The 54,592-nt window shown below is 61.9% G+C and carries 58 protein-coding genes, 2 tRNA genes and 1 pseudogene (1 of these 61 cut by a window edge); 35 read left to right on the plus strand and 26 right to left on the minus strand.

Annotated features, from left to right (window positions below):
• The first annotated feature begins 320 nt into the window (after positions 1-320).
• Positions 321-869: a dihydrofolate reductase family protein gene (locus tag ABIT12_RS14305; RefSeq protein ID WP_348040898.1), complete on the plus strand. Its 549-nt coding sequence runs from the start codon at positions 321-323 to the stop codon at positions 867-869.
• A 54-nt stretch (positions 870-923) separates the two neighbouring features.
• Here ABIT12_RS14305 and ABIT12_RS14310 read toward each other — a convergent pair whose 3' ends face one another.
• The 4 genes and pseudogenes from ABIT12_RS14310 to ppa form a co-directional block, all read right to left on the minus strand.
• Positions 924-1,118: a hypothetical protein gene (locus ABIT12_RS14310; protein ID WP_348040900.1), complete on the minus strand. Its 195-nt coding sequence runs from the start codon at positions 1,116-1,118 to the stop codon at positions 924-926.
• A gap of 64 nt (positions 1,119-1,182) precedes the next feature.
• Positions 1,183-1,335 (minus strand): hypothetical protein, encoded by a 153-nt coding sequence (locus ABIT12_RS18355; protein WP_407065630.1) that lies wholly within the window; start codon positions 1,333-1,335, stop codon positions 1,183-1,185.
• 68 nt (positions 1,336-1,403) lie between these two features.
• Positions 1,404-1,457: pseudogene (locus ABIT12_RS18360) on the minus strand (hypothetical protein); the annotation flags it as partial.
• A gap of 6 nt (positions 1,458-1,463) precedes the next feature.
• Positions 1,464-1,997, minus strand: coding sequence for an inorganic diphosphatase (gene ppa / locus ABIT12_RS14320; RefSeq protein ID WP_348040902.1), 534 nt, complete (start codon positions 1,995-1,997; stop codon positions 1,464-1,466).
• A gap of 120 nt (positions 1,998-2,117) precedes the next feature.
• Here ppa and ABIT12_RS14325 point away from each other — a divergent pair, with 120 nt between their 5' ends.
• Entirely contained in the window at positions 2,118-2,681 is a 564-nt protein-coding gene (locus ABIT12_RS14325) for a hypothetical protein (RefSeq protein ID WP_348040904.1), read from the plus strand.
• Between the two features lie 97 nt (positions 2,682-2,778).
• Here the strand turns inward: ABIT12_RS14325 and ABIT12_RS14330 are convergent, their stop codons facing one another.
• Positions 2,779-3,219 (minus strand): TerB family tellurite resistance protein, encoded by a 441-nt coding sequence (locus ABIT12_RS14330; protein ID WP_348040906.1) that lies wholly within the window; start codon positions 3,217-3,219, stop codon positions 2,779-2,781.
• 114 nt (positions 3,220-3,333) lie between these two features.
• Entirely contained in the window at positions 3,334-3,621 is a 288-nt protein-coding gene (locus tag ABIT12_RS14335; RefSeq protein WP_348041194.1) for a 4a-hydroxytetrahydrobiopterin dehydratase, read from the minus strand.
• A 225-nt stretch (positions 3,622-3,846) separates the two neighbouring features.
• On the opposite strand from ABIT12_RS14335, the gene ABIT12_RS14340 reads away from it, so the two are divergent.
• The 5 genes from ABIT12_RS14340 to ABIT12_RS14360 all read left to right on the plus strand — a co-directional run bounded on the left by ABIT12_RS14340 (position 3,847) and on the right by ABIT12_RS14360 (position 8,914).
• The gene (locus ABIT12_RS14340) at positions 3,847-5,088 is read left to right on the plus strand and encodes an ABC transporter substrate-binding protein (RefSeq protein WP_348040908.1); all 1,242 of its coding nucleotides are present in this window, start codon (positions 3,847-3,849) and stop codon (positions 5,086-5,088) included.
• Between the two features lie 124 nt (positions 5,089-5,212).
• The gene (locus tag ABIT12_RS14345; RefSeq protein WP_348040910.1) at positions 5,213-7,543 is read left to right on the plus strand and encodes an EAL domain-containing protein; all 2,331 of its coding nucleotides are present in this window, start codon (positions 5,213-5,215) and stop codon (positions 7,541-7,543) included.
• A 132-nt stretch (positions 7,544-7,675) separates the two neighbouring features.
• Positions 7,676-8,434, plus strand: a complete 759-nt coding sequence (locus ABIT12_RS14350; protein WP_348040912.1) for an N-acyl amino acid synthase FeeM domain-containing protein — start codon at positions 7,676-7,678, stop codon at positions 8,432-8,434.
• 79 nt (positions 8,435-8,513) lie between these two features.
• Positions 8,514-8,672, plus strand: coding sequence for a hypothetical protein (locus ABIT12_RS14355; protein ID WP_348040914.1), 159 nt, complete (start codon positions 8,514-8,516; stop codon positions 8,670-8,672).
• Between the two features lie 68 nt (positions 8,673-8,740).
• Complete coding sequence (locus ABIT12_RS14360) at positions 8,741-8,914, plus strand: hypothetical protein (protein WP_348040916.1); 174 nt, start codon at positions 8,741-8,743, stop codon at positions 8,912-8,914.
• A gap of 435 nt (positions 8,915-9,349) precedes the next feature.
• Here the strand turns inward: ABIT12_RS14360 and ABIT12_RS14365 are convergent, their stop codons facing one another.
• Positions 9,350-9,589, minus strand: a complete 240-nt coding sequence (locus ABIT12_RS14365) for a hypothetical protein (RefSeq protein ID WP_348040918.1) — start codon at positions 9,587-9,589, stop codon at positions 9,350-9,352.
• 140 nt (positions 9,590-9,729) lie between these two features.
• Between ABIT12_RS14365 and ABIT12_RS14370 the strand changes: the two genes are divergently transcribed.
• Positions 9,730-10,107, plus strand: coding sequence for a hypothetical protein (locus tag ABIT12_RS14370; protein WP_348040920.1), 378 nt, complete (start codon positions 9,730-9,732; stop codon positions 10,105-10,107).
• A 226-nt stretch (positions 10,108-10,333) separates the two neighbouring features.
• Here the strand turns inward: ABIT12_RS14370 and ABIT12_RS14375 are convergent.
• The 5 genes from ABIT12_RS14375 to hemC form a co-directional block, all read right to left on the minus strand.
• Positions 10,334-10,409 (minus strand) — tRNA-Thr (locus tag ABIT12_RS14375).
• 44 nt (positions 10,410-10,453) lie between these two features.
• Positions 10,454-11,833, minus strand: a complete 1,380-nt coding sequence (locus tag ABIT12_RS14380; protein ID WP_348040922.1) for a heme biosynthesis HemY N-terminal domain-containing protein — start codon at positions 11,831-11,833, stop codon at positions 10,454-10,456.
• On the minus strand, positions 11,830-13,017 hold the full coding sequence (locus tag ABIT12_RS14385; RefSeq protein ID WP_348040924.1) for a hypothetical protein: 1,188 nt from the start codon (positions 13,015-13,017) through the stop codon (positions 11,830-11,832). Before ABIT12_RS14385 ends, ABIT12_RS14380 begins: the two co-directional genes overlap by 4 nt.
• A gap of 27 nt (positions 13,018-13,044) precedes the next feature.
• Positions 13,045-13,776 carry a uroporphyrinogen-III synthase gene (locus ABIT12_RS14390; protein WP_348040926.1) on the minus strand — a complete coding sequence of 244 codons (732 nt, stop codon included), beginning with the start codon at positions 13,774-13,776 and terminating at the stop codon, positions 13,045-13,047.
• Positions 13,776-14,723: a hydroxymethylbilane synthase gene (gene hemC / locus ABIT12_RS14395; protein ID WP_348040928.1), complete on the minus strand. Its 948-nt coding sequence runs from the start codon at positions 14,721-14,723 to the stop codon at positions 13,776-13,778. The genes ABIT12_RS14390 and hemC overlap by 1 nt, the downstream gene beginning before the upstream one ends.
• Before the next feature lie 56 nt (positions 14,724-14,779).
• Between hemC and tsaD the strand changes: the two genes are divergently transcribed.
• From tsaD to ABIT12_RS14420, 5 genes are all read left to right on the plus strand, one after another.
• A complete protein-coding gene (gene tsaD, locus ABIT12_RS14400; RefSeq protein WP_348040930.1) occupies positions 14,780-15,856 on the plus strand; it encodes a tRNA (adenosine(37)-N6)-threonylcarbamoyltransferase complex transferase subunit TsaD in 1,077 nt (358 codons plus the stop codon).
• On the plus strand, positions 15,846-16,832 hold the full coding sequence (locus ABIT12_RS14405; RefSeq protein ID WP_348040932.1) for an NAD(P)H-dependent glycerol-3-phosphate dehydrogenase: 987 nt from the start codon (positions 15,846-15,848) through the stop codon (positions 16,830-16,832). The genes tsaD and ABIT12_RS14405 overlap by 11 nt, the downstream gene beginning before the upstream one ends.
• A gap of 1 nt (position 16,833) precedes the next feature.
• Entirely contained in the window at positions 16,834-17,127 is a 294-nt protein-coding gene (locus ABIT12_RS14410; RefSeq protein ID WP_348040934.1) for a YciI family protein, read from the plus strand.
• A gap of 3 nt (positions 17,128-17,130) precedes the next feature.
• Complete coding sequence (locus ABIT12_RS14415) at positions 17,131-17,565, plus strand: EVE domain-containing protein (RefSeq protein WP_348040936.1); 435 nt, start codon at positions 17,131-17,133, stop codon at positions 17,563-17,565.
• Between the two features lie 63 nt (positions 17,566-17,628).
• Complete coding sequence (locus ABIT12_RS14420) at positions 17,629-18,051, plus strand: DUF1761 domain-containing protein (RefSeq protein WP_348040938.1); 423 nt, start codon at positions 17,629-17,631, stop codon at positions 18,049-18,051.
• On the opposite strand, the gene ABIT12_RS14425 is transcribed toward ABIT12_RS14420, so the two are convergent.
• From ABIT12_RS14425 to dapF, 4 genes are read right to left on the minus strand one after another with little or no spacing between them, the layout of a single operon-like run.
• Entirely contained in the window at positions 18,048-18,719 is a 672-nt protein-coding gene (locus ABIT12_RS14425; protein ID WP_348040940.1) for a septation protein A, read from the minus strand. The two genes, ABIT12_RS14420 and ABIT12_RS14425, sit on opposite strands and share 4 nt — an antisense overlap.
• A gap of 60 nt (positions 18,720-18,779) precedes the next feature.
• Complete coding sequence (gene ftsY, locus ABIT12_RS14430; protein WP_348040942.1) at positions 18,780-19,916, minus strand: signal recognition particle-docking protein FtsY; 1,137 nt, start codon at positions 19,914-19,916, stop codon at positions 18,780-18,782.
• A gap of 51 nt (positions 19,917-19,967) precedes the next feature.
• Entirely contained in the window at positions 19,968-21,233 is a 1,266-nt protein-coding gene (gene mtaB, locus ABIT12_RS14435; protein WP_348040944.1) for a tRNA (N(6)-L-threonylcarbamoyladenosine(37)-C(2))-methylthiotransferase MtaB, read from the minus strand.
• The gene (dapF, locus tag ABIT12_RS14440; RefSeq protein ID WP_348041196.1) at positions 21,233-22,084 is read right to left on the minus strand and encodes a diaminopimelate epimerase; all 852 of its coding nucleotides are present in this window, start codon (positions 22,082-22,084) and stop codon (positions 21,233-21,235) included. Before dapF ends, mtaB begins: the two co-directional genes overlap by 1 nt.
• A 283-nt stretch (positions 22,085-22,367) precedes the next feature.
• On the opposite strand from dapF, the gene ABIT12_RS14445 reads away from it, so the two are divergent.
• Positions 22,368-23,327 carry a hypothetical protein gene (locus ABIT12_RS14445; RefSeq protein ID WP_348040946.1) on the plus strand — a complete coding sequence of 320 codons (960 nt, stop codon included), beginning with the start codon at positions 22,368-22,370 and terminating at the stop codon, positions 23,325-23,327.
• A complete protein-coding gene (locus ABIT12_RS14450) occupies positions 23,324-24,535 on the plus strand; it encodes a GNAT family N-acetyltransferase (protein WP_348040948.1) in 1,212 nt (403 codons plus the stop codon). Before ABIT12_RS14445 ends, ABIT12_RS14450 begins: the two co-directional genes overlap by 4 nt.
• Before the next feature lie 3 nt (positions 24,536-24,538).
• Here ABIT12_RS14450 and ABIT12_RS14455 read toward each other — a convergent pair whose 3' ends face one another.
• A complete protein-coding gene (locus ABIT12_RS14455; RefSeq protein ID WP_348040950.1) occupies positions 24,539-24,961 on the minus strand; it encodes a hypothetical protein in 423 nt (140 codons plus the stop codon).
• Positions 24,962-25,219: 258 nt separating this feature from the next.
• Between ABIT12_RS14455 and ffh the strand changes: the two genes are divergently transcribed.
• The 9 genes from ffh (at position 25,220) to ABIT12_RS14500 (ending at position 36,676) form a co-directional block, all read left to right on the plus strand.
• Complete coding sequence (gene ffh, locus ABIT12_RS14460; RefSeq protein ID WP_348040952.1) at positions 25,220-26,812, plus strand: signal recognition particle protein; 1,593 nt, start codon at positions 25,220-25,222, stop codon at positions 26,810-26,812.
• Positions 26,813-26,841: 29 nt separating this feature from the next.
• On the plus strand, positions 26,842-27,297 hold the full coding sequence (gene rpsP / locus ABIT12_RS14465; RefSeq protein WP_348040954.1) for a 30S ribosomal protein S16: 456 nt from the start codon (positions 26,842-26,844) through the stop codon (positions 27,295-27,297).
• A gap of 182 nt (positions 27,298-27,479) precedes the next feature.
• Positions 27,480-28,019, plus strand: a complete 540-nt coding sequence (gene rimM / locus ABIT12_RS14470; RefSeq protein ID WP_348040956.1) for a ribosome maturation factor RimM — start codon at positions 27,480-27,482, stop codon at positions 28,017-28,019.
• Positions 28,016-28,702 (plus strand): tRNA (guanosine(37)-N1)-methyltransferase TrmD, encoded by a 687-nt coding sequence (trmD, locus tag ABIT12_RS14475; protein WP_348040958.1) that lies wholly within the window; start codon positions 28,016-28,018, stop codon positions 28,700-28,702. Before rimM ends, trmD begins: the two co-directional genes overlap by 4 nt.
• A 181-nt stretch (positions 28,703-28,883) precedes the next feature.
• On the plus strand, positions 28,884-29,426 hold the full coding sequence (gene rplS, locus ABIT12_RS14480; protein WP_348040960.1) for a 50S ribosomal protein L19: 543 nt from the start codon (positions 28,884-28,886) through the stop codon (positions 29,424-29,426).
• 149 nt (positions 29,427-29,575) lie between these two features.
• Positions 29,576-30,334 (plus strand): PadR family transcriptional regulator, encoded by a 759-nt coding sequence (locus ABIT12_RS14485; RefSeq protein WP_348040962.1) that lies wholly within the window; start codon positions 29,576-29,578, stop codon positions 30,332-30,334.
• A gap of 92 nt (positions 30,335-30,426) precedes the next feature.
• A complete protein-coding gene (locus tag ABIT12_RS14490) occupies positions 30,427-32,397 on the plus strand; it encodes an NAD(P)-binding protein (RefSeq protein WP_348040964.1) in 1,971 nt (656 codons plus the stop codon).
• An 88-nt stretch (positions 32,398-32,485) separates the two neighbouring features.
• Positions 32,486-35,392 carry an FAD-binding and (Fe-S)-binding domain-containing protein gene (locus ABIT12_RS14495; protein WP_348041198.1) on the plus strand — a complete coding sequence of 969 codons (2,907 nt, stop codon included), beginning with the start codon at positions 32,486-32,488 and terminating at the stop codon, positions 35,390-35,392.
• An 87-nt stretch (positions 35,393-35,479) separates the two neighbouring features.
• On the plus strand, positions 35,480-36,676 hold the full coding sequence (locus tag ABIT12_RS14500) for a methyltransferase (protein ID WP_348040966.1): 1,197 nt from the start codon (positions 35,480-35,482) through the stop codon (positions 36,674-36,676).
• Here ABIT12_RS14500 and ABIT12_RS14505 read toward each other — a convergent pair.
• The 4 genes from ABIT12_RS14505 to ABIT12_RS14520 form a co-directional block, all read right to left on the minus strand.
• Complete coding sequence (locus tag ABIT12_RS14505) at positions 36,673-37,443, minus strand: TIM barrel protein (RefSeq protein ID WP_348040968.1); 771 nt, start codon at positions 37,441-37,443, stop codon at positions 36,673-36,675. The two genes, ABIT12_RS14500 and ABIT12_RS14505, sit on opposite strands and share 4 nt — an antisense overlap.
• A gap of 371 nt (positions 37,444-37,814) precedes the next feature.
• Positions 37,815-38,918 carry a BMP family ABC transporter substrate-binding protein gene (locus ABIT12_RS14510; RefSeq protein ID WP_348040970.1) on the minus strand — a complete coding sequence of 368 codons (1,104 nt, stop codon included), beginning with the start codon at positions 38,916-38,918 and terminating at the stop codon, positions 37,815-37,817.
• Between the two features lie 148 nt (positions 38,919-39,066).
• Positions 39,067-39,735, minus strand: a complete 669-nt coding sequence (locus ABIT12_RS14515; protein WP_348040972.1) for a flavin reductase family protein — start codon at positions 39,733-39,735, stop codon at positions 39,067-39,069.
• Positions 39,732-40,472, minus strand: a complete 741-nt coding sequence (locus ABIT12_RS14520) for a GntR family transcriptional regulator (protein WP_348040974.1) — start codon at positions 40,470-40,472, stop codon at positions 39,732-39,734. Before ABIT12_RS14520 ends, ABIT12_RS14515 begins: the two co-directional genes overlap by 4 nt.
• 204 nt (positions 40,473-40,676) lie before the next feature.
• Between ABIT12_RS14520 and ABIT12_RS14525 the strand changes: the two genes are divergently transcribed.
• Genes ABIT12_RS14525 through ABIT12_RS14535 form a run of 3 tightly spaced genes read left to right on the plus strand, consistent with a single transcriptional unit; the run spans position 40,677 to position 43,288 of the window.
• Positions 40,677-40,820 (plus strand): hypothetical protein, encoded by a 144-nt coding sequence (locus ABIT12_RS14525; protein ID WP_348040976.1) that lies wholly within the window; start codon positions 40,677-40,679, stop codon positions 40,818-40,820.
• Entirely contained in the window at positions 40,817-41,740 is a 924-nt protein-coding gene (locus tag ABIT12_RS14530; protein ID WP_348040978.1) for an urea carboxylase-associated family protein, read from the plus strand. The genes ABIT12_RS14525 and ABIT12_RS14530 overlap by 4 nt, the downstream gene beginning before the upstream one ends.
• A gap of 3 nt (positions 41,741-41,743) precedes the next feature.
• A complete protein-coding gene (locus ABIT12_RS14535; protein ID WP_348040980.1) occupies positions 41,744-43,288 on the plus strand; it encodes an amidohydrolase family protein in 1,545 nt (514 codons plus the stop codon).
• A gap of 307 nt (positions 43,289-43,595) precedes the next feature.
• Here the strand turns inward: ABIT12_RS14535 and ABIT12_RS14540 are convergent.
• Positions 43,596-43,670: transfer RNA gene (locus ABIT12_RS14540), tRNA-Gly, on the minus strand.
• A gap of 188 nt (positions 43,671-43,858) precedes the next feature.
• On the opposite strand from ABIT12_RS14540, the gene trxA reads away from it, so the two are divergent.
• From trxA to ABIT12_RS14555, 3 genes are read left to right on the plus strand one after another with little or no spacing between them, the layout of a single operon-like run.
• The gene (gene trxA / locus ABIT12_RS14545; protein WP_348040982.1) at positions 43,859-44,809 is read left to right on the plus strand and encodes a thioredoxin; all 951 of its coding nucleotides are present in this window, start codon (positions 43,859-43,861) and stop codon (positions 44,807-44,809) included.
• Positions 44,810-44,819: 10 nt separating this feature from the next.
• Positions 44,820-45,488: an LON peptidase substrate-binding domain-containing protein gene (locus ABIT12_RS14550; protein ID WP_348040984.1), complete on the plus strand. Its 669-nt coding sequence runs from the start codon at positions 44,820-44,822 to the stop codon at positions 45,486-45,488.
• Positions 45,488-45,730 carry a Trm112 family protein gene (locus ABIT12_RS14555; protein WP_348040986.1) on the plus strand — a complete coding sequence of 81 codons (243 nt, stop codon included), beginning with the start codon at positions 45,488-45,490 and terminating at the stop codon, positions 45,728-45,730. Before ABIT12_RS14550 ends, ABIT12_RS14555 begins: the two co-directional genes overlap by 1 nt.
• A 12-nt stretch (positions 45,731-45,742) precedes the next feature.
• Here the strand turns inward: ABIT12_RS14555 and ABIT12_RS14560 are convergent, their stop codons facing one another.
• A complete protein-coding gene (locus tag ABIT12_RS14560) occupies positions 45,743-46,966 on the minus strand; it encodes an FAD-dependent monooxygenase (protein ID WP_348040988.1) in 1,224 nt (407 codons plus the stop codon).
• A 271-nt stretch (positions 46,967-47,237) separates the two neighbouring features.
• Between ABIT12_RS14560 and ABIT12_RS14565 the strand changes: the two genes are divergently transcribed.
• The 3 genes from ABIT12_RS14565 to ABIT12_RS14575 all read left to right on the plus strand — a co-directional run bounded on the left by ABIT12_RS14565 (position 47,238) and on the right by ABIT12_RS14575 (position 51,951).
• Complete coding sequence (locus tag ABIT12_RS14565) at positions 47,238-47,576, plus strand: P-II family nitrogen regulator (RefSeq protein ID WP_348040990.1); 339 nt, start codon at positions 47,238-47,240, stop codon at positions 47,574-47,576.
• Between the two features lie 27 nt (positions 47,577-47,603).
• The gene (locus ABIT12_RS14570; RefSeq protein ID WP_348040992.1) at positions 47,604-48,983 is read left to right on the plus strand and encodes an ammonium transporter; all 1,380 of its coding nucleotides are present in this window, start codon (positions 47,604-47,606) and stop codon (positions 48,981-48,983) included.
• Positions 48,984-49,284: 301 nt separating this feature from the next.
• Entirely contained in the window at positions 49,285-51,951 is a 2,667-nt protein-coding gene (locus ABIT12_RS14575; protein ID WP_348040994.1) for a DNA translocase FtsK, read from the plus strand.
• On the opposite strand, the gene ABIT12_RS14580 is transcribed toward ABIT12_RS14575, so the two are convergent.
• Positions 51,948-52,256, minus strand: coding sequence for a hypothetical protein (locus ABIT12_RS14580; RefSeq protein ID WP_348040996.1), 309 nt, complete (start codon positions 52,254-52,256; stop codon positions 51,948-51,950). The two genes, ABIT12_RS14575 and ABIT12_RS14580, sit on opposite strands and share 4 nt — an antisense overlap.
• Positions 52,257-52,394: 138 nt before the next feature.
• Between ABIT12_RS14580 and ABIT12_RS14585 the strand changes: the two genes are divergently transcribed.
• Together ABIT12_RS14585 and ABIT12_RS14590 are read left to right on the plus strand one after the other, a co-directional pair.
• On the plus strand, positions 52,395-53,024 hold the full coding sequence (locus tag ABIT12_RS14585) for an outer-membrane lipoprotein carrier protein LolA (protein WP_348040998.1): 630 nt from the start codon (positions 52,395-52,397) through the stop codon (positions 53,022-53,024).
• 87 nt (positions 53,025-53,111) lie between these two features.
• Positions 53,112-53,921 carry an exodeoxyribonuclease III gene (locus tag ABIT12_RS14590; RefSeq protein WP_348041000.1) on the plus strand — a complete coding sequence of 270 codons (810 nt, stop codon included), beginning with the start codon at positions 53,112-53,114 and terminating at the stop codon, positions 53,919-53,921.
• On the opposite strand, the gene ABIT12_RS14595 is transcribed toward ABIT12_RS14590, so the two are convergent.
• The gene (locus ABIT12_RS14595) at positions 53,918-54,370 is read right to left on the minus strand and encodes a cyclic nucleotide-binding domain-containing protein (protein ID WP_348041002.1); all 453 of its coding nucleotides are present in this window, start codon (positions 54,368-54,370) and stop codon (positions 53,918-53,920) included. The genes ABIT12_RS14590 and ABIT12_RS14595 overlap by 4 nt on opposite strands.
• A 93-nt stretch (positions 54,371-54,463) precedes the next feature.
• A protein-coding gene (locus tag ABIT12_RS14600; RefSeq protein WP_348041004.1) for a response regulator transcription factor crosses the window boundary here: on the minus strand, positions 54,464-54,592 show its 3' end. The gene runs 555 nt beyond the window's last position; 129 of the gene's 684 nt are visible here — the last part of the coding sequence; its start codon lies beyond the right edge, outside the window — the gene reads right to left on this strand; it ends in the stop codon at positions 54,464-54,466.

Raw genomic sequence — 54,592 nt, forward strand, 5'->3', positions numbered from 1 at the left:
GAAGGAGTGGGGATGACAGTCGGGGGGATGGGGTCGCTCATCTCAGGCGGTCCATTCGGAAGCTCAACGCTGGGGAAGACAGCTGGCTCACTCCGAACCCGTACAAAATCCCGGCGCGATGGCGAGACTTGAGCTTCATCTCTACACTAACTACCCCCCGAGGCCCCGGTCTCGCCATCGCCGTTCGATCAAACCGCCGGTAATTGCCACGCGGCGCTTCGGCGCGCAAAAAATCTCACGCAGCTTGTCGATTCCCGGTTTGCCCGCTCGTTGTGCTAGTGAAGGGCGTCCACACCGGTCGCCAAATCCAGGAGCCCAGCATGCGCAAACTCACCGCCGGCCTGTTTCATTCCATCGATGGCGTGGTTGAAGCGCCCTACAAATTCCAGTTCGACAGCTTCGATGCCGAACTTGGCGCCAGCCTGGGCGCCATCATGGGCAAGGTCGATGCCGTGGTGCTCGGTCGCGTCGGCTACCAGGAATGGGCCGGCTATTGGCCCACCGCCCAGCAGGATGACGAGTTCGCCAAATTCATCACCAATGTACCCAAGCACGTCGCCTCGCGCACCCTGGCCGGGCCGCTGGCCTGGGCCAATTCGACGCTGATCCAGGGCGATCTGCTCAGTTATATCCGCGCCCTGAAAAACACCGAAGGCGGCGAGATTTCGCTGATGGGCGGCATTTCGCTGGTTCGCGAACTGCTGTTTGCCGGCCTGCTCGATGAATTGACCCTGATCACCCATCCGGTGATTTCGGGCGCTGGCCGCCACCTGTTCGAGCCCGATGATCCCACCACGCGCCTCGACCTGCTCAAGTCCGAGCGCACCTCCAAGGGCAATATGCTGCTGACCTACGCCCTGCGCGCCTAGCGGAAAAATTGCTCTGGCAGCGCCACCGGCGTGGTGGCGCTGCCGGCACCGGTCCTAGGGCCGCGGCTTCTTGTACATGTTGGCCCAATACAGCACGCCCAGGCCGACAAACAGCAGGATCACCCCGATCACCAGCCATTGGCTCTGGCCCGACATCATGCTGCCGCCAATCACATTGGCGCCCTGCAGCGACCACAGAACACCCATCAGCAACAGCACGACGCCCACGATATTTCCGGCAATTTTCACAACGCATCTCCCTTATCCCCGGCAGGATGCGCCGGGGCTATGATGCCGGCAAATCACGACTGGCTCACTGCTTCCGCAGTTTCTCGAATGCGCTTGGCCCGACCATGCCGGCCGCCAGCCCGGCCCCGATCAACGCGGCGATCTGGGGGGGTGAAACTCGGCTGCTATCGACGCGCAGCCCGATACCGGGGACCAGCGCCGCTGGGGTCGCGGCCATGAACACATCGACCCCCAGATTGAGCCAGATGCCGGAAGACTGTCCTGCATGGCGCGGGCAATCGAGGACTTGCCCGAACGCGGCGCGCCGTTGAGGATCACGATCCGCCCCGGCGCGCTCATGGTCGATTATTTGGCCTTGTTGGCCATTTCGATGGACGCAAGGATCACCTTCTTGGCGTCCTCATAGCCACCCACATGGGAAATCTTGGCCCATTTGCCGGGTTCGAGATCCTTGTAGTGGGTGAAGAAGTGTTTCACCCGCTCGACCTGGATCGCCTGCATGTCGCTGAGGTCGCGGATATGGTCGTACATGGCGGTCAGCTTGCTCACCGGCACGGCCAGGATCTTTTCGTCCTGCCCGCCATCGTCTTCCATGAACAGCACGCCGAACGGGCGGCAGCGCACCACCGCGCCAGGCACCAGCGGCCGCGAATTCATCACGATCACGTCGAGCGGATCGCCGTCGCCGCACAATGTGTGGGGCACGAAGCCATAATTGCCCGGATAGCGCATCGGCGTGTAGAGGAACCGGTCGACGAACAGCGCGCCGCTGGCCTTGTCGATTTCATACTTGATCGGCTCGCCGCCCATCGGCACTTCGATGATGACATTGAGATCGTCGGGTGGGTTCTTCCCGGTAGGGATGGCGTCGATGTTCATGATCGTTCAGGTCTCGTTCAACTCGATGGCGACAATGTGCAGGCGTTCTGCCTAGCAAGGCCCTCAAAAGCAAGCCATAACGGCACCATGCAGATATGCACCTGCGGAGATTGTCTACCGATGGCACTCAAATTCATAGTCCCGGTTCTCGCCCTGCTGACCATGGCGGCCCCCGCCCAGGCCGCAGGTTTCGACAGCGCCTATACCGACATCAATCTCGATGAATGCTCGGTGGCCACGGCCGATGACTTTGGCTCCAGCTGGGCCTGCCCCGGCTACAAGGGCTATCCGGTCTATGTCGCCGAAGGCGATCTGCGCATGTTCGTCAGCTATGGCTTTGGCGCGCAAACCGAAATGGCCGCGCAACAGACCCCGCCACCGTTCAATACGCTGGGGCCCAAGATCGAGTGGCGGCTATCCAACGCCTCGGGCGGTTTCAAGCCGATCGCCACCATTGTCCGCTACCTGACCGAATGGGATGGCAGCGGCCCCACCATCAAGGGACAGGTCCTGGTGGTGACCCAATTGGTCTCGGGCAATACCTGCCACATCGCCTATATCGATGCCCTGGCCAATGCCGATGCCAATGAGCAGGCGCGCGCCATCGCCGATAAATCCGGCACGTTCGATTGCCAGAACGACGCCATTCAATTCAGCAAGAAATTCACCGCCTGGGACAACTAAAACCTGTCTGCCAAAGTGGCCCCGGTTTTGGGGCAAGGACATGGGCAACACAAAGACCTAAAGCGCGGCTTGTGAAGTTGGTTGAACGCGACGCGCTTTAGACGCCTTGGCTCTTGCCGATCTGGTTGCGCAGGATAGTGCGATCGCGCGCCGAAACGCCGATCAGCTCGGCAATCCGCCAGACCATATTGTCTTCCAGCTCGTGGTTTTTCTTGTCGGCAAACACCACCAGCCACATCATCCGGATGATGTCGATCCGCTCCTGGCTTTCAAGGCCGGAAAGCGCTGAGGTAAAGCGGTAAAGATCGACGGAATCGGCGTCGCTGGCAGTAGCCTGCTTGATCAGCGCCTCGACTGCTGCTTCGCCCAGGCCATATTGATCCTGCAGCACGGCTCTGACGGCGCGGCGCTCTTCTTCCTTGATCTGCCCATCCACCGCCGCCAGATGCACCAGCAATGCGGCAACCGCCAATTTGGGGTCCTGGCTGGACAGACGAGGGTCGGACTTGGCGAACAGGCGCGTCAATGCGTCGAACATGGGGGCTCCACCGGCCAGCGTGCCTCCAATGTCTAGCGGCGGCGCCCCTGGCTCTCAATGGCACAATGCCGGCCTCGCGCAGTCTTGAGCGGCAATGCGGCTTGTCAGCCACACTCAGGCGAGGATGGCGTCGATCGCCGTGGCCAGATCGATGTCTTTTTGCGTCAGGCCACCCGCATCATGGCTCGATAGCACAATGGCCACCTTGTTATAGCTGTTGGACCAGTCGGGGTGATGGCCGGCCGATTGCGCCGCCAGTGCCACCCGCGTCATGAAGCCGAAGGCCTCGGAAAACCCGGTAAACTTGAACGCGTGGCTGATGCTGTCGGAGGCCTCGTCATAGACCCAGCCGTTGATGCCGCGCAGGCTCGCTTCGCGTTCGCTATCGCTCAATTTGTCCATCATCGTACAGCTCCACCGTTGCCAATCGACTAGCGTCACAATGCAACCGCACAAAGGCGGTTGCCCGGTAACGATATAATTAACCCGGCACCGGCAAGAATGGGGGTATGATGACCTGGTCAGAGTCGGCTAACCGACCATAAAGCATGTCACCCGGTCAATCCGGCGCGGAGGCCTTTAGCACATTAAGCTGAAAACAATGGGTCGCAATCGGGAGGATTGGCGATGCTGTTACGAGTGATGACTGCCCTGCTCACCGTGCTGGCACTCAGTGTGTCACAAACCCCCGGCGCGCAATTGCTGGTGCTGCACGGCTGGTCCTCGCCTGCCGAGCTCGCCGCGCTCAACGTGCTCAGAAGCGGCCTCGAGGCCAAGGGGCATAGCTGGATCAATCTGGCGATACCGCACGATAACGGCGTCAAGGTCAACGTCATCGACCTGATTGCCGGCGGCAATTCGCCCAATATCTTCATGGAACCCAATCCGCAGATCTATCGTCAACTGCGCGAGCAGGGTCATACGCTCTCCCCCGGTCCTCTGTTCAAATCCATCGGCGCACTGGCCAATTTTCCACAGGCAGTGATCGACGCCATCACCATTGATGGCCAGATCATGAAAGTACCCAACACCATCCATGCCGATGGAATGATCTATTATAGTCGCGCCGTGGCCACTGCTTCTGGCGTTGACCCGCAGCGCTGGACCTCGCTTGACGCCATGTTCGCCGATTTTGCCAGAGTGCGGGCCGCCGGTTACCTGCCGATGGCCATCGGGGGGCAGGAATGGCAGGTCGGCTATTTGACGCACGCCCTGGTCGCTTCGATTGGCGGCGCCAAACTCTACCGCCAGCTCTACAGCGCCCACCCCGACGCCGTCGGTTTTGACGACCCAGCCCTGCTGCAGGTGTTTGACGCGATCCGCAAAATCCGCCAGCAGGCCGATCCTGCCGCCAATGGACGTGACTGGAATGTCGCCACCAGCATGGTTATTTCCGGCAAGGCGCTGTTGCAATTGCAGGGCGACTGGATGAAGGGCGAATGGCACGCCGCCGGCAAGACCAACAATGTCGATTTCGGCTGCCGTGGCATTCCGGCCAGCAAGGCCATGGCCGTCTCCATCGACGGCTGGGGCCTGCTCGGTGGCGCCCCGCCCGAAACCGAACAGGCCGAACTCGATTTCGCCGCCATGGTCGTTGATCCGAAAATTCAGGCGGCCTTTGCCGCCGCCAAGGGCTCGACGCCGGTGCGGCTCGATGTTGCTCAATCTGCAGTCGATAGCTGTTCGGCTCAGGTGCTGACCGGCCTCAATACTCCCGGCTTTGCCGTCAATACCCCCAATACCACCGCCTCCGCCGCCTGGATCGCCGCCGTCTGGGGCGTCGCCTTCAAGTTTTGGAACACCCCGGACATGAGTTCGGCCGACGCTGTCGCCGCGCTCCGTGCTGGCTTTGCAGCGTTACCGGGTTAGCCGCCATCCGGCCGGGCGACGCCGGGTTTTATTAAAGTGGTGTTCACCTTGAGCTGCGAATTTCGCGCTGAAGACGAACAAAATATTGTGCAGAAACTTCATCTTAACCCAGAACGCGCAGTTCTTGTCGGATGAACAGGAGCGCGCCCCGGTGCTGACTTCGGCCCGCAAATCGATGCCGACGCTGGAATATGTGTCGATGGTCCGTTCGGTCTATGGTGACCGGCGGGCAATGCTTGCTGGCACTTTTGCCAGTTCCCTGACCGCTCTCCTCACTGCTTTCAAAACGGGCTCGGCCCTGCTTTATCTGGTCACGGCGGGGTTTTTGCTGATTGGCCTGCTGCGTTATGTCGATATGCGGGCATTCTGGCGCGCTGCCATCGATAGCGACGATGCCGATGCCGCCGAACTCTGGGAAAACCGCGCTGTCGTCACCGGCGGCCTGCTGGCCGTGGTCTTTGGCGTCTGGTGCCTGTTCAGCATGGCCGTGGTCAAGGACCCGTTTGCCGAACTTGCCAGCGCCTCGTTGACCATCGCCGCCATGGTTGGGGTCTGCGGCCGCAATTTCGGTCTCGATCGGCTGGTCACCATCCAGATGGTTGGCGTCATCGTGCCGCTCTCGGCCGGTTATGCCCTGCATGGGGATGTCTACCATGTGATCCTGGCAGCGCTGCTGCTCATTATGCTCTCCAGCTTCCGCAAGCTGGCCGGCGATATCCGCAATATTCTGCTCAGCGCCGTCCACGGTCGGCATGAGGCGTCACGCCTCGCCGCCGAACTGGATATGGCCATGGGCACCATGCAGCACGGCCTGTGCATGCTCGACGAACGGGGCATTGTCACCGTCGCCAACGAACGGGCCGTCCGGGCCTTTGCCCAACTGGAAATCCCCAATCTGATTGGCCGCCAGTTCCTCAAGGTACTGGAGGAGTTAGGCAGCGGTGGCCAATTGCCCAATACCGCCGTCGACCGGCTGCTCGACATGCTGGCCAAGCGCGCCTCAGGCAAGGTGCTGCTCTGCCTGCCTCAAGCCCAGTATTACGAAGTCACGGTCAGCTCGCGCCAGGAGCGCAGCGTGCTGCTGTTCGAAAATATCAGTGATCGCGTCGCGGCCGAAGAACGGATCAACTTCATCGCCCGCCATGACCCGCTGACCGGCCTGCCCAATCGTGGCTATTTCGGTGAAATGATCGCCGAAGACCTGGCTTTGCGCGATACCGAAATCGGGCCGACCCGTCCGATCGCCCTGATGATCGTCGATCTCGACGACTTCAAGCACGTCAACGACACCCTCGGTCACATGGTCGGCGATCAATTGCTGGCCGACGTGGCCCAGCGCCTGCGCGCCGCTGCGCCCCCAGAAGCCATTCTGGCACGCCTGGGCGGCGACGAGTTCATCGTCTATCTTAACGCCGCCACCGATCCGGCCAAGGTGCAGCACGTCGCCGATACCATCATCAACGCCTTCCATGCCTCATTCACGCTCAACGAGATAATCCTGGCTGCCAATGTCAGCATCGGGCTGGTGATCAGTGACGCGCCGTCCGATCAGCTTGATGCGTTGATGACCAAGGCCGATCTGGCGCTCTATATCGCCAAGGGCAATGGCAAGGGCCGCAGCCAGCTGTTCCACGCGCAGATGGACACCGATTATCTCTACCGGCAGCGGCTCAAGACCGATCTGCGTGAGGCCATTCGCTCGCGCAGCCTGTCGCTGGTATTCCAGCCGCAGGTCGATATCGCCACCCGCCGCGTCGTCAGTTGCGAGGCTCTGGCCCGCTGGCAGCATCCAACGCTGGGCGCCATTCCGCCCATGGTCTTCATCCCGCTGGCCGAGGAAATCGGCCTGATTTCAGAAATTACCGCCTTCGTCCTGGAAGCAGCGACAACCCAGTGCACCGCCTGGCCAGGTGATATCGGCGTCGCGGTCAATATTTCGGCACGCGATTTCCGTGGTGGTGACATTGGCGGCATGGTGGCGCGGGCGCTTCTAGCCTCGGGCCTGCCTCCGTCCCGGCTCGAGGTGGAAGTCACCGAAACCGCACTGATCGAAGAACGCGATATCGCCATGACCGTGCTCAAGGCACTGGCAGCGCAGGGCATTTCCATTGCCCTCGACGATTTCGGCACCGGCTATTCGTCGCTGAGCTATCTCAACACCCTGCCCTTCAACAAGCTCAAGATCGACCGCAGCTTCGTGGCCGATGTCGCCACCAACCCGCGCTCGCTGAAACTTCTGGCCAACGTCGCCCGGCTTGGTCGCGACCTCGGCCTGACCGTCACCGCCGAAGGCATCGAAACCGAAGACCAGCTCCAGGCCCTGCTCTCCCATACCAGGGTCGGCCAGGTGCAGGGCTATCTGTTCGCCCGTCCGCTGCCCCCGCGTGATATTGCCGAACTGATCACGCGCTTTAACGCCGAACCGAAGCGTCCGGCAATCCGCAAGCATGGTTAATTTACGTTAACCTCTTGGCAGAGTTAGCAATTTTCGCTCCAGGCCACGCCACGCGCCCGTGTGCAGTGAAAAATGCCGATTGTCATGGTCAACAAATAATTAACATGTAGCCCCAAGGTTGGGGTTTGTTCCATGAGTGCGGCAACCAGTTCGTCCGGCAGCGCTTCGTCGCGCTTTGCCACCACGCTGATCGATCTGCTGGATCGGGTACAATATCGTCGTGTCTCGCCTGCCGATCAGCTCGATCCGGTCTATGCCCTGCGCTATGAAGCGTACCGGCGCGAGGATTTCATCCCAGTCAATTCCCAGCAGATCACCCGCGATGCCTATGACGATGCGGCCAATTGCTACTGCTATGGCGTCTATATCGATGAGCAATTGGTCAGCTCGGTGCGCCTGCATATCGTCACGGCGGATAATCCAACCTCGCCCAGCCGTGCGATCTGGCCCGATGTGCTCGGCAAGATCTTGGACGACGGCGGCACCTATATCGACCCCAGCCGCTTCACTGCCGACCATGAGGCGTCGCTGGCCTTCCCGGCGCTGCCTTATCTGACGCTGCGGGTGGCGGTGATGGCCTGCAAGCATTTTGAAGCGCGCTATTGCATCTCTTCGGTTCGTCCCGAACATGCCGCCTTCTACAAGCGCGTCTTCGGGTCCGAACAGCTGGCCGGCGAAGGCTATTGGGGCGAGCTGACCTTCCCGGTCTGCCTCTATGCCTCCTATCTGCCCACCATGTATCCGCGCACGCTGGAGCGCTATCCGTTCTTCATGTCCACCGCCGAGGAACGCGAAAACCTGTTCGGCCCCGCCAATCGCCCGGTCTCGGCCATCGCGCCGACCGCCCGCATAGCCCATCGGTTGCAGCTGATTGAGACCCTCAAGGCCTGAAGATCGCTGGAACGAATTGACAAGCGGGGGCTTTGTCCACTCAATGCGGCCAAAGCAAATCACGCGCCGGAGACCAAAGATGAGCCAGAACACCGAGAGCCCCATCTGGGACGAACCCAATCCGGATCAGGGCGCCATCAACACCCTCTACTACGCCTCGATCCTGGGCATCGCCATCTGGTCGATCGGCATCGCCTGCGTGCTGTTCGCCGCCACGCGCCTGCCCGCCGCATTCTGATCCGACCTCGGCTTGGTCGCTGAACCGGACGTCGGTTGGCGGCGCCGTTGTTAACCGGGAGCGCCGGCATGTCCAACGACAAGAAGCACGACGAAAAAGTGCGCATCGAAGGCTGGTCCGCCGGCGCCTCGGAGCACCCCAAGACCAGCAATCCCTATCGCGGCCAACGCAGCGAAGATGAAGCTATTTGGGATGCCGCCTGGGAAGATGGCAACGCCGGCAAGGACTTTGTTGCGGGCTAGCACGCCAGGCACCAAGCAACTTGAAGCCGTGCTCGGGTTCCGCGGCGAAATAGACCAGCGGCCGAAAGCGCACGCTGATTACGCCCGAAAACCATTGATCGAGCATGCCGTCGAAATGACCAATGACACTACTGTCGATGCCAGGATAACGCCGGAAATCGAGTGGGTAATCGAGCCGCGAGGATAACTCGGCGGAAACCGATAAAATGGATTTGGATCGGGCCCATCGGGCAGGCATTGCTTCGTGCGCTTGCGGACCGCAACCCGAGGGCCCGCTAGCTCATTGTATTTGTCCGAGATCAGCGCGCGTCAACCGGACAAGGCGGCACGGGAAACAGTGCGATTTTTCCGGTCTCTCGCACTGGCCAACGAAATGGCACACGAGTCCATATCCCGCCCGCGCTGATCTCGCCCAATCCGGATTATCCCTGTTTGTTACATCCAGGTCGTGCCGTTGCCAGTGCTGCAACCGTACGGCGGAATTGCTCCTACGAACGTGGCCTGCAGTTTATCGCATCCCCATTTACGGATCGGCTCAGGCATCCTGCTATTAAGCTCGATGCCGATCTCGTCATACGGGGTGACGGTGTTGCTGACGTATCGGTACCAGAAGCCCCCGAACACAGCTCCAACGGCCACCAAGACGATAAGAGCCAAGCGAAGCAATTTGCCCATCTAAACTTCCTTTGCTGCGCGATGGCTAGCCGCCTAGTTCTCCAGGGTCAATCGCCGCGTGACCGAGGCGATGCAGACGGTGGTGAAGAGGTGATCGTCTTCGAGATGATCGAGATAGCGGAGCACCCGGCGATTTCGTAATGCTCTTGTCCACCACGCGGCGAAATTGGGACGACACCATGCGAACAATTCTGATCATAGCCGCGCTGCTGAGCAGCACATACGCCACGTCGGCGCGGGACATCACCCGATGCCTGATCGAGGTTGACGGCACTATTTGGGCAGATGGGCCCTGCGAATTTGATGCCTTCGAGAAGGGCTACGCCAGCTTCGAAGTCGTCGAGAAAGCCGAGCCTCAGACATTCGCTTATGTTTATGTGAACCAGAATGACGAACCAACGAATGGTGTTTGGAATGGGGGCGAAGGCGCTATGCACGCCCATGATCCACTCGGCGAACTCCATCGGCAGGGCGCATGCTGGGTGAACGAGAGGGCAAAGGTTTGTGCTTGGCAGTGACCGAGCATGCGAGCCACTCACCGTGGGGGCCGTTGGAAGCGGCCGAGACCTCCTCTTGGCGAGCCTTCCTTCTGCAAATGCGCCAAAGGGCTAGCTACCTATTATTCGATATCCAAGCCTCGTTATCCTATCTCATGCCGAGGCCGGGTCGTAACCGATATCAGGATACTCCTGGCCGTGGCGACCCTATCAACAAGGAAAGACCAGCATTTATAGAGGTTTAATGTGGTGCCGCATAGGTGACTCGAACACCTGACCCCATCATTACGAATGATGTGCTCTACCAACTGAGCTAATGCGGCATGCCATGGATCGGCGGGCGTTGGGCCAGTCGATGCGCGTCCTTTTACTGGGGGTTACTGACCCGTGCAAGAGGCAACACGTCGCCTGGTTCCGCCAGTGTGGCCACGGCGGTTGAGGCGGGTGCGACAGGTTTAGCCGTGGAGACCCCCACCGGCACCTTCCATTCAAAGCCGTCGAGCTTGCCGCTGACCGGCGAGACCGGCTCCCATTCGTCGCTGACCAGGCCATCGGCGGTCCAGGCCGGCTCCCGCGGCGCCCGCACGGCGCGGCTCAGCCACTCGCGAGCCTTGCCCTGATCGCCCGACTGGCCTTCTTCGATTTCCGCCATCAGGCTGGCGACACCTTCGCTGACCTCGCCACCGACATAGGGCAGCAAGGCTTCGCGGGCCAAACTCCAGTCATAGGCATCGACCGCCGCCCGCGCCAAAACCAGCGCCGCGGCCCGATTGGCGGCAGGCAAGGCAATCAGCTCGCTGGTGCGCTTCAGCCGATCGACGGCGGAAGCACCCGGCTGGGCATGGGCATAGAGCTTGCCGATATCGGGATGGCCGGTGGCGCGCCAGATCCGCCGCAGCAGGCTCAGTGCCTTGCGGGTTTCGCCCCGATTGATATGGACGCGCGCCGCGATCAAGGCCGCCGGCACGAAATCGGGCAACAGCTTCAGCGCCGTCAGCCCATGATCGAGCGCCGCCAGCGGATCTCTGGTTTCAGCTTCGCGCGCCCGCGCGGTTTCGATCACCGCCTGCTTGCGCCGTTTGGCTGCCCGCGCTTCGCGGGTCACGGCCTGTTCGACATTGACCATGGCTACCGCCTGCGCCCACGAACCCTGCCGCACCAGATCGGCAAATACCGCATCGGCCGCCCAGCCCGATTGCGGTGACAGGCTCAGCGCCTTGCGCGCAAAGGTCAGCGCGGCGTCAGGCCGATGCTGGGTCCGCGCCTGCTCGTAAAGGCCTGACAATGCGGCCATCGCCGTCTTGTCCGAGGAAATCAGCGCCCGATAATGCTCGCGCGCCGCCGTCATATCGCCCAGCGCCAGATCGGCCCGTGCCTCCAGCAACCGCGCCGCCGCATTGCTGGGTAGCCGGGCCTGTGCCTCCTTGGCCAAGGATCGCGCCCGGCCTGGATCGCCAGCCTGCAGGGCGATAAAGGCATCGGACAAAGCCTCGACCCCCTGCTCGCGGCGCTTTTCGCGATTGCGCCGGGCCATGAACTTGGGCGCCGCCAGAATGCGCCGCACCACCGCCCAGATCAGGATGACGATCGCCGCGATCACCAGCAGCATGAACACCGCCGCACCCAGCCTTGGCTGCATGCGGTAATTGGCCACTTCCAGTGTCAGCGTACCGGGTAGCGAAATCATCCAGGCGATCAGCCCGGTAACGATCAGGCTGCCGATGATCCAGGAGGCGAGTCGGGTCATTTGCCAGCCTCGCCCAGAACCGTATCGCGCAATGTAACGAGCAACTGCGCCGCCGTGGCTTGCGCCGCGATCTGGGCGGGTACTTCAGCGGCGGCGGTCACCATCGGGGCCGGCAATTTGGCCAATAGCGCCTGCGCCGCGACAAAATCACGCCGCCCGATCGCCGCCTCCAGCCGCGATACCACCGCTTCCGGATCGTCGCCCTCCACCGCGCCGGTCGGGCGCAGCGCGATGATCGAACGGAACCAGTCCAGCGTTCCGTCCTGCCAACTGGCATCGGGATTGGCCGGACGGCCGGCCAGAATATCGGGCAACAGCTCGGCAAAGCGCTGGGCGATCACATCGCCCCGCACCAGCCCGGTCTTGGCGGCATTGGCAATCTCCGTTGGCACAGTGGCATCAGGCATTCCCGCCCGCAGCGCCGCCAGTTCGATTTCATAGGGCCTGCCGCTGGCAAAGGCGGTTTCCAGCCCCGACAGGATCAGCGGCAGTTGCAGCACCGAATTGATGTCGGCGGGTTGCTTGGCCAGCGCCGCAGCAGTGGCATCGACACTGCCGCCCAGTTTGGTCAGCCCGGCTTCGGCCGCTGTCAGCCGCGTGCTCAGGTCAGTCACCCCGGTCTTGAGCGTTGCCACATCGCCGGTGACGCCGGAAATATCCACCGCTGGCGCTGCCGCCGCCGGAACCGCCGCGACCTGCTTTTTGAGATCGGCGATCTCGGCCTCGATGGCGCTGAGATCAACCGGCGCCGCCGCAGCGGTCGTACCGGCCGCGGGTGCCGGCGCCGTCTCCAGCGCCTTGACCCGTTGCGTCAGCGTCGCCAATTCCGCCTGCGTGGTCTGCGCCTCGGTCCGCAACTCCGGCAGGGCCTTGTCATATTGCGCCAGGCGCGGATCGACTTTCACCGCCGCCGATGGCCAATAACCAGCCCAGGCCAAGCCATAGGCCGCGCCCAGCCCCAGCACGGCGCCAGCCAGCATCGCACCAAAACCAAATCCACCTGATTCGCTGTCATCAACAACTTTGGTCGCCGCCGGACGCGGTGCTGGAGTCGGCCTGGGTTCGGGCTTGCTCTCGGACGCGGTCGGCGCCGCCTTGGTCTCGGACGCCCTGGCCGCCGTGGTGTCGCGCGCCGTCAGGTCGATTACGGGAGGCTTTACCGGTCCGCTCTTTGCATCAGCCATGGTCTGGCTCCTTGTTCGCGCCTGCCATCATGGCGTGTTTCGCTCCCGCACAAAAGCCAGTGCCAGCGACATCATGGTTTCTTCATTGGGGTGTCTGGCAATTGCGGCATTGCCATAGCCTGCCGCCCGCAACGGCTCGGCCACCGCATTGGACAGGCACAAAACCGCCAAGTGCTGGCGTTGCGCCGCGGTCAAGCGATCCGCCATGGCGGCGACAAAGCTTTGCGCTGTCCGCCGCGAATAAAACAGCGCCGCCTCGATTGCGCCACTGGCCAGCTCTGCCACCACTGATTCGGGAACCCGGGTCACCGGCACCATGCGATAGAGCGGCGTGGTCACCAGCGTCAGCCCGAACGGGGCCACCAAAGCCGCCAGGTCGCCATTGCGCTCGCTGGCCGCAGGATAAAACACCGGGCCGGCAATCCCGGACCGTTTCAGCAGGTCCGCCAGTTCAGCCAGCCCGCCTGCCGCACTCTGCACCGTACCAAAGCCCAGCGTCTGGGCTTCGATGCCGGTCACCTCGCCAACGGTAAAAATCGGCAGGCTCCGATATTGCTCGACGCCGCTCCGCTCCGACAGCGTCCGCAGGGCATTGCCGCTGGTCACCACCATGGCGGCAAAGTCGCCCGCTTCGGGCAAGGCGGTGTCGAGCACCTGCCGCACCAGGAGCGGCACCGCAATGGCATCGACGTCCATCGCCCAGAGCCGCGACACGGTCCCCGTTGCATCCGGCTCCGGCCTTGTCACCAGGATGCTCATCAATGTTCGGCCCATTGCGCCAAAAACCGGGTGCCGGCCAGCTTGAGCAATTGCTGTCCCAGCGCGTCGCCCAAGGCTTCTGCATCCTGCATCGGGCCGGAAACCGCGTCGGCAAAGAACTCGCGCCCGTCAAGGCTCAAAATTTCGCCCTTCAGCGTCATGGTTGAGCCATTCAACACCGTCAATGCGCCCACCGGGGTGCGGCATGACCCATCCAGCACGCGCAGCATCGCCCGCTCCGCCGCAATGGCGCCATGGGTTTCTCCATGATCCAGCGGGGTAATCAGCGCCAGCGCCCGCGGATCGCCAGCGCGGGCGGCAATGCCGATGGCGCCTTGCGCCGGAGCCGGCATGAACAGTTCTGGATCGAGCATGGCGGTAATCTTGTGCCCCTGACCCAGCCGATTGAGTCCGGCGACAGCCAGCATGGTGGCATCAGCCACCCCATCGGCCAGCTTTTGCAGCCGCGTATCCACATTGCCGCGAAACGGCACGATCTTCAGGTCCGGCCGCGCCCGCAGCACCTGCGCCGCGCGCCGGATTGAGGAGGTACCGAACCTGGCATATTCCGGCAGATAATCCATGCCCTGCACCGAATAGGAAATGAAGGCGTCGCGCGCATCTTCGCGTTCAAGATAAACCGGCATGGCAATTCCGGCCGGCAATATTGTTGCCACATCCTTGGACGAATGCACGGCGATATCGACCGAACCGTCGAGCAGCGCTGTGTCGATTTCCTTGGTGAACAGGCCCTTGCCGCCGATTTCACTCAAACTGGCATTGGAGTGTTGCGAGCGATCGCCACCGGTCGAAATCGGCACGATTTCGATTTCCGTTTCAGCAACGCCGTGCTGTCGTGCCAGCAGCGAACGAACCAGCCGCGCCTGCGCCAAAGCCAGCGGCGAGCCGCGCGTTCCGATCCGGACAAAGGGGATGGGCGATTGCAATCTCGTGGCGTCCTATAGTAGGCAAAAGCACCCTTGAGGGAGTAGACCAGATCGTCATGACCGGGCAAGGCAAAGCTACCATATTGGGCATCGAGACCAGCTGCGACGAAACCGCCGCCGCCATTGTCGTGCGCGGTGCCGATGGCAGCGCCACCATCCGCTCCAATGTGGTGCGCAGCCAGCTCGATGAACACGCAGCCTTCGGCGGCGTCGTACCCGAACTGGCGGCCCGCGCCCATGTCACCTTTCTCGATCACATCATCGCCCAGGCCTGCCGCGAGGCCGGCGTGGCGCTGGCCGATGTTGATGCCGTTGCAGCCACCGCCGGGCCCGGGCTGATCGGTGGCGTGTTGGTTGGGCTCACCACCGCGAAGGCGCTGGCCGCCGCGCTCGACAAGCCACTGATCGCCGTCAACCATCTCGAAGGCCACGCGCTCACCGCCAGACTGACCGATGGCGTGCAATTCCCCTATCTGATGCTGCTGGTCTCCGGCGGCCACAGCCAGTTCGTGCTGGTGCGCGGCGTCGGCGATTATCAGCGCTGGGGCACCACCATCGACGACGCCTTGGGCGAAGCCTTCGATAAGGTGGCCAAGCTCCTGAGCCTCGGCCATCCCGGCGGCCCCGCCGTCGAGGCCATCGCCAAACTTGGCGATCCCAGGCGCTTCAAATTTCCTCGCCCCCTGTTGCGCGAAGACCGGCTGGATTTCTCGTTCTCCGGCCTCAAGACCGCCGTGCGCTTGCAGGCCGAAGCCATCGCCCCGCTCGGCGATCAGGACGTGGCCGATATCGCCGCGAGCTTTCAGGCCGCCGTGGCTGAGATCGTCGGTACCCGCGCTCGTTCGGCGTTGCAAAAGTTCGCCGCCGACTTGCCCGGCGCGCCGGTCCGGCTGGTGGTTGCCGGTGGCGTCGCCGCCAACCGCACCATTGCTGCCGCGCTGCAAAGTGCCGCCGACGCAGCCGGCGCCACGCTCATCGTGCCACCGATTGCGCTCTGTACCGATAACGGCGCCATGATCGCCTGGGCGGGAGCTGAACGCTTTGCTCTGGGCGCCATCGATCCGCTTGATTACATCGCCAAGGCACGCTGGCCGCTCGATACTCCCGACATGCAGGTGAACCATGGCGCCTGAAACCGTCACCGTCATTGGCGCCGGTGCCTGGGGTACCGCCTTGGCCCAGGCCGCTGCCATGGCCGGCCGCCGTGTCACGCTGGTGGTGCGCAGCGACGCCGTCGCCGACGAAATCACCTCCAACCACACCCACAGCGCCGTGCTCGGCGCACAAAAACTACTGGTCAATATTTCGGCCGCCACCATTGCCGGATCGTCCGACATCTTCATTCTCGCCGTTCCGGCTCAGGCCACCCGCGCCGCCCTTAGTGGCCTTGATCCCGCGCTGTTCGCCGGCAAGCCGGTCATCCTCTCTGCCAAGGGGCTGGAAACTGGCACGCTCGATCGGCAAAGCGAAATTCTCGCCGATATGGCCCCCGCTGCCATTCCCTATGTGCTTTCCGGCCCCAGCTTTGCCGCAGACGTGGCAGCCGGTCGCCCCACGGCGGTAACCCTGGCCGGAGACGACGCCGATCAGACTTCGCAACTGGCTGCCGCATTGGCGGGTCCGAGCTTTCGCCCCTATGCCGCCGATGATCGCATCGGCGTCGAAGTCGCTGGCGCCTTGAAGAATGTCTATGCGCTGGCCTGCGGCGCCGTTGAAGGGGCCGGGCTTGGCGCCTCGGCGCGTTCGGCGCTGCTGGCGCGCGCCTATGCCGAAATGGCCCGGATGGTCACCGCCATGGGCGGCTCCGCCACCACGCTCACTGGCCTTGCCGGGCTGGGGGATCTGACCCTCTCCTGCACTTCGACCCAGTCGCGCAATTACCGGTTCGGCATTGCGCTGGGGCGCGGCGAAACGGCGCGCGATATCCTGGCGGGCGGCGCCAAACTGGCCGAGGGCGTGGCAACGACGCCGGTGGCGCTGGCATTGGCCGCCTCGCTCAAGGTCGATGCGCCATTGATTGCTGCCGTCAATCACCTGCTCGATGGCGAGGCCGATATCAAAACCATTGTGGCGGGCCTGATGTCCCGCCCGCTCAAACGCGAGGAATAAAATGCTTTATGCGATGACCGCCAAGGACAAGCCCGGCACCGGCGAGCTGCGCACGTCGACGCGCCCGGTGCATCTGGAGCATCTGCATTCACTCGGCGACAAGCTGGTCCTCGCCGGGGCACTGCTGAACGAGGCCGGCGCGCCCGAAGGCTCGCTGATGGTGCTCGAGGCCGAGACGCTGGAAGCGGCGACCGCGGCGTTTGAACGCGATCCCTTCATTTCCGCCGGTATCTTTGCCAGCTACGAGATTAAAGCCTGGCGCGTCGCCATCAACAATATGGTCAAGGGAGCCTGACCGATGGCCTATTGGCTCATGAAGTCCGAGCCCAATGTCTTCTCCTTCGAAGATATGCAGGCCAAGACCAGGCGCGGTGAGCCCGAGCAATGGCATGGTGTGCGCAGCTATGCGGCGCGCAACAACATGAAGGCCATGGCGCTGGGCGACGAAGCGTTCTTCTACCACTCCAATATCGGCAAGGAGATCGTCGGCATCGTCAAGGTCATCGCCCTGGCGCATCCCGACTCGACCGCCGAACTCAATGCCAGGGGGGAAGTGGTCTGGGAATGCGTTGATGTGGAAGCGGTCAAACCGCTGCCTAGGCCGGTGACGCTGGAAACCATCAAGCACACCGAAAGCCTGGCCAATATCGCGCTGGTCAAGCTCTCGCGCCTGTCAGTGTCGCCAGTGACTGCCGAAGAATGGAAAATCATCTGCACGATGGGCGGGCTCTAGAGGCCGCCGCGCCGCAATGCTAGCCTGACCCCGGGAGGCGCCTCGCCTCCGGGGGGATAAAACATGTCATTTTCTGTTAACTGGTTGGCTGTCGTCGTGGCGACTGTCGCCGCCTTCGCCTTTGGCGCGGTCTGGTACACCACGCTGTCCAAACAGTGGCTCGCTGCCTTGGGCAAGACCCGCGAACAGCTCAATGTGGGCTTTACGCCCTTCATCTGGTCGGTCGTGGTCGAACTGATCATGGCCTATGTGCTGGCCGTGCTGCTCGGCAATCTGCCCGGCGGTATCACCATTGCCACCGGCATCACAGTTGGCGTCATAGCCTGGGTGGGGTTTGTCGCCACCACGCTGATCATGAACCACCGCTACGAAGGCATGAGCTGGGCGCTCACCATCATCGATAGCGGCCATCTGCTCGGCGTATTGGCCATTCAGGGCCTGGTGATCGGCCTGTTCGGCGGCGTCGTAGCGCCGGTCGTCGCCTAAAGGTCGACCACGATCGGGGGAATATGCGCCGGCTCAGCAGGCGGCGCATATTTGCTCAACACCGGCAATTGCGCGATCGAGAACAGGATGGTGAGCGGCATCACGCCCCACACCTTGAATGCCAGCCAGACGTCGGCCGAAAAATTGCGCCATAGCACTTCATTGATCACCGCGAGCAGCAGGAAGAAAAGTCCCCAGCGCACGGTCAGGATAAACCAGCCCTGCGGCTGCAATTTGTAGACGTCACCGAACACGAATTTGAGCAGCGACTGCTTGAACAGCAGCCCGCCAAGCAGCACCAGTCCGAAAAAGCTGTTGGTGATAGTCGGCTTGATCTTGATGAACATCGGATCGTGGAAGGCAATGGTCAGCCCGCCAAAGATCAACACGATCACGGCGGTCACCAGCGGCATCACCGCCACCTTGCGCAAAAAGATCGCACTCAGCGCAATCGCCGCCACCATGGCAATCATGAACAGGATGGTCGCCGGATAGATCGGATCGTCAAACCCGGCAAACGCCAACAGCGACTTGTTCAATCGCTCGCCGAACAGATTGCCGAGAAAAAACACCAGCAACGGCCCCAGTTCGAGCGAGAACTTGATCAATTGCGGGCGAAGTTCGTCCCAGTTCAGTTCAGGCTCGGCCGGCTTGTTGATGTCGTTCATTTGGCTCGGAACTCGTTCATGTTCGGGGCCTGATAGGGCCGCACAATGGTGCAAATACGGCTAACCGGCCGGGTTGCCGGCAATGGCCTGCGCAAAATCGGCCGCTTCAAACGCTTCCAGATCGTCCACGCCCTCGCCGACGCCGATAAAATGCACCGGCAGCCCGAACGTCCTGGCAATTGCCACCAGAATACCGCCCCGCGCCGTGCCGTCTAGCTTGGTCATCACCAAACCGGTTACGCCAGCGCGCTTGCCAAAGATTTCCACCTGCCGCAGCGCATTTTGCCCGGTTGTGGCGTCCAGCGTCAGAATGGTGGCGTGGGGCGCAGTCGGGTCAACCTTCTTGATGACGCGAATGATTTTTTCCAGTTCGCTCATCAACTCGTCACGGTTCTGCAACCGGCCTGCCGTGTCGATGATCAGCACATCGCGGTTTTCGGCCTTGGCGCGGGTCACCGCATCAAATGCCAGCCCCGAGGCGTCCGAGCCAGCCGGCGCTGTAACCACTGGTGCGCCAGTGCGCTGGCCCCAGATCTGCAATTGCTCGATCGCCGCCGCGCGGAACGTATCGCCGGCGGCCAGCAGGACGGATTTGCCTTCGGCGGCAAACCGCTGGCTCAGCTTGCCGATCGTGGTGGTTTTGCCCGAACCGTTGACCCCGATCATCAGGATCACAAACGGCCTGTAGGCCGTATCGATCACCAATGGGCGCGCCACCGGACCCAGCACCTTTTCCACTTCCGCGGCCAAAACGGCGCGCACGTCCTCGCTCGACACATCGCGGTCGAACCGGTCCCGGCGCAGCGTTTCGGTGATGGCCAGCGCCGTCTCCAGCCCCAGATCGGCCTGGATCAACACATCTTCCAGCTCATCCAGCGTCGCTGCGTCGAGTTTTTTCTTGGTGAACACCGAGGTGATCGAGCCGGTCAACTGGTCCGATGAACGGCGCAGCCCAGTGCTGAGGCGGGCAAACCAGCCCAGCTGCCGCTCCGGCACACTGTCGGCAACGGGTGTCGGCAATACGGGCGCGGGTGGTGAAACGACCTCTTCCACATAAGCCGGCGTCGTCTCAGGCGGGCCGGGCGGTGGTGGCACTTCCACAACCTGTGACGCAACCGGCACCGGCCGCACCGGGTCCGGCGCCGGACCTTCGGGCGTAAACAGCCGCTTGAAAAATCCCGGCTTTTTCTCAGTCATCCGTTCGCCTTCACATCAGCAGCCGTTGCCGGCGCCATTTTTCCGGGTGGCTTAGGCCGCGTCGCGCAAAGCCTCGGCCACCAAACCATCCGCCGAAACACCAGTCACCCGCATCGAAAGGATCGATCCGACCACTGCACCGGGAACGGCAACCGGCACGAACTGTTCCGTCCGCCCCACGCCGCCATGTTCAACCAACACGCTTTCAATCTGTCCGACCCGCGCGGCGCAAAGTTTTGCAAACTGCCGCTCGCCCGCTGCCCGCAGCACGCCGGCACGCTGCCGCGCCACCCGCATATCCACCTGCGGCATCCGCGCCGCCGGTGTGCCGTCCCGCAGCGAATAGGGGAAGACATGCAGATAGGTCAGTTCTGCCTCAGCCACAATTGCCAGCGTATTGGCAAACATCGCGTCGGTTTCGGTCGGGAAGCCGGTAATGATATCAGCGCCAAATACCATTTCGGGGCGCAGCGCCCGCAGCTTGGCCACGATATCCAACGCGTCACTGCGGCTGTGGCGACGCTTCATCCGCTTCAGGATCAGGTCGTCACCCGACTGCAGCGACAAATGCAGATGCGGCATCAGCCGCTGATCCGAGGCCACCGCATCATAGAGCGCCTCGTCGGCCTCGATGGAATCGATCGAGGAAATCCGCAGCCGCTTCAGTGCCGGAACGTGCTTCAAGATCGATTGAATCAGCTTGCCCAGGCTCGGCAGGCCCGGCAGGTCGCCACCATAGGAGGTGATATCCACTCCAGTCAGCACCACTTCGCCATAACCGTTGTCGACGAGCTTTTTGATCTGATCGATGACGGCGCCCATCGGCACCGAGCGGGAGGGGCCACGCCCGAACGGGATAATGCAGAAGGTGCAGCGGTGATCGCAGCCGTTCTGCACCTGGACGAACGCCCTGGCGCGGCCATCCATGCCTTCGATCAGATGACCGGCGGTTTCGCGTATGCTCATGATATCATTGACCTGAACCTTGTCGTTCAGGGTCAGGCCGAACACCAGCGGCCGGTAGCTTTGAGCTTTCAGCTTGTCAGCATTGCCGATCACCAGGTCGACTTCGGGCATGTCGCCGAAGGTGCGGGCTTCGGTCTGGGCGGCGCAGCCGGTGACGATGATGCGGCGCTCTGGATGGTCGCGCCTGGCCTTGCGCACGGCGCGTTTGGCCTGGGTGACGGCCTCGGCAGTGACGGCGCAGGTGTTGATGATGATGGCATCGGTGAGGCCGGCTTTGTTCGCCTCAGCCGTTATCACTTGGCTCTCATAGGCGTTGAGACGGCAACCAAACGTTAACGTTTCGATACTCATCAGGCCACGTTCTGTTCACGCGACCAGCCGCCGGTAGCCGGATCGACCGTGCCGCGGAATTCCAGTTCCGCCGGACCGGTCATCATCACATGGTCATTGTCCAGCCATTCGATCAGCAGGTCGCCGCCGGGCACAGTGACGGTCACCTTGCGCCCGGTGCGCTTGGTGCGCGCACCATTGACGGCTGCGGCACAAGCGGCGGTGCCACAGGCCTTGGTCAGCCCGGCGCCCCGTTCCCAGGTGCGCAGGATGATGCTGGATGGCGAGGTGACTTCGGCAATCGAGATATTGGCGCGTTCGGGAAAGACCGGATGGTTTTCCAGCATCGGCCCGAAGCGGTCCAGCGCATACCCCCAGACATCGTCCTTGACCCAGAAGGTGGCGTGGGGATTGCCGATCGACATCACCGAGGGCGAATGCAGCACCGGCGCATCGATCGGCCCGATCTGCAGTTCGATCTTGCGGGTATCGGCAAATTCTTCGCTGAGCGGAATTTCGAACCAGGCAAACCTGGGCGTGCCCATATCGACCGAGATCGTCCCATCGGCATGCTCATCGGCGGTCAGGATGCCGGCAATGGTTTCGAACACGAAACTCTTCTGCCCGGTTTCGGCCGCCAGAGCCTGTACCACGCAGCGCATGCCATTGCCGCAGGCCTGCGCCAGCGAGCCGTCGGAATTGATGATCTGGATATAATTGGCGGTTCCGGTGGTGCGCGGATCATGGATCGCCATGATCTGGTCGAACTTGGTCGCCGGGTCGGCATTGATGGCAATAGCGGCCGCCGCAGTGACGCGGTCGGTACGCCCACGCATGTCGGCAACGATGATCTCGTTGCCCAAACCGTTCATCTTCAGAAACGGTACGCCGCTCACGTCAGCCTCTTGCAATGGTCTTGGAGGTGGTTGTCGGCTCTATATGGCGCAAAGCCCGCCAAATTGCCAGAGCAGCCAAAGCAGACCGGCTTTTCCCAGGTGCCAATGTTCAAAATTGTAAGGTTTTGTAAGGGTTTTAGCCTTCACCGATGCTTAACCAGCCCCACAGCTCTTGCACCAATTCTGCGCTCTTTCGCGCTATCGTCGCCACAGTTGAGAAAATAGCACCATTGGCACCATTGCGCGGAGTTCACCGGCCATGAACATGAATTTGATCACCAACCAGATTATCACCGACTGGAAGCCCCATTACCCGTCCCTGTTCGGCAACCATTCGCTGGCGCTGACTCACAATCTGGCGGCCTCGAGCCTGTTCACCGACGAAGCCCTGGCGCGCCTGATCGAAAAAAGCCCGCGCGAGGGCTATCATGTCAATTATTCGCAAAAGACACCGGGCAATCCGCCCAAGCGCCGCGAAGGCGAGATCAAGGGTCTGTCGGGCCTCGAAGTGCTCGATACGGTGCGCAACGGCAATATCTGGGTCAACATCACCGCCCCGGCCAAGGTCGATAGCGCCTATGGCGACCTGCTCGACACCATCTATGCCGAGTTTGAGGAACGCGTGCCGGGCTTCAAATCCTACAAGCGCAACCTGACGATCCTGATCTCCTCGCCCAACGTTTCGGTGAAGTATCACTCCGACGTGCCCGGTCAGAGCCTGTGGCAGGTGCGCGGTACCAAGAAGCTCTATGTCTATCCGGCGTCCAAGCCGTTCATTTCCCAGCCGGCGCTGGAAAAGCTGATCCTGGGCCAGTTGCGTGAAACCGACATGCCCTATGAGCCGTGGTACGATGACTACGCCCAGGTGCATATGCTCGAAGCCGGCAAGATGCTGCATTGGCCGCTCAACGGACCGCATCGCGTGGTCAATGAGAACATGCTCAATGTCAGCTTCACCACCGAGCACTGGACCAACGAGCTGCGCAAGCACTACGCGGTCAACTATGCCAATGGCTTCCTGCGCTCCAAACTGGGCATGAACAAGCTCAGCCAGCAGGTCACCGGTGCCTCCTATCTGGCCAAACTGGCAACAGCGGCGGCCGTCAAGTTTACCCCGCTCAATCCGCAAAAGCAGAAGGTCTACAAGGTCGATTTCCAGGTCGATCCCAAGGCGCCAGAAGGCGTGCGCGATATCGAAGGGTATAGCTTCTCGAAATGACCAGTTTTGGCGCCACCGCCCAATCGGAAGAAATCCAGAGCCTTGCCAGCCGGCACGCTGCCCGCATCGGCTTGGTACTGACATCCGCCATCGTGCGGACGCGGCAGGATTTTGAGGCAATTGCCGCCGATTGGCAGGCGCTGGAACAGTACAATAGCGGTGCTATCCTGTTTCAAGGCACCAATTGGTGTCGCGCGGTATTCGAATTCGAAGCGGCGCGCGCCAATCCCAAATTCGATCCGGTAATCGCGACGCTGGCCGAACACGGCCAGCTCAAGGCGGTGCTGCCGCTCGAGCGCGTCCGCGCCAAGGGCCGTACCGTGCTGATGCCACTTGGTCATGCCTTTGCCCAATATTCCGACGTGCTGGTGGCGCCTGATCTTGATCCGCGCACCGCCATCGCCAAAATGCTGAAATCGGCAATCAACGCCGCCCCCTGCGATGCCGTCAGCTTTCTCAAGGTCCGCAGCGACAGCACGCTGGCCGCCGGCATGCCGAAAAATCATCTGGTCACCGGCTCGGTCCAGGGCGCGCCCTATGTGGCGCTGTCCGATTTTGCCGACTACCAGGCCTATTTTGCCACCATCAAGCCCAAGACGCGCAAGAACATGCGCAATGATCGTAATCGGCTCGAACGCGATGGCCCGGTCGAGCATCATGTCGCGGCCGATCATGCGCAAACCCTCGGCATCATCGGGCGCACGCTCGAAGGCCGCGCTGAACGACTCAAGGATCAGGGCCTGACCTCGCGGGCGTTCCGCGATGGGGCATTCCTGGATTTCTGCATGGGCCTACCCGGCCAGTCCGGCCTCGAACTGCTCGCCATGTCGCTGCGGCACAATGGCAAGCCGATCGCCGAGCAGTGGGGCTTTGTTCACAACAACCGCTACTACGCCTTCGTCGCCAGCCGCGATTTTGGCAATAGCGACGAAAGCCCCGGCAAGCTGCATCTGGGCGAAGTCATCCACGCCTGTTCCGAACGTGGCCTCGTCGGCGCCGACCTGATGGTGCCGGTGATGCCCTATAAGCTGACCTGGGCCACCAATGTCATCGAAGTCACCGACTATGCCCTGCCGGTCACCCCGCTCGGCCAATTGGTGCTGCGGCTGTGGGATCGCACTCTGCGCCCACTGTTCAAGCAGGCGGTGCTGCGCATGCCCAAGGGGCTGCGTGGCGCGCTGATGAAGGCCTCGGGCCGCAGCCTCTGACAATTATCGCGGCGCTGCGCCGCGATATTTATCCATCACCGCATCGAGCCGCTCATTGCTGATCGCCGGATTGGCCTGTTGCAGGCATGGCAACAGGATTGCCTTGTTGCCCTGCTCCCTGGCGCCATCGAGTTCCGATGCGGTTCTGGCTGGCGTCACCCCCGCAAAGCATTCGGCAAATTGCATCGGGGTGATCTCCAGTTCAGCCGCCACCGCAGCGACGGGACGGTTTGGATCGTTGAGCACCTGCTCGGCCGTCGACGCCGCCATGGCGACGCCCGGCACCAGCAACAGTGGCAGCGCCAGCGCGAATTTGCGCAGATCGGTCATTTTTACGTCTCCCTCGCAATCGATACCCACATCGATTGCCCCATGACGCAAATAATTGCTGGTATCGACCGCTGCCTCAAGTGAGGGTTTGGTCATGATTGGCACCACTCTGTCATCTGCCGGCAAGCTTGCAGTAAGCTGCGATACGTCGACAAACGCTGGCCGATTTGACTCCGCGCATCGCTGTAAGTATAAGCCGCCAAGTTACCACTTGAGTGCCGAAACCCGAGTCACTGGTTTCTCCAGGAGAGAAACGGTCCCCACCCGCCAGCGCGTTGCGCCCACGGGTGCTTTTTGGTTTTGGCCCGCAAGCACCATATCTCGGAGCAATTGCTTCGAGACCAGGGAATAAACATGTTCGATAGCCTTTCCGACCGGCTTGGCAAAATCTTTGATGGCCTGCGTGGCCGTGGCGCCCTCAGCGTTGCGGACGTCGATGCGGCCATGCGCGAAATTCGCCGCGCCCTGATCGAGGCCGACGTCTCGCTCGAAGTCGTCCGCGCCTTTATGGAACAGGTGCGCGAACGCGCCATCGGCGCCGAAGTCACCCGCTCGGTCACCCCCGGCCAGCAGGTCGTCAAGATCGTGCATGACCAGCTGGTCGATGTGCTCGGCGATGCCGCGGTGCCGATCAGCCTCAATGCCGTCGCCCCGGTGACCATCCTGATGGTTGGCCTGCAAGGCTCGGGCAAGACCACGACCACCGCCAAGATCGCCAAGCGCTTCACCGACAAGCAGAACAAGAAAGTCCTGCTCGCCTCGCTCGATACCCGCCGTCCGGCGGCCATGGAGCAGTTGCGGGTTTTGGGCGAACAGGTCGGCGTTGCCACCCTGCCCATCGTTGCCGGCGAAACCCCGGTGCAGATTGCCCGCCGCGCTGCCCGCGAAGGCAAGCTGGGCGGCTTTGATATCCTGCTGCTCGATACCGCCGGCCGCACCCATATCGACGAAGAGCTGATGGCCGAAACGGCCGAGATCAAGGCCGTCGCCAATCCGCATGAAATCCTGCTGGTCGTCGATGCGCTGACCGGCCAGGACGCCATCAACGTCGCCCGCTCCTTCGATAGCCGCCTCGATATCACCGGCCTGGTGCTGACCCGCGTTGACGGCGATGGCCGTGGCGGCGCCGCGCTGTCGTTGCGTGCTGCCACCGGAAAGCCGATCAAGCTCATCGGCGTCGGCGAAAAGATGGATGCGCTGGAAGATTTCCATCCCTCGCGCATCGCCGACCGCATCCTGGGCATGGGCGACATCGTCTCGCTCGTGGAAAAAGCCGCCGAGCATGTTTCTGCCGCCGATGCGCAGAAAATGGCGCAAAAGCTCAAGAAGGGCTCGTTCGACCTCGACGATCTGCGCGGGCAACTGCTGCAGATGAAAAAGATGGGCGGCATGGGCGGGTTGATGAGCATGATGCCCGGCGTCGGCCAGATGAAAAAAGCCATGGCCGGAGCCAATATCGACGAGAAGGTGTTCGATCGCCAGATCGCCATCATCGGCTCGATGACCAAAAAAGAACGCGCCGATCCGGATCTGCTCAATGCTAGCCGCCGCAAGCGCATTGCTGGCGGTGCGGGCGTTGAAGTCTCCGAAATCAACAAGCTGATCAAGCAGCACCGCCAGATGGCGGACATGATGAAAAAGGTCGCCAAGGGCGGCATGGGCAGCCTTGCCGGCATGTTGGGCGGCAAGATGGGCTCGATGATGGGTGGGATGGGCGGCATGCCCGATCTCTCCAAGATGGACCCCAAGCAGCTCGAAGCCATGGCCCGTCAGGCCGGCATCGACCCCAGGCAACTCCAGCAAGGCATGGGCGCGCCCACCCAGCCACAACTGGCCGACAAACTGCCGACCGATGTCGGCGCGCTGTTCAAATCCGCCCCCGGCCTGCCCGGCCTGGGTGGCGCTCCCCGTTTCCCTGGCCTCCCCGGCCTGGGCAAGAAAAAGTAAGTCTTTCAACCCTTCGTAAGGATCACACCATGTCTCTCAAGATTCGTCTCGCCCGTGGCGGCACCAAGAAGCGCCCATTCTACCAGATCGTTATTGCCGATGCCCGCTCGCCGCGCGATGGCCGTTTCATCGAAAATATCGGCACCTTCAATCCCCTGCTGGCCAAGGACAATGAAAAGCGCATCGTGCTCGACGTCGAACGCGCCAAGCATTGGGTTTCGGTTGGCGCCCAGCCGACCGACCGCGTGCTGCGTTTCCTCGACGCTGCTGGCCTGTTGAAGCGCGAAGCCCGCAACAACCCGGAAAAGGCTGTTCCCGGCACCAAGGCGACCGAACGCGTCGCTGCCAAGGAAAAGGCCGTTGCTGATCTCGCCGCTGCCAAGATCAAGGCCGAAGAAGACCGCAAGGCTGCCATCGAAGCCGCCAAGATCGCTGCGGCTGAAGCCGCTGCTGCTCCGGCTGAAGAAGCTCCAGCCGCTGAATAATCGGCGCTGCGCGTTTGCATTGGGCCTCGATACGTCAGTGTCGGGGCCTTTCGCGTCTTGACTGGCCTGATCTGTCGACCTCCACTGTATCACCCCGGCGAAGGCCGGGGCCCATCCTGAGATCGCAAGATGGATACCGGCCTGCGCCGGTATGACATCGAGCCGGAAAGGCGTCCTTGCTCATGGCCGAAACATCCAAACCCCTGCTGATGGGCAAGATCGGCGCGCCGCACGGCATCAAGGGCCAGGTGCGCATTGCCCCATTCACCCAATATGCCGAAGACATTGGCGCCTATGGTCCGCTGCAGACCAACCGGCCCGGCCTGACCATCGTTATCGATGATCTGCGCGTGCAAAAAACCGTAGTCGTGGCCAAGATCCGCGGCATCAAGGATCGCGATGCGGCCGAAAAGCTCAATGGCGTCGAACTCTATCTCGACCGCGACCTGCTGCCCGAGCATGACGACGAGGACGATTTCTACCACGCCGACCTGATGGGCCTCGAAGCCCGACTGGAAGACGGCACGGTGATCGGCCAGGTCATCGCCCTGCCAAATTTCGGCGCTGGCGACCTGATCGAAATCCGCAACGGCCAGAACGGGGATACTTATTTGTATCCGTTTACCAAGGTCGTGGTGCCCCATGTGCGCATCGCCGATGGCTTCATTACCATTGTGGTGCCCACCGAAGTGGATTTCGGTGAGGAAGAAGAGCCCAATTGAGCTTTTCCGCCGCTATCATCACGCTGTTTCCCGACCTGTTCCCGGGTCCGCTTGGCGCTTCGGTGCTGGGGCGCGGGCTGGCTGATGGGCTGTGGTCGCTGCAAACAACGCAATTGCGAGATTTTGCCACCGACCGCCATCGCACCGTCGATGATACCCCCTCCGGCGGCGGGGCGGGAATGGTGCTCAAGCCCGATATTCTGGCTGCCGCCATCGACCATGTCGCTCCGGCCAGTGATCCGCGCCCCCGCATCCTGATGTCGCCGCGCGGCAAGCCGCTGACCCAGCAACGCGCCCGCGAGCTGGCGCTTGGCCCCGGCGTCGTCATCATCTGCGGCCGGTTCGAGGGCGTCGATCAGCGCGTCATCGATGCGCGCCAGCTCGAGGAAATCTCCATCGGCGATTATGTGCTGGCCGGCGGTGAAGTGGCGGCCATGGTGCTGCTCGAAGCTATCGTTCGGCTGATCCCGGGCGTGCTCGGGGCGCCGGAAAGCCATGCCGACGAGAGCTTTGAAAACGGGCTGCTGGAATATCCGCACTACACCCGCCCGCAGAGCTTTGAAGGCATCGAGATTCCCGCCATCCTGACTTCGGGCGACCATGGCAAGATCGCCAGATGGCGGCGGGCGGAGAGTGAGGCGATTACCGCTGCAAGGCGACCCGATCTTTTGGCCAAGCCCTAGCCACAAAAAATGCCCGCAGGGCATGGACTCTGCGCCATTTTTCCCCTATAGCGCGGCCACTAAAGTGCTGCCAGGGCCTACCTGGCGCGATAATAAAACACTCCGTGTAACCAAGACCGGGCGATCGGAACTCAGGTTTCGAGCCAACGCCCCATTGAAAAGATCAGAACGGATCGACGTAATGAATATCATCCAGCAGCTGAACCAGGAGCAGGTCGACGCTCTTTCGGCCAAGCGCGAACTGCCAGACTTCACCCATGGCGATACCATCAAGGTATGGGTCAAAATCCGTGAAGGCGAAAAAGAACGCCTGCAGGCCTATGAAGGCGTCGTGATCGCCCTCAATGGCGGCGGCATCACTGCCTCGTTCACCGTGCGCAAGATTTCCTACGGCGAAGGCGTGGAACGCGTGTTCCCGTTCTACTCGCCCAACGTGGCCAGCGTTGAAGTGCTCAAGCGCGGCAAGGTCCGTCGCGCCAAGCTGTACTACCTGCGCGATCGTCGCGGTAAATCGGCCCGTATTTTTGAATCGACCAATTCGCGCACCAAGAAGATCGAAGCCACCGAACGCACCGCAGCGCTCGAAGCCAAGAACGCCCGCGAAGCCGAAAAGATTGCTGCTGCCGAGGCCTTCGCCGCTGAAGCTGCAGCCAAGGACGCAGAGGCTGCGGCTGCCGCAGCTGCCGCCGCGGCGGAAGCCGCTGCAGAGCCCAAGGCCGAGTAAGCCTCATCGCTCATCATCGATTTGAAGAACCCGGTCGCAAGGCCGGGTTTTTTGTTGTCAAAATATCTTCAAAAATAATCGTAAGATATATCTTGACGCACTCATGAGCCGTTCCTACTTTTGCTTCATGCAAATTATGGAGACGACACATGAAGAACGATGATGACGATATGGGTGCCCAGTGGCGCCGGTTCGAGGCCATGGCCCGCCGCGGCTTCGACCGGCTGACCGGCAGCATGAGCGAGGGCAATGAGAACTTGGGCAGCAACTTCCGCATGGGCCGCATGTTGGCCGCCGGCGATGTGCGCCTGGTGGCGCTGTTCCTGATCGAACAGCAACCCCGCCACGGCTATGACCTGATCAAGGCAATCGAAGACCGCTCGCACGGGTTTTATTCGCCCGGCCCCGGCATGATCTATCCGGCCCTGACCTACCTTGAAGAAGCCGGGTTCGTGACCTCGCAAAGCGAGGCCAACAAGAAAATCTACACCATTTCCGACGCCGGCCGCGCCCACCTCAACGACAACCGCGAAGCCATCGAGCGCACGCTCAATTTCCTCGCCAAGGCCGGCGAACGGATGCAGCAGTTCCGCGACTGGAGCTTTGGCAACGGCGAAACTCCGCCGGAAGGCGAAGACCCGCGCGGCCGCCACGGCGGCGGTCATCGCGGTCCGCGCCACGGCGGCCCCGGCCGCCACGGCGGCCCGGGAGGCTGGCGCTTCGGCGGCCCGCCGGATCGCGACATCGCCGACGTCCTGCCCGAGGTCAACGACGCCCGCCGCGCCCTCAAGGACGCGCTGCGCGACGCCATTGGCAAAGGCGAGGACGTGCAGCGTAAAACCGCCGAAATCCTGCGCCGCGCTGCCGAAGACATCGCCCGCCAGTCCAGCGACGACATCGACATCTGAGCCAATGCCCTGATTGTCATGGGCATTAATACCCGTCATGCTGACCACCGTTGCTGCAGAGCAGCGGTGGTTTTCGTTGAGGGAGAGCCTGCATGATCCTGTCCGACCGTGATATTGCGCTGGGGATGGATCGGCCGATCAGCCGCCGCGACTTTCTCAACGGTGTGGCGCTTTCGGTGGCAGGCATTGCCGAGACCACCCTGCTCCCCGGCATGGCCAGCGCCAGCCCGCCAGCCAATTATCCCGCCGCCCAGACTGGACTGCGCGGCCATAGCGAACAGGCCATGTCGATCATGCATGCTGTGCGCGACGGCACGTTCTGGGATACCGCACCCAAGCCTGAAGACACTGGCGAGCACTATGATCTGGTCGTGGTTGGCGGCGGCATTTCCGGCCTTGCCGCTGCCGTGCTCTACCGTCAGCAGGTTGGCGCCGAGGCCAAAATCCTGATCCTCGAAAACAACGACGATTTTGGCGGCCACGCGCGCCGCAACGAATTTACCGCCTCCAACGGCAAAAAGCTGATCGGCTATGGCGGCTCGGAATCGTTGCAGACGCCGAGCTATTTTTCGCCGCTGGTCAAACAGCTGCTGCTCGACATCGGCATCGATACCGAAAAGTTCAACACCTATTACAACCAGACCTGGTCGGAGGATCGTCAGCTGGGCGAAGCGGTGCTGTTCCGCAAGGAAACCTTCGGCACCGACGCCATGGTCAAGACCGCCGAACTGGCCGCCGACTGGGTGCCCAAAACCCCGCTCAACGACAAGGCCAAGGCCGATCTGATCGAGCTGATGGACGCGCCCCGCGACTACCTGCCCGGCAAGACCCGCGCCGAGAAATTCGACATCCTCGCCACCACCACCTATGCGGACTTTCTGACCAAAATTTGTGGCTACGACCCGCAGCTGATCAATTACTTCGCCGCCAGCACTCGCGCTTATTTCGGCGTTGGCGTGGATGCGACAACCGCACTCGATGCCTGGGGCAACTATAATCCCGGTTTTACCGCCATGGATCTGGGCGATCAGCCCCACAAGACCATGAGCCCGTCCGGCCGCCTGGTGCTGACCGATCCGGACCCCTATATTTATCATTTCCCCGACGGCAATGGCGGCGTCGCCCGCGCGCTGGTGCGCGCTCTGGTGCCATCGGCAGTGCCCGGCACCACCATGGAAGACCTGGTGAGCGCCGAGGTGGACTACACCGCGCTGGACCTGAAAACCAATCCGAACCGCCTGCGGCTCAACGCCTCGGTCGTTCGTGTCGCCCACGATGGTCCGGTCGATAGCGCCACCAGCGTTATTCTGACCTATGTAGATCAGGGCAAACTGAAGACGGTCAGTGCCAGCAACGTCGTGCTGGCCTGCTGGCACCGCGTCATTCCCCACATCAGCAGCGAAGTTCCCGACGCGCAGGTGGAAGCGCTCAACGATCAGGTCAAGGTGCCGCTGATCTATACCAATGTGCAACTGCGCAACTGGCAGGCTTTCGCCAAGCTGGGCATCTCCAGCTTCGAATGCCCATCAGGGTTCTGGGATGGCGCCAATATCGACATGCCAGTGTCGATGGGCGCCTATAAATTTGCCGACAAGCCGGAAGACCCGGTGCTCCTGCATATTTCCAAGGTGGTGGTCACGCCCGAGCCGGGGCTCAGCGCCCGCGACCAGGCCACTGGCGGCCGCTATGCGCTGATGGAAATGAGCTTTGCCGACATGGAGCGCGAAATCCGCGACATGCTGCAACGGGCGCTTGGTGGCGGGGGGTTCGATGCCGCCCGCGACATCGAGGGGATTACCTGCAATCGCTGGAGCCACGGCTACGCGCTTGAATATATGCGGCCCTGGGACACCTACTGGCCTGATGGTCCGCTGCCGATCGAGGCCTCGCGCAAAGGCTGGGGGCGCATTGTCATCGCCAATTCCGATGCCGGCGCCTATGCCTATGCCCATTCCGCCATGGACCAGGCCGGGCGCGCCATCAGCGAACTGCTGGGCGACAAAGCCCATCTGGCCGAGTTTTCCAAATTCCCAGGCCCGCCGCGCGACCTGATCGGGCTTTAGCGCTTTCACTCGATGCCCAAAATTGGCTGCCCAACAGTGCAAAAGCTGCTAACATGTTAGTACTGTTGAGGAGCGCGCCGTGAACGAGATGACCCCGATTACCGCCGATCGCCAGGCTGCCGGCCGCCGCGTGGCGGCGCGGCTCAAACAGTTGATCGCGCCCAATAAGCTGATGACCGATCCGCTGATGACCTATGCCTGGTCGGGCGATGCCAGCTCTTACCGGCTGGTCCCCGCCGTTGTCGCCATCATCGATACCGAAGATCAGGTGCGCGCCATTTTCGAGGCCGCCCGCGCCGAGCACCTGCCGGTGACATTTCGCGCCGCCGGCACCTCGCTGTCCGGCCAGGCCGTGACCGATGGCGTCCTCGCCGTGCTCGGCGATGGCTGGCGCAAGCTGCGCATCATTGACGACGGCGCAAAAATCGTGCTCGGGCCGTCGATCATAGTGGCCAATGCCAACACCGCCTTGAAGCCCTACAACAAGAAGATCGGCCCTGATCCGGCGTCGCAAGCCACCTGCAAGATCGGCGGCGTGGTCAATAACAACTCCTCCGGCATGTGCTGCGGCGTCGCCCAGAACACCTATCACACCATGGACCGGCTAAGGATCGTTCTGACCGACGGCACCATGCTCGACAGCGGCGACGAAGCCTCGCGCGCCGCCTTCCGCGCCAAGCGCCCGGACCTGCTCGATGGCCTGCACGCCCTGCATCATCAGGTGATGGCCGATACCGAACTGGTCGCCCTGATCCGCCACAAATACCGCATCAAGAACACCGTCGGCTATTCGATCAACGCGCTGGTCGACTATCACGACCCGCTCGATATCCTGATCCACCTGATCGTCGGCTCCGAGGGCACGCTCGGCTTCGTTTCCGAGGTCACCTACAACACTGTCCCGGATCACCCGTTCAAATCCACCGCTTTGGTGCCCTTCCCCGATCCGCATTCCTGCGCGCGGGCGATTTCGATCCTTGCCAATGGCGGCGTGCAGGTCACCACCGGGGTGACCGCCGCCGAATATATCGAGCGCCGGGCGCTGCAGACGGTCATTCATCTCGATGCCATGCAGCCGCTGGTGCCTTACCTGACCGAAACATCGCCAGCGGTACTGATCGACGTCACCGCGCCCAGCGCCGCCGAACTCGACAGCGAGGTGCAAAAGGCCATCGCCATTCTTGCCGGCCAAGGCGCCACCCACATCGATTTTTCCACCGATGAACATCGCAGCCACGCCCTGTGGGATATCCGCAAGGGCTTCTTCGCCTCGGGCGGCGCCGCGCGACCCAAGGGCACGTCGATGTTGACCGAGGACGTTGCCGCCCCCATCGACCGGCTGGCCGATTTCGTCATCGACATGCGCACGCTGCTCGATGCGCATGGCTATGACGACGCCATCATTTTCGGCCACGCGCTGGCTGGAAACCTGCATTTCCAGATGAGCGACAACTTCGCCCAGCCTGGCGCTGCCGAAAAGTTCGACGTTTTCTCCAAGGCGCTCTCACAGCTGGTTTCGGTGCAATATGGCGGCTCACTCAAGGCCGAACACGGCACCGGCCGGGCCATCGCCCCGTTCGTCGAAGCCGAGTGGGGCCCGAAAGCCTATGCGCTGATGCATCAGATCAAGGCGCTGTTCGACCCCGAAATGCTGCTCAATCCAGGGGTGCTGCTCAACGCCGATCCGGATATTCACATCAAGAACCTCAAGCTGATGCCGCTGGCCGATCCGGTGGTCGACCTCTGCATCGAATGCGGCTTTTGCGAACCGGCCTGCCCCAGCCACCAGATGACGCTATCGCCGCGCCAGCGTATTGCCGTCACTCGCGAACGCGCCCGCCTGCGCCAGACCGGCGAGAACGCCGAGCGCCTCGAACGGCTCGACCAGGATTTCCAATATGCCGGCCTCGATACCTGTGCGGCCTGTAATCTCTGCTCGCTGCGCTGCCCGGTCGGCATCGAAACCGGCACCATGATCATTGGCCAGCGCACCGAAAGGCGCAGCGACTTCGCCCGCTCCGTTGCGCACGCCGCCGCCGGCCATACCGGCAGCATCGAAACGGTGATGCGTGGCGGCGTCGCCTTCGCCGATTTCGGCAAGGCCGTGATCGGGGCACCGGCGGTCACCGCCATCACCGATACGGCTCGACGTCTCAGTGGCCGCCACGTGCCACGGATTGCCGAAGCGCTGCACTCCGGTCCGGGCGCGCCAAAAGCGCCGCCGACCATTTCGCGCGACAATCCGCTGACCACCGGCTTTCCAGTGCCCATCGCCCTGTCCGGGCGCCAGAAGATCGTCTATTTCCCCGCCTGTCCCTCACGGATGTTCGGCGCGCCAAAAACCGCTATGGACCTGCTCGACACGCCCTCCGCGATGCTGGCTCTGCTGGCCCGTGCCGGGTTCGATGTGGTGATGCCCGAACATTTGAACGGCCAATGCTGCGGCCAGCCGTTCCAGTCCAAGGGCTTTCCCGAGGAAGCGGCGCGGGTCGGGGGCAAGCTCAAGGCCGAACTCTCAACTCTCTCGGATGCGGGCAATCTGCAGATTGTCACCGATGCCTCGACTTGCGCCAAGCATTTGCGCGAATTTCCCGGCGACGCTCCGGTCGCCGATAGCGCCGAATTCATCCTCGCCAATATCCTGCCCAAACTCGCCATCACCCGGCCGGTGCCAGTGGTGGCCGTCCACCACAATTGCTCGGCCCAGCGCCTCAAGGAACAGGGCGCCACCGAGGCCATTGCCAAGGCCTGCGCCACCAAGGTCGCCGTGCTGACCTCGGTCACCTGCTGCGGCTATGCCGGGGACAAGGGGCTGTTCACCCCCGAACTCAACGCCCACGCCACCCGCTTCGTCAAAACCGACATCCCGGCCGATTGCACCATTGGCGTCTCGACCGTCTCCACCTGCGCCTCGGGCCTGTCCGAACATGCCGGTGTGCCCTTCGTCTCGCTGGCGAGTTTGCTGGAGTTTGTCAGCCGGCCACTGACCAACTAATTCCGCACCGCGCCGCTGGGGCATACTGCCCTTGCGGTCGCCATCCGATAAAGGCTACTGACCCTTCAGCAAGCCCCCGGAAATTGCATGACCACCACCACCACCATCACCAGCCTCGGCCAGCGCGCCGAGGGCGTCGCCGAAATCGACGGCGTGCGCGTCTTCGTGCCGCTCGCTTTGCCGGGTGAAGTGGTGGAGATCGAGGCCGAAGGCGATCGCGGCACGCTGCTGTCGGTGCTTGAACCCAGCCCCAACCGCATCGCGCCATTTTGTCCGCATTTTGGCCAGTGCGGCGGTTGCCAGACCCAGCATATGGATCGCCCCACCTATGAGGCGTTCAAGACCGCTCTGGTGCAAACCCCACTGCGCTTTGCCAATATCGATACCGAAATCACCCAGTTCATCGATGCCGGTGGCGCTGGCCGTCGGCGTGCCACGCTGCATGCCCGCAAGGAAGGCGCCGGCTATATGCGGCTGCGCAGCCATCAGGTGCATGATATCGATCATTGCCCGATCCTGGTTCCGGCGCTTGCCCGAGCGCCAGAAATAACCCGCGCCATCCATGAAGCCATTGGCGAAGCCGATGTCAGCTTTACCGCCACCATCACCGGCCTCGATGTCGGGGTACGCACCGAAAAGGCCCGGGCCAGTGCCAAGCGGCTCGAACCGCTGGTCGGCCGCTTCCGCCTGGCCCGGCTGGCGCTCAATGGTGAACTGATCCTGCAGGCCCAGCCCCCGGTCGCCGGCATGGGCAAAGCCAGGGTCGAGCTGCCGATGGGCAGCTTTCTGCAAGCCACGGACGCGGCGCAAAACCTGTTGGCGGATTACGTCGCCGAAGCGCTCAAGGGCGCCAAAACTGTCGCCGACCTGTTCTGCGGCGTCGGCCCGTTTGCGCTGAGGCTAGCCGAGCAGGCCAAGGTCTATGCAGTCGACAGCGACAAGGCCGGCATTCTGGCGCTCGACAAGGCCCGCCGCCACACCTCGGGCCTCAAGCAACTCACTGCCCAATACCGCGACCTGTTCCGCGAACCACTGACGCGCTACGAACTGGCCGATTACGACGCCGTGGTGCTCGACCCGCCCCGTGCCGGTGCTGAGGCCCAAGTCAAAGAGCTGGCCGCCTCCAAAGTCAAGACCGTGGCCATGATCGCCTGCGACGCCCGGACTTTCGCCCGCGACGCCGCCATCCTCATCGCTGGCGGCTATACGCTCGCCGACCTGCGGGCCGTGGACCAGTTCGTCCACTCCACCCATATCGAGATTGCCTCGACCTTCAGGCGCTAGCGCACCAACTCGCGCCGCGTCTGCTCAAGACTGGCAAGTGTTGGCCCCACCGGCACATATTCCAGCCCGACGCGGCCCGAATAGCCATTGGCAAACAGCCATTCCAGCGCCTCGGCCAGCGGCAGCTCGCCAGTGCCGGGCTGATGCCGGCCGGGGTGGTCGGCCACATGGATATGAGCCACCCGATCAACTCGGCCTGCCAGCACGTCCTGGGTTTTCTCGCCCATCACCATGGAATGATAAAGGTCGTACAAAATGGCGATTTCATCGGGCCGATTGACCGCATCGATAATGTCGAGAGCCTCGACGGTCGAGTGCAGATAATAGCCCTGGTGATCGACGAGCGTGTTGAGCGGCTCCAGCGCCAGCTTGACGCCGCTTCCGCGCAGCACATCGGCGGCGCGACCGAGGCACGATTCGATGGCTGCCCGCTGCTCCGCGCGGCTGCGCCCCGGCAGGTCGTCGCCTGCCTGCGCAATCAACACCTTGGCGCCCAGCCGCTGGGCCACCTTGATGCTCTTTTCCAGCCCCTCCAGAAACCCTGAATGCCGCGCCGGATCAGTCAGCGGCACCATCGGTTCGGCAACCAGCCCCGACAGCGGCAGTCCCGTGGCCTTGATAGCAATCTCGATGGCGTCGACATCCTTGTCGATCCAGCGCCAGAATTCGAACGCCGCCACCCCGGCATCGCGCGCCATGCCGATGCGCCGCACAAAATTGGGGCTTTCGGCAACGAACAGCATTTCAATACAGGCGGAAAATTGCATGGCAAATCTCACTCGACGCAATGGGTAAAACTGGCGCGATGGGATGCCGATTTGCGCCAAATGGCAACCACAGAGGAGGCGCCCCGGGCCACCCCGACGCCGTCCGCTGACAGCAGAGGTAACAGGTTGGCGCAGTGCCATCGTTCCGGGTGACCGGTAGATCGCCAACACTGCTGGAAATCTCCGTGTCGAGATTATCGATAAGCGCCCCATGATGGCGCTGGCCCATCGAGGCCAGAACCGGGTTTTGCGGGGTGTGGAAGGGTCGGCGCCATGACCAGGCCCATGGCATCATCAGACGCCTGCGGCATCGAGTTCAGGCCCATCATGCAAGGCGGATCGCCGGCATAAACCGGCGATCCGCATCGTGCTTAGGTGATCGAGCCGATGACGCCTTCGACAAGATAGTCGGTGCCCCAGAGCGCGCCGTCATAAAGGCCGAGCGTGCCTTCGATCACTACCTTGCCTTTATTGTCCTTGATCGGGCCAACAAAGATTGGTGCGCCCGCCTTGGTTTCGGCAATGGCGGCGGTTGCGGCAGCGATCGCTGCCTCGGTAGCGCCGGCCCCAAAGGCCGTAGAGCCAACCATGTCCTTGTCGTAGCCACCCTCATTGACGTTGGGCAGTGGCTCACCCGCCGCGATCAGTTTGGCATATTGGGTATAGACCGTGCCCCATTTCAGTTCGGCGCCGGTGATGAAACCCTTGGGCGCCAAACCCGATTGATCGGCATTGTGGCCACAGGTCTTGATGCCGCGCGCCTCCGCAGTCTCGACGATCACTTTGGGGCTATCGACATGGCAGGCGATGACGTCGCAACCGGCATCGATCAGCGCGTTGGCGGCCTCTGCCTCGCGGACCGGCAGGCTCCATTCGCCGGTGATGATCAATCGCACTTCGGCGGCTGGATTGACCTTTTTCACGCCGACTGTGAAGGCATTGACGTTGCGCAGCACCAGGGCAATCGGCTTGGCGGCAATGAACCCGATCTTGTTGGTCGTGGTGGAAAGCCCGGCGGCAATGCCGTTGATGTAGTGGCCCTGGTCCAGGTAGCAAAAATAGCCGCCCAGATTGATCGGGTCGGTATCCTTGTTCCACAACGAGGTCGGGTGGCGGAACTGCACCTCGGGGTGCTTTTTGGCCGCTTCGATCATGAAGGGGTTGAAATAGCCGAACGACGTCGGGAACAGCAGGCTTGCCCCGTCCAGGTTGATCATCGATTCCATCGTCTGGGCGACGGCGTCGGTTTCGGGAACGTTTTCCTCTTCGACCACGGTTACGTCGGGCAGCGCCTTGAGCGCGGCGGCACCAACGGCATGCGACTGGTTCCAGCCAAAATCGCCGACTGGACCGACATAGATCATGCCGATGGTCAGCGGACCGGCAGCCTGCGCTTTCATCCCGCTGGCCAGCAGCAGTGACCCGGCGGCAGCGCCGCCAAGGAAGGTTCGGCGAGAGATAGAAAGTCTGGACATGGTTGCACCCCTTTTGTCCGTGCCCGCCAATCGGACACAAATTTGCAGTACGGGAACCGCCATGGCGAAACCCGGTTCGATCGGCGCCCAATGGACGCCGCGACGGCAGATCAGGATAACGCCAGCCAGTTGGCCGGATGCGGACGCCCTAGCCCGCGGTTTCAGCGAGGGACGCGCTTTGCTTACGGCCCTCCCATTGCTCGACGCTCATGGTCTTGATGTCGAATTGGTCGCGCGTACGCGCATAACTGTGGCCCCCGAGGCGCCCAATGGCGTCCATGCCGTGTTGGTCGACATGAAGGGTTTCGGGGTTGACCAGATCCGCCCGGATATGAATGCCGAGCACCTCGCCCAGGATGATCTCGCGGGCCTTGCCCACTTCGAGCGTCATGTAGCGCCGGCATTCCAGCGCCGCCGGTGCTGAAACAATACGCGGGCTTTTGACGGCCCGCCCGGGCACCGTTTCGAGGTCGGCCTCCGCCAGTTCGTCCACCCCGGGCCCGAACTTGATGGCACAGATTTCCATCTGGGCCGCCAGCGCATCGTCAACGATGTGGACGGTGAACTCCCCGGTGTCGCGGATATTGCGCGAGGTGTCCTTCATCCGCCCGTCTTCGTAATTCTCGACCCCGATGGCAACGATCGCCGGGTCGTGCGTCAGCACGTTGAAGAAGCTGAACGGCCCGGCATTGCGTTGGCCATCCTTGCTCAGTGTGGTGATGAAGGCGATCGGCCGCGGGATCACCGTGCCGATCAGCAGCTTGTAGCGCTGCTTGGCAGTCAGGTCAGCGAAATTGAAATGGGCGTGGCCGCTCATTTGCCGCGCACCTTGCGGGTCAGCGGAATTGCGGTCTCGCGGGCGGTGATGGCCCCAGCATAGCGGGCCAGCACGTCGCCAAGGGCCGGGCGGTTATCCTCATCCTGGCCGGTGATGGCGCGGGCTTCGACTGCACCCATGTGATGGGCCATGATGGCCACGGCCCTGTCGGCGTCGCCGGACCGCAACGCAGCGATAATGTGGGCATGCTCATCGGCGCCACCATCATGCTGATGTGGCCGACCGAACACGGCCAGGATCAGCGAACACCGGGTCACCAGTTCGGCCATGTATTTTTCGATCACCGCATTGCCGCTGAGCTTGGCGAGGCGAATATGGAACTCACCGGCCAGTCGTCCCCACACATGCTCTTCGCCGCGCTCGCGCGCCGCATCTTCTTCGCGCACCAGACCTTCAAGCTCGGCGCCGAATGCGGGCTTCCAACGCTTGATTACCAAGCGCACCACCTCGGCTTCCAGCGCCCGCCTTGTCTCGAACACGTCGCGGGCCTCGGCGAGCGTCGGCAGCGCGACCGTCGCGGTGCGCTTGGGCTGGGCATCGACCAGCCCCTCCGATTGCAAGCGGGCCAGAACTGCTCGTACCAGGGTCCGGCTCATCGAAAAATGGGCGCCGATCTCGTCCTCAGGCAGCCTGGTGCCGGGCTGGAGCGCGCGCTCGAGAATCGCCTGCTTCAGCGCTTCATGGGCGATCTCGATACGGGGAGACGGTCTGGACATGCAAGCCTCAGCTTTGTTGTACACATTGATGCATACAAGAATTTAGGAAGCAAGTGGCCAAATAGTCCGAAAGCCCCCGAAAATATTCATATTTCGCAGCGCCTTACGTCAAACCACGCCTGTTGCATAGCTGGCATGCAGGTTTTTGCCTCCTCGACTCGCCATTCATGTATACAATTTATGTATCCAATACGGAGGCTGGCGATGCCGACACGCACCGTTGTGCTCAAGCTCAACCAACAACAACTCGAACTCCTTGATCGTACCATTGGCGGCGGTGCTGCTCCTGATCGGGTCAGCTTGATCAAGCTCGCCTTGCGCGAATATGCAGAAAGGCACGGCAAATGAGGACGGTTCTTACCGAACGCAGGCTCGAGCCGGGCACCGGCAAGGCCATCGAACTGCTTGCTGGCCAAATCCTGCGTATCGAGCAGGTCGAAGGCGGGCAGTGCGTCGATTTCAACGCTTTCAACTTGCACGACTACAAAGAATTCATGCATTGCGGCCGCACTCGCACGGTGCATGGCTTCAATCCCAGCCAAGGCATGTTCCTCTGGTCACAGCCGCCGCGCGAGCGGGCGATGCTCTACATTCTTGCGGACACCTATGGTCGCAACGACGTGCTGTTTCCGCGCTGCTCGGGCTACCTCTACGAGAGCGCCTATGGTTTTGACGCGCATACCAATTGCCACGATATCCAGGCCGAGGCGCAGCGCGAATATGGGCTGACGCCCGACGACGTTCATGACAGCTTCAACCTGTTCATGAATACCGAAGTGAGCATGGATGGCCGCGCTACGATCACGCGCCAGACCAGCCAGGCAGGCGACTATATCGACCTGCTGGCCCTGGTCGATACCCTGGCCGTACCCAATGTGTGCGGTGCCGACATCATGCGCACGTCCAATTTCGGGCTAAAGCCGATCCAGATCACCATCTTCGAGGCGACTGCCGAGGATCTCGACGCCGTGCCGAAGACGCCCATCCTCAGGAGCCAGCGCACGCCCGCCGATTTCCGCCAACCGACGATCAAGGCCGACCGCGAACTGCGGCGCGACACCGCCTATCGTCCCCAGTTCACCAATGTGCCGATCATCCATCAGCCCATTGCCATCGACTTGAGCGCCGAAGAAGCGGCCCTGTTCGACGCCGTCAAACTTCCCCAGTATGGCGACGATGACGCCCAGGCCCTGCGTGATATCGTGTTTACCTGGTGGGAAGAGCGCTACCTGACGGGAGCCAGCGGCGCGCCGGCGATCGGAGACTGACCCATGAGCATTGGCGCCGATTGCCTGATCGAAGCCGGCGCCATTCTCACCGGCGTCGATGCGGGAGGTGATTTCGCCACCCTCAGCGATTGCACCATCCGCGTAGCCGACGGCAGCATCGCCGAGATCGGCAGCGGGACCGCCCTGCGCGCGCACTACCCGGGCCTGCCGTGTTACGGCGGCCCGGGCATGATCGCCATGCCTGGCATGGTCAATGGTCACCATCATTCCGGCATCACCCCGCTGATGCATGGCGTGCCCTTTGCGCCGCTCGAATTTTGGTTGCCGCGCTTTCGGACCCAGCGCCGTGTGCCGCTCCGCCTCGATACGCTCTACTCCGCAATTGAAATGCTCGAGAGCGGCACGACGACCGTCCATCACATCCATGGCGGCGTTTCAGGACCTCGAGAAAGCTGGAACCAGACTGCTGACAGCGTGCTCTCGGCCTACGGCGAAATCGGCATGCGCGCCGGTTTTTCCTTCATGATCCGTGACCGTAACCGCTTGACCTATGAGGACGATGCCACCCTGCTGGCGGCGCTCCCCAGCGACGCGGCCGAATGGCTGGGCGCGCAATTGCGCGCCGAGGCCATCCCGGTAACCGAACTCATGGCGTTCTACTCAGATCTTTCCAGACGCTGGGGCGGCTCGGATCTGATCCGGCTAAACCTGGCGCCCGCCAACCTGCACTGGTGCAGCGACGAAGCGTTGGGCCTGATCTTTGACACCGCCCGCACCGCCGGCGCCCAGATCCACATGCATCTGCTCGAAACGGAGCGGCAGGCGCAATTCGCATTGGCACGCACCGGAAGCAGCGCCGTCGCCCATCTCCATCATCTGGGTTGCCTTGGCCCCAACGTCACATTGGGCCATGGCAACTGGCTGAGCCGTGATGACATGGACCTGCTGGCCGAGCATCATTGCACCATCTGCCACAATGCTAGTTCCGGCCTGCGGCTGGGCAGCGGCATCGCGCCCATCAACAGCATGCTGGAACGCGGTCTTCGTGTTGCGCTGGGCATCGACCAGTCCGGCATCAACGATGATCGTGACATGCTGGCCGAGATCAAGCTGGTCTGGGCGCTGCATCGCGAAACCGGCCTGTGGAACCAGCGCGCGTCGGCGCCACAAATTCTGCGGATGGCCACCGAGCACGGCGCCATGACCGCCGGCTTCGGCGATCGTATCGGGCGGCTCGACGTCGGCCGCGCCGCCGATATCGTCCTGCTCGATCGTGCCGAAGTCGAAAGGCCAGCGGTCGATCCGCGCACGCCCCTCGTCGATACCCTCCTGATGCGGGCCAAAAGCGGCGCGGTACGAGACGTCTTCGTCGCCGGAAGGCAGGTGGTGGCCAACGGTCGGGTCACTGGCATCGACCGCGACGGGGTAATGGCCGAAATCGCTGCAGAAATGCAGCGGCCGTTGACCGGCGCCGAGGCCCTGGCGGCAGCCATGATCGATACGGTTCTACCAGCGATAATGCAGCAGCATCGGGAGTCCGTTGTCGATACCTGGAAGCCCTACCGATACAACGGCATGGCCGACTAGCGCCCAAACAGCGTCGCAAAGGTCCACCGTTCGCCCTTCGAACCGGCCAGAAGCGCGACGAACGGCATCAACAGGACCACTCGTCCAGGGTTCCACCTGGCCTGCTCGCGCGATCTCTGCGTCAGGATGCGGCCGGTGACCGCCCAATGTCCAATATTGGACACAAAACGGCAGCCTTACTCTTGCTTGACCATGGCTTGTCGGGCAAATCCGGGCGCGTCGGCACTGCCCACCTGCCCTGCCGAAACGACAAAGGGCCAGGCGATTGCCTGACCCTTTGGTCGGTATTCCCTGGGTAGGGAGATTTTGGAGCGGGCGAAGGGATTCGAACCCTCGACCCTAACCTTGGCAAGGTTATGCTCTACCCCTGAGCTACACCCGCACTCCATGTCCGCCACCGATGCCTTGGCACCGCTGCGACGCGCGCCTATATGCCTAATCACTGACATGATTGCAACCCAAAATCCGCAACCTGTTTTCGATACACCCGCAAGGGCTTGTCACCGCGCCTGTTTGGGGCGCAGAAAGAGCCCGCAATTCCTCGGATAACCAGCCTCAAGGGCCTGCTTTATGACTTTTGAATTGAATGGCGCCGCCACCCCATCTCCTGCCGCAGTTCCTGTTGGCGCCTTGATCAAGGATTCTTCAGACCAGGGTTTCAAGACAGATGTGATCGACGCTTCGCTGGAAACCCCGGTTCTGGTGGATTTCTGGGCCCCCTGGTGTGGTCCCTGCCGCGCGCTGACCCCTGCTTTGGAAAAAGTGGTCAATGAAAAGGCCGGCAAGATCCGCCTGATCAAGATCAACATCGACGAAAACCCCCAGATTGCCGGCCAGCTTGGCATTCAGTCGATCCCGGCCGTGTTCGCCTTCTCTGGCGGTCGTCCGGTCGATGGCTTCATGGGCGCCATGCCTGAAGGTGAAGTGCGCCGCTTTGCCGACAAGGTGATTGCCGGTGTACCTGCCGCCGCGCCGGAAACCGATTCGATGGAAGCCCAGATCGGCAATGCAATCGCTGCCGCGCACGAAGCGTTGACCGCTGGCGATCTGGGTCGCGCCGCGCAGATTTTTGGCATGGTGCTGCAGCACGAACCGGAAAATGTCGTGTCCCTGCTCGGGCTGACCAAGGTCTATCTGGCCGCCGGCGAAGTCGAACAGGCATCGACGACACTCGACCTGATACCGGAGGCCGAGCGCAAGGGCGTCGATTACACGGCGACCCTCAGCTCCATCCGTCTGCTGACCGAAGCCGCCGGCCTTTCGGAAACCGACACCCTGCGCGCCGCGCTGGACACCAATCCCGACGACCATCAGGCCCGTTTCGATCTGGCTGTCGTGCTCAATGCCGAGGGGGAAAAGGTCGAGGCCGCCGAAGCCCTCGTGGCCTTGATGAAACGCGACCGCGCCTGGAATGATGATGGTGCCCGCAAGAAACTGATCGAACTGTTCGACGCCTGGGGTCCGAAGGACCCTGCAACCATCAAGGGCCGCCGCCTGCTTTCGGCGGTTTTGTTCTCCTGAGGAGGCCATGATGCTCCAGCGCCCCACGTCACCTGCCGACCTGCCCAAATCCGTTCCGGTCTTTCCCTTGACCGGAGCGCTCCTGCTGCCGTTTTCACATCGCCCGCTCAATATCTTCGAGCCGCGCTACATTGAGATGGTCGATGCCGCGTTGCGCACCAACCGGTTGATCGGTCTGATCCAGCCTGAAGACACTGCCGAGGAATCGCCCAAGGGTCGCAGTCCGCTGCAAAGGATTGGCTGTGTCGGCCGGCTGAGCCATTTCGAGGAAAACAGCGAGGGGCGCTATTTCATCATCCTGGAAGGCATAACCCGTTTCCGGCTGACCTCTGAACTGACCGTGATGACGCCTTATCGCCAGTGCCTGATTTCCGCCGAGGATTTTTCCTCGGATTTTCAGCGCACCTATGGCGAAGAAAAGGTCGACCGCGACCGCTTCGTCAAAATGATGCGCGACTATGCCGAGTTTGCCAATTTCGAGCTGAACTGGGACGAAATCGAGCGGACTGGCACCGCAGACCTGATCAACTTCTGCTGCATGGTCTCGCCCTACGGAGCAGCCGAAAAGCAGGTGCTGCTGGAGGCCCAGACACTGGAGGAACGCGCCGAAACCCTGATCGCCATGACCGAGGTGGAAATGGCGCGCGGCGGCGAAGGCCACCCATCCCCGCTCAACTGATGACCGAACCACGCTACATTCTCGACGTCAAAACGCTCGAAATGCTGGTCTGTCCGTTGACCAAGACCCGGCTGACCCTGTCCGCCGACAAATCCGAGCTGATCTCGATTGCCGGGCGGCTGGCCTTTCCGATCATCAAGGGTGTGCCCTTGCTCAGCCTCGAGGAAGCCCGCCCGGTGGAGCCTGATGAGCTGAAGCGACTGCCCGAGCTGCAGGCGCGGATGCCGGATCGCAATCTTTGAGCTGGCGCGAGCCTAGATCGGCAAACCACTCAATAGACGCGGCCCGTTTCCGGATAGCCCTGCCGCGCTGCGAATCATGAAGTCCTTGACCGGGCCGGATCGGTCGACCAACCCCAAGCCGATGTCGCGCAGTGCCCGAACCGGCGCCACATCGTTGGAAAACAGCCGGTTCATCCCATCGGTGACCATGGCCATCATGCTGGTATCAAGTCGCCGCCAGGCCTGATAGCGCGCCAGCACATCGGCGCTGCCATGATCGAGCCCCAGCCGGATCATGCCGATCACCACTTCGCTGAGCGCAGCAACGTCCTTCAGACCCAGATTGAGACCCTGGCCGGCAATCGGATGCACCACATGCGCAGCGTCTCCGATCAGCGCCAGCCGTGGTCCCACCAGATCGCGAGCAATCTGCAGCCGCAGCGGAAAGCTCTGAACTTTTTCCTCGATCTGCACTGCCCCGAGGGTGGAGCCCATCACCGCTTCGATTTCCAGCGCCAGCGCCTCTGGCGCCAGGCCAACCAGACGCGCCGCCTCGAGCGTGCTTTCAGTCCAGACCAGAGAAGATCGGTTGCCCTTCAGGGGCAAGCTGGCAAATGGTCCGGCCGGCCGGAAATGTTCGTAGGCCGCCCCGTCATGGGGCAGTTGATGAGCAATGGTGGTGACAATGCCGCTCTGCCGGTAATCGTGGCCAACCACGCCAATGCCCGCCATGCCGCGCAGGCTCGATTGCGCCCCATCGGCAGCGACGACCAATCCGGCGGTCAAGCGACGCCCATCCTTGAGCGTCAGGGTCGCCTGGGCGCCCTCACCGGAAAAGCCGACGATCTCGACAGGCGCAATGACCTCAATCTTGCCGGTCACCGCATCGAGCAGTGCCTGGGTCATCGCGCGGTTGGGCACCATATGGGCAAAGGCTTCGCCGGGCACCACGTCACCCTCGAATTTCAGAAACAGCGGGCGGGCAATATCACCCATCCCCGAATCCGTAAGCTTCATCGCCCGGATCGGCTGAGCCTCGTCCGCCATGGCATTCCACACATCCAGAGCCTCAAAGACCCGGCGCACACCGGCCGCCAGCGCCGAGGCACGGCTATCCTGGGGCACGCTCATGGGTCGCCGATCGACCAGCCCGATCCGGATACCGTGAGCGAATCGCGTCAAGCTCAGCGCCATCGTCAGCCCCGCCGGCCCGCCACCTACGATCAACACGTCGAACCGGTCTGGATTGGCTGTCATCGGCAATGCTCCTCCACCGCCCATTTCAGCGCTTGCCGACACCTTGGCAAGGGCGCCAAACGTCGCGCCGAATAATGCCGTTAATTTGTCCAAACGAGGTCGGTTTTGCACAAATTATGTGCATATTTTGTTCGACTGTTTAGCGGCAATCGGTGAGAATTTGTTAAAACCTTGTTTTCAAGGCATAATTTAGCCCCCGTCACAGTTGGCACGGCTCTTGAGTCTAAAATGGGCATTCCAGAGCAATGCGCAAAGTCGCAAAGGGGCAAACATGAAACTGGTGATAGCGATTATCAAGCCGTCACGCCTCGAAGAGGTTCGCCAGGCACTTAATTCCCTCGATGTTCACGGCATGACCGTGACTGAGGTAAAGGGCTACGGCCGCCAAAAGGGGCATTCTGAAATTTATCGCGGCACCGAGTATGCCGTACACTTTCTGCCCAAGCTGAAGGTGGAAATCGCCGTGGACGACTCCTTGAGCGACGCCGTGGCAACAGCTATTCGCGACAGTGCCCAGACAGGCCGCATCGGCGATGGCAAGATCTTTATCCTTGATCTGCTCGCCGTCACCCGCATTCGCACCGGTGAAACCGGCGCAGCCGCTCTGTAAGCGCGCATCCCCAATCGGAGATACAAAATGACAGGTCTAAAGACGTCAAAAATAGTGGGTGGTGCGCTGCTCGCGTCCCTGGCGCTGGCGCTGCCAGCCTTTGCCCAAGATGCCGCTGCCCCGGCGGCCGATGCTGCCGCCGCCGTGGTCGACACCGTCAATAAAGGCGACACCGCCTGGATGCTGGTTTCGACCGCTCTGGTCATCGTCATGACCATTCCGGGCCTGGCTCTGTTCTACGGCGGCCTGGTCCGCGGCAAGAACATGCTGTCGGTGCTGATGCAGGTGCTGTCCGGTTTTTCGATGATCGCGCTGCTCTGGGTCATCTACGGCTATAGCCTGGCATTCAACGGCGCCACCGAAGGCGGCATTTCCGCATTCATCGGCGATTTCTCCCGGCTGTTCCTGGTAGGTGTCGATCCCAGTACGCTTGCCGCGACCTTCACGGCTGGCGTGAAAATCCCGGAGCTGACATTCGTCATCTTCCAGCTCACCTTCGCCGCCATCACCCCGGCGCTGATTGTTGGCGCCATTGCCGAACGCATGAAGTTCGGCGCCGTGATGCTGTTCATCGCGCTGTGGTTCACCTTCTCCTACCTGCCGATCGCCCACATGGTCTGGTACAGCGGCGGCTATCTGTTCAAGCTCGGCGCCTATGACTTTGCTGGCGGTACCGTTGTGCATATCAATGCCGGTGTTGCTGGTCTTGTTGCTGCCATCGTTCTGGGGCCGCGCATCGGCTTCATGAAGGAACCGATCCCGCCACATAATCTGACCTTCACCTATATCGGCGCCTGCCTGCTGTGGTTCGGCTGGTTCGGTTTCAACGCTGGCTCCAATCTTGAAGCCAACGGTTTGACGGCCCAGGCTTTCCTCAACACCATCACTGCTCCTGCTGCGGCAGCCATTGCCTGGGCAATCGCTGAAAAGTTCACCCGTGGTCATGCTTCGCTCCTCGGCGCAGCTTCGGGTGCTGTTGCCGGCCTCGTCGCCATCACCCCGGCAGCAGGCTTTGCCGGCTCCATGGGTGCCATCGTGCTTGGCGCCGTCGCTGGCCTGGTCTGCCTGTGGGCCGTCGTGACCCTCAAGCCGATGTTCAAGTATGACGACTCGCTTGACGTGTTCGGCGTACACGGCGTTGGCGGTATCGTCGGCGCCCTGGGGACTGCCATCGTGGCGGCTCCCTCGCTTGGCGGCTTCGCCCTGGGCGATCCGGCTGCCTACTCGATCGGTAGCCAGTTCCTGATCCAGCTGCAGGCAGTGGTCATCGCCGTGGTCTGGTCGGGCGTGGTTACCTTCGTTGCCCTGATGATCGTCAAGGCAGTGTTTGGCGGTCTGCGGGTCACCGAAAGCGCCGAAAGCGATGGTCTCGACCTCGCGACCCATGGCGAGCGCGCCTACAACTAAATCCAAGTTCCCGGACGGCGAGCCTCCCTCGCCGTCCGGTCTCTCGACAGCCGGTTGGTCGTCGCGTGCAGCTCGTGTTCCTCTTGGCCCGCCACAGAGGCTTCCCACTCGCAAACCGCATGGGCTGCACCCCACATCCAACGCGCCAGAGCGTTAGAATACCCAAGGCCCACCGCTTCCCCGGTGGGCCTTTTTATCGTCGTCTTACCGATGGTTAGCACCAGATTAACCCCACCCTTTTAGCATGGAGACAAATTGGGCCTGCGATCCCCGAGGCCCCTGCCAAAGATTTGTTGCATCCATGCCGACACATCCCACGCCCGTCCTCGACGAAGTGCGCTCCGCTCCGGCCCGCGCTGCCCGGCCTTTCATTGCCGGTAAGCCCAAAGCTGCCAACCCGGGGACTGCCAGCACCACCATCGCTATCCGCATTCCGTTGCGCCTGGTCGGCATGGTGTTGCTGGGTGCGGTAGCCATCTGCCTGGCAGCGCTGGCTTCATGGTCGGTCGATGATCCAAGCTTTTCCTATGCGACGGCCAAGATTCCGGCCAATTGGCTGGGCTTTCCGGGCTCAGCTATCGCCGATCTGCTGTTCCAGCTGTTTGGTCTGGGCAGCCTGGCGCTGCTGTTGCCGCCCGCCGTCTGGGGCTGGGCCCTCGCCCGCCGCCGCGTGCCCACCGCCATCGGTTTCCGGTTCCTCGCCTGGCTGGCCTCGACCGTGCTGGCCACCGGCGTCCTGTCCTTCATTGCCATGCCGGCTACCTGGCCATTGCCCACCGGCCTTGGCGGCCTCACCGGGTCACTGTTCACCAATCTGGCTGGGATGATCACCGGCTCCAGCCCACAGGCCGTTACAGCAGTGCTATTTGCCATCATCATCGCGGCGCCGGCTTTGGCGCTGTACTGGCTGGCGCTCGGGCTTGGTTCGACCATTTCCGTAGTTCCCGAGACACCCGCTCAAGCCAAAAAGCGCGTCGCCCGCGAAGCCGAAGATATGGCTGAGCCCGAGACCAACCCGATCCTTGATATCGCCATCGGCGCGGTGGTCCATATGGGCTATTCGCTGCGCACCGCCATTCGACGCGGTTTTTCCAGCTATCGCGAAAAACGCGCTGCCGAGGCGGCCCCAATCCACAATGACTTTGAGCCCGAACTCGACAGCCGCCGCGAACCGGCGCTGACCCCCACACCGCGCCGGATCAATGTCGCTCCACGGCCCGAGCAGACGGCTGAGCCCGACTATGACGATGCCGAAATCGATTATCCCGAAGAGCCGGAATATGATGACATTCCATTTGTCGCTGATCCGACGCCGCCAGCGCCCACCAATCATCGCCAGCAGGGCGATTCGCGCTTCAATCCCGAGCCGCGCGGCGTAACGCCCCGGGTTTCTGCCCCCGCGCCACGCCCGGTGCAAGGAACCCGTGTGATTCGCGAAGCCCAGGGCTCGCTGCTCGATGAACCAGGTGGCTTCGAATTGCCGTCGCTGGCGCTGCTGGCAGAGCCCAAGCCCCGCGGTGTTTCGCACGAGCATCGCCCCGAACATCTCGAGGAAATGGCCCGTCGCCTTGAAGGCGTGCTGGAAGACTTTGGCGTCAAGGGTGACATTATCAACGTCCGCCCCGGCCCGGTCGTCACCCTTTATGAACTGGAGCCGGCCCCCGGCATCAAATCCAGCCGCGTGATTTCACTGGCCGACGATATTGCCCGCTCGATGAGCGCGATTTCTGCTCGTGTCGCCGTCGTGCCCGGGCGCAATGCCATCGGTATCGAACTGCCCAACGAAAACCGCGAAACCGTGTATTTCCGCGAAATGCTGGCTTCCTCCGATTTCGAGAAGATGAAGGGCAAGCTGCCAATCTGCCTTGGCAAGACCATTGGCGGCGAACCCGTGATCGCCGATCTGGCACGCATGCCGCATCTGCTGATCGCCGGCACCACGGGCTCGGGTAAATCCGTGGGTATCAATACCTTCATCCTCAGCCTGCTCTACCAGATGACCCCAGAGCAGTGCCGCATGATCATGATCGATCCCAAGATGCTCGAGCTCAGCATCTATGATGGCATCCCGCATCTGCTCACCCCGGTTGTGACCGACCCGCAAAAGGCCGTCGTGGCGCTCAAATGGGCGGTGCGCGAGATGGAAGATCGCTATCGCAAGATGAGCAAGATCGGCGTCCGCAATATTGACGGCTTCAACCAGCGCGTCACCGAATCCAAGGCCGAAGGCAAGATCATCACCCGCACGGTGCAAACCGGCTTCAACCGCGAAACCGGCGAAGCAATCTTTGAAAGCGAAGAATTCCACCTCGAGCCGCTGCCCTATATCGTCGTCATCGTCGACGAAATGGCCGACCTGATGATGGTTGCCGGCAAGGACATCGAAGGCGCCATCCAGCGCCTCGCGCAGATGGCCCGCGCCGCCGGCATCCACATCATCACCGCCACCCAGCGCCCGTCGGTCGACGTCATCACCGGCACCATCAAGGCCAACTTCCCCACCCGTATCTCGTTCATGGTCACATCCAAGATCGACAGCCGCACCATTCTGGGCGAGCAGGGCGCCGAACAGCTGCTCGGCAACGGCGACATGCTCTACATGGCCAGCGGCGGGCGCACCAAGCGCCTGCACGGCCCCTTCGTGTCCGATGCCGAAGTGGAAGCCGTGGTCGCCCATCTCAAGACCCAGGGCTCGCCTGACTATCTCGATTCGATCACCGAGGAAGACGACGAAGGCGGGGAAGCCGCGATGCCGGGCGACGACTATTCCGGGTCCGGGGACGAGCTTTACGACAAGGCCGTCAATGTGGTGCTGCAGGACAAGAAGGTTTCGACCTCCTATATCCAGCGCCGCCTGGCGATCGGCTACAACAAGGCCGCCACCCTGATCGAGCGCATGGAACAGGAAGGCGTCATCTCGCAGGCCAATCATGCCGGCAAACGCGAAATCCTGGTCGGCAACGACTAGTTACAAATCAACTTCCCGGGCTGCAGGACAAATTCCCGCGGCCCGGCCCAGCCAGCCTCGTGGGCAGTATTGGCGTCCGCCAGCGTCACATCAATGTGGCAGGAACCGCCAGTCACGCGGTACAGGTCTTTGCCGACGTATTCGAGCTTGTCGATCGGGTTAGCAAAGCCGAACGCCTCGACAATCCGGCCATCGTTTAGAATTGCCTCCAGCTCTGCCAACCGCTCGTATTGCGGCGCCATCAGCGCCATTGCTGGGGTTGCGGAGAGAGCAGCAAGCACGGCGACGGCAAAAACCAGACGCATTGTAATTCCCCTATCGCACTCATCTGGCAGAAAATCCCCCATCCTGCCAATCGTCTCGCGCGGCGATGCAACCTGCTGTTGCCGCAATTCGTTTCTAGGTTAGTTTGCACCAGACGACACAGCCAGGGACCACAGCCCATGATTCGCCGCGATGCCGTTTTGTTGGGCCTGACTGCCCTGTTTGCCAGCGCCACATCCGGCTTTGCGCTCGACCGTGCCCTGACCCCGCAGGAACAGCAGCTGATCCTGGATATCAGCACCTACAATTCCGCCATCCGCACCATGGTCGGTCGCTTCCTACAAATCGATACGGAAGGCACAAGGATCGAAGGCACCTTCTATCTCGAACGGCCCAACAAGATCCGCTTCCGCTACAATCCACCCAGCCACGAAGAAATTGTCTCCAACGGCAAGGGCTTTTACGTGCTCGATCGGGCCGAGAAGACCTATTATGCCTATCCGCAGGACTCGATCCCGCTGCGCCAGTTTCTGGGCGACCAGATCGATTTCAACAAGACCAACGTCATCGATGTGGTCTCGTCCGATAGCTATCTGACCATCACCATCACTGACGAAACCGTGGCCGGCACCGTTGAAGTGTCGCTGGCGTTCGACATTGCCACCAAGGATCTGGCGCAATGGAGCTTGGTGCAGCCCAATGGCCAGGAGCTGACCTTCTCGCTCTATGACGTGGAAAAAGGCGTGGCCATACCACCCGCCTTCTTCGGTATCGACGCCACCTACGAGTCGGTCAAAACGCCCAGTTAGATGGGCGACGCGACGCGCTATTTCCGGCTTTACGCCATGGCGCAACCTCGGCCATAAAGAACGTCCCTCCGACGTTCAGGCCAATTCATGTCCGTTTCGTTTGCCACCTGGAATATCAATTCGGTTCGCCTGCGCCTGCCCATGGTGCTGGATTTCCTGACCAAATTCAGCCCCGATGTGCTGATGCTGCAGGAAATCAAATGCACCAACGATCAGTTCCCCACCAATGATTTCCGGGACGCTGGCTACCCCTATCAGGCCGTCCACGGCCAGAAGGGCTATCATGGGGTGGCAATCGTCAGCAAATTCCCGCTGACCGATATTTCCAGCCGCGTGTTCTGCGAAATTCCCGAATCACGCCACGTCTCGGCGCTGCTCGATTTCGGCCGTGGTCCGCTCACGGTGCATAATTTCTATATCCCGGCCGGTGGCGACGAACCCGATCCGGAGATCAACCCCAAATTCAAGCACAAGCTGGGGTTCCTCGCCGAACTCACCGACTGGTTTGCCCATCCCGACTTCACCGGCGACCATCTGATCGCCGGCGATTTCAACGTCGCCCCGCATGAAAACGACGTCTGGAGCCACAAGCAATTGCTCAAGATTGTCAGCCATACCCCGGTTGAAACCGAGGCCCTCAACGCACTGCTGGCGGGCGGGCGCGGTTGGGTTGATCTGGTGCGCAAGCATATCCCGAACGATCAGAAGCTGTATTCCTGGTGGAGCTATCGCAGCGCCGATTGGGAAAGCGCCAATAAGGGTCGACGCCTCGACCACATCTGGTCCACCAGCGGCATTGGCCAATTCAGTTCAGGGGCTGAAATCATCAAACCCGCCCGCGGTTGGACCGAGAAACCCTCCGACCACGTCCCGGTGATCGTGCGGTTTGAGGTCTAGAGCCGCATCTTGCCGCGAACCGGCTCCAGCGCGCCAAGGTAGGTTTCGAGCTCGGTCTGGATGCGCGCCGCCGCGCGTTCGGCAAGATCTGGAGATTGCTGGCAAAGCTTGAGAAAGGCCGCGCGGGGCACGAACAGCGTCTCGCAATCAATCACCGCGGTAATGGTGATGGGCCGCGGTTTGGACAGGATCAGCGAGATCGCAGAGACGACGCTGCCAGGTTCACTGATCGCCGCAGATTTACTCGCCTTGTCGTTTGGCTTGACCTTGAGCGTGCCGGCGATCAGCACATGGGCACCCAGCGGCGGATCACCCGCCTTATAGATGATGTCATCGGGGTCAAAGCGACGCCGCTCGCTGGAAAACGCCAGCAGGCGTTTTTGCTCGTCATCGCAGATCGTGAAGAACTCGGCATACGAGAGTACCGCAGCCGCATCGTCTAACCGCATTCGGCCCCACACCAGAAGAGCGCAGCTTATGCCACGCCCGTCATTCTATAGGGCATTTGTTAGCCCGGACTGAACGGAAATTTCGTCGGCCGATCAGGGAACGAGCCGATATCCACCCTCTTCCGTCACCAGAAGACGGGCATTGGACGGATCGCGCTCAATTTTCTGGCGCAGGCGGTAGATGTGGGTTTCCAGCGTATGGGTGGTGACGCGGTTGTTGTA

Source organism: Devosia sp. (assembly GCF_039927955.1).
In the GTDB taxonomy this organism is placed as follows: Bacteria; Pseudomonadota; Alphaproteobacteria; order Rhizobiales; family Devosiaceae; genus Devosia.

Bases quoted from the DNA above. Each gene is read 5' to 3' on its own strand.
- ABIT12_RS14305 (WP_348040898.1), top strand. From the start codon at position 321: ATGCGCAAACTCACCGCCGGCCTGTTTCATTCCATCGATGGCGTGGTT.
- ABIT12_RS18355 (WP_407065630.1), bottom strand. From the start codon at position 1,335: ATGGCCGCGACCCCAGCGGCGCTGGTCCCCGGTATCGGGCTGCGCGTC.
- ppa (WP_348040902.1), bottom strand. From the start codon at position 1,997: ATGAACATCGACGCCATCCCTACCGGGAAGAACCCACCCGACGATCTC.
- ABIT12_RS14325 (WP_348040904.1), top strand. From the start codon at position 2,118: ATGGCACTCAAATTCATAGTCCCGGTTCTCGCCCTGCTGACCATGGCG.
- ABIT12_RS14330 (WP_348040906.1), bottom strand. From the start codon at position 3,219: ATGTTCGACGCATTGACGCGCCTGTTCGCCAAGTCCGACCCTCGTCTG.
- ABIT12_RS14335 (WP_348041194.1), bottom strand. From the start codon at position 3,621: ATGGACAAATTGAGCGATAGCGAACGCGAAGCGAGCCTGCGCGGCATC.
- ABIT12_RS14340 (WP_348040908.1), top strand. From the start codon at position 3,847: ATGCTGTTACGAGTGATGACTGCCCTGCTCACCGTGCTGGCACTCAGT.
- ABIT12_RS14350 (WP_348040912.1), top strand. From the start codon at position 7,676: ATGAGTGCGGCAACCAGTTCGTCCGGCAGCGCTTCGTCGCGCTTTGCC.
- ABIT12_RS14355 (WP_348040914.1), top strand. From the start codon at position 8,514: ATGAGCCAGAACACCGAGAGCCCCATCTGGGACGAACCCAATCCGGAT.
- ABIT12_RS14360 (WP_348040916.1), top strand. From the start codon at position 8,741: ATGTCCAACGACAAGAAGCACGACGAAAAAGTGCGCATCGAAGGCTGG.
- ABIT12_RS14365 (WP_348040918.1), bottom strand. From the start codon at position 9,589: ATGGGCAAATTGCTTCGCTTGGCTCTTATCGTCTTGGTGGCCGTTGGA.
- ABIT12_RS14370 (WP_348040920.1), top strand. From the start codon at position 9,730: ATGCTCTTGTCCACCACGCGGCGAAATTGGGACGACACCATGCGAACA.
- ABIT12_RS14380 (WP_348040922.1), bottom strand. From the start codon at position 11,833: ATGACCCGACTCGCCTCCTGGATCATCGGCAGCCTGATCGTTACCGGG.
- ABIT12_RS14385 (WP_348040924.1), bottom strand. From the start codon at position 13,017: ATGGCTGATGCAAAGAGCGGACCGGTAAAGCCTCCCGTAATCGACCTG.
- ABIT12_RS14390 (WP_348040926.1), bottom strand. From the start codon at position 13,776: ATGAGCATCCTGGTGACAAGGCCGGAGCCGGATGCAACGGGGACCGTG.
- tsaD (WP_348040930.1), top strand. From the start codon at position 14,780: ATGACCGGGCAAGGCAAAGCTACCATATTGGGCATCGAGACCAGCTGC.
- ABIT12_RS14405 (WP_348040932.1), top strand. From the start codon at position 15,846: ATGGCGCCTGAAACCGTCACCGTCATTGGCGCCGGTGCCTGGGGTACC.
- ABIT12_RS14410 (WP_348040934.1), top strand. From the start codon at position 16,834: ATGCTTTATGCGATGACCGCCAAGGACAAGCCCGGCACCGGCGAGCTG.
- ABIT12_RS14415 (WP_348040936.1), top strand. From the start codon at position 17,131: ATGGCCTATTGGCTCATGAAGTCCGAGCCCAATGTCTTCTCCTTCGAA.
- ABIT12_RS14420 (WP_348040938.1), top strand. From the start codon at position 17,629: ATGTCATTTTCTGTTAACTGGTTGGCTGTCGTCGTGGCGACTGTCGCC.
- ABIT12_RS14425 (WP_348040940.1), bottom strand. From the start codon at position 18,719: ATGAACGACATCAACAAGCCGGCCGAGCCTGAACTGAACTGGGACGAA.
- ftsY (WP_348040942.1), bottom strand. From the start codon at position 19,916: ATGACTGAGAAAAAGCCGGGATTTTTCAAGCGGCTGTTTACGCCCGAA.
- mtaB (WP_348040944.1), bottom strand. From the start codon at position 21,233: ATGAGTATCGAAACGTTAACGTTTGGTTGCCGTCTCAACGCCTATGAG.
- dapF (WP_348041196.1), bottom strand. From the start codon at position 22,084: ATGAACGGTTTGGGCAACGAGATCATCGTTGCCGACATGCGTGGGCGT.
- ABIT12_RS14445 (WP_348040946.1), top strand. From the start codon at position 22,368: ATGAACATGAATTTGATCACCAACCAGATTATCACCGACTGGAAGCCC.
- ABIT12_RS14450 (WP_348040948.1), top strand. From the start codon at position 23,324: ATGACCAGTTTTGGCGCCACCGCCCAATCGGAAGAAATCCAGAGCCTT.
- ABIT12_RS14455 (WP_348040950.1), bottom strand. From the start codon at position 24,961: ATGACCAAACCCTCACTTGAGGCAGCGGTCGATACCAGCAATTATTTG.
- ffh (WP_348040952.1), top strand. From the start codon at position 25,220: ATGTTCGATAGCCTTTCCGACCGGCTTGGCAAAATCTTTGATGGCCTG.
- rpsP (WP_348040954.1), top strand. From the start codon at position 26,842: ATGTCTCTCAAGATTCGTCTCGCCCGTGGCGGCACCAAGAAGCGCCCA.
- rimM (WP_348040956.1), top strand. From the start codon at position 27,480: ATGGCCGAAACATCCAAACCCCTGCTGATGGGCAAGATCGGCGCGCCG.
- rplS (WP_348040960.1), top strand. From the start codon at position 28,884: ATGAATATCATCCAGCAGCTGAACCAGGAGCAGGTCGACGCTCTTTCG.
- ABIT12_RS14485 (WP_348040962.1), top strand. From the start codon at position 29,576: ATGAAGAACGATGATGACGATATGGGTGCCCAGTGGCGCCGGTTCGAG.
- ABIT12_RS14490 (WP_348040964.1), top strand. From the start codon at position 30,427: ATGATCCTGTCCGACCGTGATATTGCGCTGGGGATGGATCGGCCGATC.
- ABIT12_RS14495 (WP_348041198.1), top strand. From the start codon at position 32,486: ATGACCCCGATTACCGCCGATCGCCAGGCTGCCGGCCGCCGCGTGGCG.
- ABIT12_RS14500 (WP_348040966.1), top strand. From the start codon at position 35,480: ATGACCACCACCACCACCATCACCAGCCTCGGCCAGCGCGCCGAGGGC.
- ABIT12_RS14505 (WP_348040968.1), bottom strand. From the start codon at position 37,443: ATGCAATTTTCCGCCTGTATTGAAATGCTGTTCGTTGCCGAAAGCCCC.
- ABIT12_RS14510 (WP_348040970.1), bottom strand. From the start codon at position 38,918: ATGTCCAGACTTTCTATCTCTCGCCGAACCTTCCTTGGCGGCGCTGCC.
- ABIT12_RS14515 (WP_348040972.1), bottom strand. From the start codon at position 39,735: ATGAGCGGCCACGCCCATTTCAATTTCGCTGACCTGACTGCCAAGCAG.
- ABIT12_RS14520 (WP_348040974.1), bottom strand. From the start codon at position 40,472: ATGTCCAGACCGTCTCCCCGTATCGAGATCGCCCATGAAGCGCTGAAG.
- ABIT12_RS14525 (WP_348040976.1), top strand. From the start codon at position 40,677: ATGCCGACACGCACCGTTGTGCTCAAGCTCAACCAACAACAACTCGAA.
- ABIT12_RS14530 (WP_348040978.1), top strand. From the start codon at position 40,817: ATGAGGACGGTTCTTACCGAACGCAGGCTCGAGCCGGGCACCGGCAAG.
- ABIT12_RS14535 (WP_348040980.1), top strand. From the start codon at position 41,744: ATGAGCATTGGCGCCGATTGCCTGATCGAAGCCGGCGCCATTCTCACC.
- trxA (WP_348040982.1), top strand. From the start codon at position 43,859: ATGACTTTTGAATTGAATGGCGCCGCCACCCCATCTCCTGCCGCAGTT.
- ABIT12_RS14550 (WP_348040984.1), top strand. From the start codon at position 44,820: ATGCTCCAGCGCCCCACGTCACCTGCCGACCTGCCCAAATCCGTTCCG.
- ABIT12_RS14555 (WP_348040986.1), top strand. From the start codon at position 45,488: ATGACCGAACCACGCTACATTCTCGACGTCAAAACGCTCGAAATGCTG.
- ABIT12_RS14560 (WP_348040988.1), bottom strand. From the start codon at position 46,966: ATGACAGCCAATCCAGACCGGTTCGACGTGTTGATCGTAGGTGGCGGG.
- ABIT12_RS14565 (WP_348040990.1), top strand. From the start codon at position 47,238: ATGAAACTGGTGATAGCGATTATCAAGCCGTCACGCCTCGAAGAGGTT.
- ABIT12_RS14570 (WP_348040992.1), top strand. From the start codon at position 47,604: ATGACAGGTCTAAAGACGTCAAAAATAGTGGGTGGTGCGCTGCTCGCG.
- ABIT12_RS14575 (WP_348040994.1), top strand. From the start codon at position 49,285: ATGCCGACACATCCCACGCCCGTCCTCGACGAAGTGCGCTCCGCTCCG.
- ABIT12_RS14580 (WP_348040996.1), bottom strand. From the start codon at position 52,256: ATGCGTCTGGTTTTTGCCGTCGCCGTGCTTGCTGCTCTCTCCGCAACC.
- ABIT12_RS14585 (WP_348040998.1), top strand. From the start codon at position 52,395: ATGATTCGCCGCGATGCCGTTTTGTTGGGCCTGACTGCCCTGTTTGCC.
- ABIT12_RS14590 (WP_348041000.1), top strand. From the start codon at position 53,112: ATGTCCGTTTCGTTTGCCACCTGGAATATCAATTCGGTTCGCCTGCGC.
- ABIT12_RS14595 (WP_348041002.1), bottom strand. From the start codon at position 54,370: ATGCGGTTAGACGATGCGGCTGCGGTACTCTCGTATGCCGAGTTCTTC.